The organism is Pseudomonas sp. GW456-E7 (assembly GCF_059424105.1).
Window position 1 is genome coordinate 1 of sequence record NZ_JBWKZB010000033.1, and the last position, 55588, is coordinate 55588.

The window sequence follows — 55588 nt, forward strand, 5'->3', positions numbered from 1 at the left end:
ACCTCAGATTTGGGCGCCATCATAGCGCCCGATTGAAGTGTCCAAAATCATTAGGCCAGTTCAGCCTGCTCGCGAAAAACCAAAGGGCACCGTGGGGTGTCTGGGTTTACGCGTAATCGTTGACGACCATCGCGAGCAGGCTCGCTCCTACAGAACCTGTTTTTTGTCCGACAATTTTTCCGGCATGGGCCTTGCTACTTCCCTGCTGGAACAATGATAGCGAGATGGCCGATGGTCTGGTGTTGCGAACTAATCCCGATATCGGCCGGTCAACAACTGCACGTTCAATCAGGCGGTGACGCATCATGGACAACCCTTTCCAGCTCATTACCGATGCCTTTGCAGCGGATTACCAGATCAACCTGAGCATTCAGGGCCTGGACGGCAGCATCATGCTGACCCTTTCCAACAGTGGCCGCGTGGTGGCCAAACGCATGATCAGCGCCGAACAACGCAATGACCCCCAGCGCCTCAAGCGACTGGTTCAAAGCATTCAATTCGGCATTGCCATCGAACAGGGCCACAGCGCCGTGGCCATCCTCGAATCCATGACCGCCGGCAGCGGGCGGACCTTGCCGCCCCCTCCCGTCAAAGGGCAGCTGCGCCCAACGCTCGGGCTCTAGATTTCGCCCTTCTCAACCTCTGGATGTTCACTGGAACCCGCGCCGGTCTTGCGATGCGGGTTTTCGATCTTCACCGAGGGAAATTGCGACGAAGCGTAACGCACCACCAGAATCGCAAACGCCAACAGCAGGATCCCGCCACACAGGTAAATGATCCCCAGGTCCGGCGGGTTGTGGTGCGAAACGTTGGAAATCAGCAGCCGCGTCAGCGCGGTGATCGCCACGTAGATCAGGAAGCGCACGGGCATGTGGTTGGTCTTGAAGTAAATCCCGACCATTGCCCCCAGTTCCAGGTAGATGAACAGCAGCAGGATGTCATCGATCTTGATGTGTCCCTCTTCGATCATCCCGAGAAACTCCATCACCGCCGCCCACGCGGTCACCGCACCGATGGCGAACAGCGCCAGGTAATGAAAGGTCTCGACGAACAGATTGCCCAGGGACTCGGCCAGTTCATGCACGCTCTGCCGCAGTTTTTCGGCCCAGTTGATTTTCACGATGATGCTTCCTTAGGTCGGCTCGACCGGATGATGCGGGTTGGACGTGACGGTTTTTCTGCATGCAGAAAAAAGGCCAGCCCATGATGGCGAGCCGTTCCGGATTGCGCGCCGTGGCGTTTGGTCGCACCTGTGCAGCGCCTCGCCTGACAAATGTCGAAACCGGTCTACATTAAAAAGCCACTACCCAAAAGACAGGGTTTCGCTTATTCTTTAGCTGTATATAGATACAGTAGTCGAAACCGACAACCAATGTGAAGGCATGTGAGGTGGTGAATGGCCGTCGAAGTGGTATACCGCAGCAGCCGAGATCTGGAGCGCTTGTTCATGGATAAAGCCGAAGCTGACCGTCATGACAAAATGCTCGAACTGGCCGAATTGCTGGCTGAAGTGTTGCAAAAAGCCGTTCCGTCCCTGACCGAGCAGCAAGTGGAAGAAGCCGGGATCTACATGGCGAAGAATCGCGATGTGTTCGCCAAGGCATTCAAGAGCCAGCCGGACGCCCTGTCCGAACTGCTTGCGGCACCTGTTGAAGTCGCCGAGCCGGTTGCAGTGCCCGCTCCTGTGGAAGAGGCAAACGCTGAGCCGGTTGCCCCGGCCAAGCCAGCCAAGGCTGCGATCTTTTGATCTTATTATCGATACAGCACCTTTTCCGCCAACTCGTCCGCCACCCGTGCCGGCGAACGTTTTTCCGCCTGGGCGTGGGCAAACACCTCGGTCAGGCGCGAGCTGATTTTCGACAGGTGTGCGGTGATGGTCGACAGTTCTTCACCACGGTGCTTGAGCGACACATAGATCAACCCGCCAGCGTTGATCACGTAATCCGGTGCGTACAGGATGCCGCGACGTTCCAGTTGGTCGGCGACATCCAGATGCGTCAGCTGATTGTTAGCCGAGCCGGCCACTGCCGAGCAGCGCAGTTGCGTCACGCTGTGGCTGTTCAGCACCCCGCCCAAACCGCATGGCGCAAGAATATCGCAAGGCGTGCTGAGCAGTGCGTCGTTGGCGATGGGGTGAGCCCCGAGTTGCTCCATCGCCAGTTGCACCTTGCCGTGATCGATATCGCTGACCAGTAGTTCGGCCCCGGCGGCGTGCAACTGTTCTGCCAGGGCATAACCGACGTTGCCCAGGCCTTGAATGGCGACGCGCAGGCCTTCGAGGTTATCGCTGCCCAGTCGCGCCATCGCAGTGGCGCGAATGCCGGTGAACACGCCCATCGCCGCGTGCGGCGCCGGGTCACCTGCCGAGGTGGTACTGGTGACGTGTTGGGTCTGTTGGGCGATGCAATCCATGTCCGCCACTGAGGTGCCACTATCGATGGCCGTGATGTAGCGCCCGTCCAGCTGATTGATACAGCGCCCGAAGGCTTCGAACAGCGCGGCGCGGTTGGCCACATGAACAGGGCGAATGATCACCGCCACGCCGCCGCCCTGGGCCAGGCCGGCCAGTGCTGCCTTGTAACTCATGCCTTGGGCAAGGCGCACTGCATCCTCGACCGCAGACTCGTCGCTGGGATAGGCAAGATAACGACAACCACCCAGGGCAGGCCCCAGTCGGCTGTTATGAATGGCAATGACCGCCTTCAAGCCGGTGACCGAGTCAACGCTCAGATGCAGCGATTCAAGGCGGGTACTTTGCATGAGAGCGAACATCGTAAGGCTCCCGAATCACTTCTTGTAGACGCCAGTATAGGCTTGCGCCCGAAAATTGCAGAAGCGCACCGGAATAAGCACGGCTGCGATGCAGGCTTTCGGAAATAACCGGAATTCGCGCTTGTACAGCACTGGACGAATGCCGGAGAGGGGACTAAAACGAGGCATTGCCCGGAGATTTTGATGACCCCGCGCCAATCGTTTTTCGCCTGCCTGCAACGTTCACCGCCCGCGCTGTTCGAGGCCGCGCTATGGATTGCGGTCGAGCATGACGGTGAAGTGAAGCCCCAAGCGGTACTGGCCGATTTCCAGGAGTTGCAGCAACGGGTCAGCGGTGGCTTGCCGATGCTGCCGGTCAGTGAACTGGCCCAACCGCTATTGCGGCGCATGAACGACCTGGGCTTTGCCCAGGACGACTTCACACCTTTGCGCCCGCAAGTGGCACTGCTCGACAAGGTACTGGAACGCCGACGAGGGCAACCCTTGACGCTGGGGTTGATTGCGCTGGAGTTGGCCAGGGGCCTGGAGATCCCCATGGTCGGGGTCAACTTTCCCGGGCATTTCCTGCTGCGGGTGCCGGGCGCCGATCATTTGCTCGATCCCTGCGGCGGCCGCCGCCTTTATCCGAACGATTGCCGAGAGTTGTTGCAGCGCCAGTATGGCCCGAACATGAAGCTCAGCGCCGACCATCTGGTCACCGCCGAGCCGGTGCAGATGCTGCAACGGCTGTCGCGCAACCTGCGCCAGTTGTACCTCTCCCACGACGACTTCATCAATGCCCTGATCGACGCCGGGCGCGTCCTGGAACTGGGCAATGCCAGCACCGCCGACTATCTGGCCCGAGCCAGTCTATACCAACGGCTGGACTGCCCGAACGCCGAGCGTTTTGACCTGGAGCACGCACTGCTGCTCACCGACGATCCCATCCAGCGGATTCGCCTCACGGAACGGCTGGGGCATCTTCCGCCGAATGCCATCGTTCATTGATCAAAAATCATTGTGGGAGCGAGCCTGCTCGCGAAGAGGGAGTGTCAGTCAAGTCAATATGACTGACATACCGCTATCGCGAGCAAGCTCGCTCCCACATTGGGTCGGTGTGAACCGTTATGGCGTATCTGGCTGATTCGCCGGATGCGCCTGGATGAACGCCGGATGCGTCGCCGCCAATGCCGCCACTCGACGAATCCGAGGATAAGCCTCAAGAGAAACATTGAAACGCTCGGCAGCGTACAGCTGCGGGATCAAATAGACGTCCGCCAGCCCCGGCTCGGGGCCGAAGCAGTAACCGTCATCACCGATCAACTGCTCTACCGTGGCCAGGCCCTGACCGACCCAGTGACCGATCCACTCCACCACCTGCGGTTCGTCGTGACCCGACTGGCGCAGCCGATTGAGCACGCTGACGTTGTGCAGCGGGTGCACATCGCAGCCGATCACTGCCGCCACGCCACGCTCATGTGCGCGGGTGGCGAGCTCCTTGGACAGCAGCGGCACCTGTGGATAACGTTCCTCCAGGTATTCGATGATCGCGGGAGACTGGATCAGCAACTCGCCTTCATCGGTACGCAAGGCCGGCACGCGGCCCTGCGGATTGATGCCCAGATAAGGTGGCTGTCGATGCTCGCCGCCCTGGGGTGCGATCAGGTTGACGGGCAGGGATTGATAATCCAGGCCCTTGAGCGCCAACGCGATACGCACCCGGTACGACGACGTCGAACGGTAGTAAGTATAGAGTTCCATGCCCCGCTCCTCTCAGCGCGCCGGCAGCACTTTGCCGCGGCACTCACCGAAACCGATGGACGCGAAACCGTCGCGGCGGCAACGGCCGCGCAGGATGATTTCGTCACCGTCCTCAAGGAACTTGCGCACCTCGCCCGAGGCCAGTTCGATCGGCTTTTTACCGCCTTCGGTAATTTCCAGCAGGCTGCCGAACTGACCGTTCTCCGGCCCCGACAAAGTGCCCGAACCGAACAGATCACCGGCCTGCAATTGGCAGCCGTTGACGCTGTGGTGCGCGACCATTTGCGCCACGGTCCAGTACATGTGCTGTGTGTTGCTCAGGGTCAGGCGATGGGCCGGCAGGTTCTGCTCGCGCATGGCCTCGGTGAGCAGCAGCACTTCCAGTTCGATGTCGAACCCGCCAGCGGCTTGATCGCGCTTGTCGAGCAGGTACGGCAGCGGCTGCGGATCGCCTTGCGGACGCGCAGGCTGGGCGCGACGGAATGGTTCCAGTGCTTCGGCGGTGACAACCCACGGCGAGATGCTGGTGATGAAGCTTTTCGACAGGAACGGGCCCAAAGGTTGGTATTCCCAGGCCTGGATGTCCCGTGCCGACCAGTCGTTGAGCAGGCAGAAACCGGCGATGTGATCGGCAGCGTCGCCGATGGCAATCGAATCGCCCATGTCGTTGCCCTGGCCGATCCAGATGCCCAGTTCCAGTTCGTAGTCCAGGCGTGCGCAAGGGCCGAACGTCGGCTCGCTCTGACCGGCCGGCAACGTCTGGCCTTTCGGGCGGCGGACGTCGGTACCGGACGGGCGAATGGTCGATGCACGACCGTGGTAGCCGATTGGCACGTACTTGTAGTTCGGCAGCAACGGGTTGTCGGGACGGAACAGTTTGCCGACGTTCTGCGCGTGTTCGATGCCGACGTAGAAGTCGGTGTAGTCATTGATTTTTGCCGGCAGGTGCATCTCGCAATCCGCCGCCAGCGGCAGCAGTTTTGCGCCCTGGGCTTCGATCTTGCCGTGCAGGGTGCTGCCCTCGGCGAACAGTTCCAGCAAACGCTCACGCAACGCGACGCGAGCCTCACGCCCCAGTTCGAAGAAGGCATTCAACTGACCGCCAAGGGTCGCTTCGACCGCTGCTTTCGCGGCGCCATCGAACAAACCGGCCTCCAGGGCCGCTTGCAGGTCAAAGATGTGTTCGCCGATGGCCACGCCACTGCGCGGTGCCGAGCCGTTGAGGCTGAACACGCCCAGCGGCAGGTTTTGCAGGGGGAAATCCGCATGGTCGTTGGCGGATGCAACCCAGCTGCGAGTGATGGAAGTCTGCGTCATGGGTTATCTCCGGGTCGGGTCGAAAGTGGCGGGCAGCGTAGCCCAGCAGGCATCGTAAGTGTTTTGCAGTTGCGGGCAATCGAGGGCGAAACGGCTCGGGCGCAACACCTGGCTGGTCTCGAACATGAATGCCATGGTGTTGTCGATTTTCGCCGGTTTGAGGTCAGCGTTGATCGCTTTGGTGCAAGTCTCTCCGTCGGGGCCATGGGCGCTCATGCAGCTGTGCAGCGAAGCACCGCCAGGCACAAAGCCTTCGGCCTTGGCGTCGTATTCGCCCTGGATCAAACCCATGAATTCGTTCATCAGGTTGCGATGGAACCAGGGTGGACGGAAGGTTTTCTCGGCCACCATCCAGCGCGGAGGGAAGATCACGAAGTCGAGGTTGGCCAGGCCATGGACGCTGGTCGGCGAGGTCAGCACGGTGAAGATCGAAGGATCGGGGTGATCGAAACTGACGGTGCCGATGGTGTTGAAACGGCGCAGGTCATATTTGTACGGCACGTTGTTACCGTGCCAGGCAACCACGTTGAGCGGTGAATGATTGAGCTCGCACGCCCACAGCTGGCCGAGGAATTTCTGCACCAGCGTGGTGGGTTGTTGCAGGTTCTCGTAGGCCGCCACCGGGGTCAGGAAGTCCCGCGGATTGGCCAGGCCATTGCTGCCAATCGGCCCCAGGTCCGGCAGACGCAGCGGCGCGCCATGGTTTTCGGCGACATAACCACGGGCCTGCGGGTCGAGCAGCTCGATGCGGAATTTAAGGCCACGTGGCAGCACGGCAATTTCCAGCGGTTCCAGTTCAAGCACGCCCAGTTCGGTGGCAATGCGCAGGCGCCCCAGTTCAGGCACCAGCAACATCTCGCCGTCGGCGTTGAAGAACACACGCTCCATGGAACGGTTCGCGCGGTAGTTGTAGATGCTGATACCGGCCGGTTTTTCCGCGCCCGAGTTGGCGGCCATGCTCACCAGGCCGTCGATGAAATCGGTCGGCTCGGCGGGAATGTCCAGCGGGTTCCAGCGCAGGCGGTTGGGGGTCACCTCACCCAGCGGGCCGCCGGCCAGTTGCCGGTCAAGCTTGACGAATGCCGGGTGATTGGCCGACGGCTGAATGCGGTACATCCACGTCCGCCGCGCCTCGCTGCGCGGCATGGTGAACGCCGTGCCGGAAAACAGCTCGGTGTAGAGACCGTACGGGGCTTTTTGCGGGGAGTTCTGGCCGACAGGCAGTGCGCCGGGCAAGGCTTCGCTGCTGAATTCGTTGCCGAAGCCTGACAGGTAGGCCAGCGCTGGCATCGTTGAATCGGGGTTCATGGAGCCTCCTGAACAGGGAGTCGGCAGTGGCCGCTCGCTCTGCTGCAGAGGTCGAGGCACGCCTGGGTTATTTTTATCGTAATTTGATTACGCATAACGTAATTTGATTGGTATTGACCGTCAAGCTATAAAGACGCCCATTCGTCCCGGGATCCCAGCCACCATGGAAAAAACCAGCGACAACAACGGTAAACAGAAAGTCCGCTCGGCCGAGGTGGGTACTGACATCCTCAAGGCTCTGGCCGAGTTGTCGCCTTCGACTTCGCTGTCGCGCCTGGCCGAGCACGTGCAGATGCCGGCGAGCAAGGTCCACCGCTATTTGCAGGCGCTGATCGCCAGCGGGTTTGCCGAACAGAACGCAGCGACCAACCATTACGGCCTGGGTCGTGAAGCCTTGCGCGTGGGGTTGGCAGCACTCAACAGTATGGACGTGCTGAAAGTCGCCGCCCTGCCCCTGGCCGAGCTGCGCGATGACTTGAACGAAACCTGCTTTCTGGCGGTATGGGGCAATCAGGGCGCGACCGTGGTGCACATCGAACCGGCAGTGCGTGCAGTGACGGTGGTGACACAACTGGGCTCGGTGCTGCCGCTGCTCAGCTCTTCGACGGGACTGGTATTTGGCGCCTACCTGCCGAAACGCGAGACCGAGGATCTGCGCGTGCAGGAATTGCAGGCCCACGCAGCCCATGTGCTGGCAGACGATCAGGCCTACGCGGCGCAGTGCGAACAAATCCGCGCACGCGGTTTGCACCATGTACATGGTTTGCTGCTGCCAGGGGTGGATGCCTTGTCGGCACCGGTGTTCAACGCGATGGGCAGAGTGGTTGCCGTGCTGACGGTAGTGGGGCCGACATCGTTGTTCCATGCCGATGAAAACGGACCGGCAGCGCAGCGCCTGTTATCCGCCAGCCGTGCGGTGAGCTGGCGCATGGGTCATGAACCCGCCGCCTCCGCAACCTGATAGCGACCGCTGTGCCAACCAGGCAGGGTTGGCATGCCTTTAATTCATTTCAAAACCAAAAACCAATACTTACCAAACCTGCATTATCAACCCCAACTTTTTCGCCATGGCAACTGCCTGTGTGCGTCGCTCCACACCCAACTTGCTGTGAATGCGCCGGGCATGGGTTTTCACCGTATGCAACGAAATGAACAGTTGTTCGGCGATTTGCTGATTGGAGTTGCCTTGGGCGATCAGGTCCAGTACTTCAAGCTCTCGCCCGCTCAGCAAACTGACATCGGTGTCTCTATCGACCACTGGCGACGTTCCCTGTAGACGACCGATCAGACCCGGCTGGCGCAAATTCAGATCACGCAATGCCTGCTGCCCATGACAACGCTTCACCAAGGCCAGACCGGCCTCCAGTGCGGCATGAGCCATGTCCGGCTCCCCCGTCAGGTCCGCCACTTCGCAGATTGCCAAATGCAACTCCGTTTCCAGCGCCAGCATGGCCTGTTGTTGCGCCTGCTTGAGTAACGCCTTGAGGCGATCCAATGGACTTTGCGCCAATTGAAGTTGAGTCTCGGCCAACACCAACTGGTATTCGATACGCGCAATCAGTTGCAGCGTGGCGGGTGGTGCCTGGCGGGCATGGGCCCCGCGATAATGACGCAAGACTCGGGTCAGCGCTTCCCGGACCAACTCCGGGCGCCCTTGTTGCAGCCAGAAATGACTGCTGATTTGCAGCAGTACGCTGCGATAAACCGTGTCGGGGATCTGCCGTTGCTGCATCAACCGTTCGCCTTCGCGCAGACGATCAAACGCATGGGCATAATCGCGCTGGTTGGCGGCCATCTGCGCTTGCCCGAGAAAGCCATACAGCGCGTGCTTGTCCTGACTTTGCAGGCAGTCCTCCAGGCCGGACTGGAAGAAACCGGCGGCCAGCTCATCGTGTCCCTGACAGAGGGCCAACCGTCCTCGCCGCAGGGCAATTCGCCCCAATAGCGGCGTCGGTCGATCAGCCTCTCGAGACAACAGCGCAACAGTATCAGCCAACAAGCTCTCGGCGCGTCGGGGCGCTCCGCGCATCTCCAGCAACTGCGCATGATCGAGTTCAAGCAGCCCTTCGAACAATAGCGAGCCTTGGGCGCGCGCCAGGCACAGTGCCTCACGATTGAACGTCTGCGCCACATCGAGTTCGGCGTTGAGCAACGCCTGCTGGGTCAGTCCTGACAGGCACAACACTCGCGCCGGCCAGGCATCGACGCCCAGCTCGGCCAGCGCTTCGAGAAAGTGCCCGCGGGCCGCCTCCATACGGCCTTGCAAATGCAGCAGCCAGCCCTGTTGCGCCTGCCAGCGTGCCAGCAGTTGCCGTTGCAGCGCCTGCGTAGGCTGCGGGGTAAATCGTGCCAGTTGCTCGATGCACGCGGCGGCAGGATCGAAACGTCCGGCAAACAACAACGCCGCGCTGACCAGCCCCACCAATTGCGGCGTAACAAGGGTCAACTCAGCCTGTTGACGCTCGTGGAGTTTCAACAACAGACAGACATTTTCGCGCCGGAACAAATGTTCGAGGCTGAAGTGCTGCAACAGACTGACCGCCACTTCGAACTCCTGCGCCAACAGCGCCTGCTCGAACGCACCTTGCCAGTCCTCTTCGGCGCTGAACCATTGGCACGCGCGGCGATGCCAGGATCGCCCGATCGGGGTCGGCTCTTCAGCCATTGCCCGGGCCAGTGGTTCGAAGATCCGCAACCACTCGACGGAGTCTTCCCAAGGCTCAATGAAGCAGCCCATGTCCTGCAACGCGTGCAGCCACTGCGCGCCCTCTCCCGTACCGAAAAGATGCTCGCACAAGCTGGCGTTGAAGCGTGGCAGATGAACCAACACCTGCCAGACCTCAACCAACTCCGGCGGCAAGGTGTTGAACAACTCGTGCTGCAGATAATCGAGCAACGTTGCCGAACGCCCCTGTTCACCCGACCACGGGCAACCATTGAGTAACGCGATCCGCACGCCAGCGCACCAGCCACCGCTACGCTCAACCACCCTCCTGGCGGTCCGGGCCGCCAGGGTCGGCTCGACATGACCGAGCAACTGCCCGACCTCGGCCTCGGTAAACGCCAGCGCCCGGCCTTCGCACTCGTACACCTCATCATCGAGCAGCAGCCGCGGCCAGTTGCAGGAGGGTCGACGACGGGAACCCAGCCACCAGGTCAGCGCCGGGTTGGCGACGGCCAACAGGCGATCGAGCATCCGGTCGAGTTCCGGGTTGGGTGCACGGCAGTAATCATCCAGGAACAGCCAGGTCGGGGTCTGTAACCGGGCCAGATGCGCCAGCAGCCCGGGCTCATCCGCCGAGGGCAGATCCAGCGCTTGCGTCAGTCGCAACAGAAAATCGGCAGCACTCAACGACGCCCCCGCCAGCGGCAGCCAACAGACCCGACAGTGCTCCGGCGCCCGCAGCAGGCATTCGCTGAGCAACGCGCTCTTGCCACTGCCGGGCGGTGCGCAAAGCAACTTCACCCTCGCGGTCGACACCAGCATGGGCTCGACCAGCCGCTCGCGGGACAGATGATGGGACGACAGTCGGGGCACAAGGCCAGGGCGGTCCGGACAGTGCGTCATTGCAGTCATTGTGATGCGCCTTTTTTTATAATTCTGGCGCCACCCTAGACCCCTCCCGAGCGCTTGTTGAAGAAGTATTCAACACACTGATCGCCCCCTATAAAAAAGGTGACCGCAAAGTCACCCTTTTGTGTAGGAGTCTGTAGGAAACCTACCTGACCCCCGTGCTACGCAAGGCTGCCGGTGTGTAGTCCCCCGCTTTTGCATCGATGTTGAACTCGAAGCTGCGCTTTTCTTCGTTCTTCATTCCCAGTGCGATGTAGCGACCGGCAATCAGGTCATACAGCGCTTCGACGGTATAGGCCGGCACCTGGTGATCGTAGTAGAACTGGGCATGCCCTTCGGCGACGCGCCAGAGTTGTCCACGTCCATCGTAGTGGTCGGCCAGCGCCACTTGCCAGCTGTCTTCATCGATGTACATGTGGCGCTTGGCGTACACGTGCCGTTCGCTCGGCTTGACCGTGGCGACGACTTCCCAGACCCGGTGCAACTCATAGCGGGTCAGGTCCTGGTTGATGTGCCCGGCCTTGATCACATCCGTGTACTTGAGGTCTGGCGAGTCGAGCTTGTAGCTGTTGTAAGGAATGTACATCTCCTTCTTGCCGATCAACTTCCAGTCGTAGCGATCCGGTGCGCCGGAAAACATGTCGAAGTTGTCGGTGGTGCGCAGGCCATCGGATGAGGTGCCGACACCGTCATAGGCGACCTGCGGCGCACGTCGTACCCGACGCTGGCCGGCGTTGTAGATCCAGGCCTTGCGCGGTTCCTTGACCTGATCGAGCGTCTCGTGAACCAGCAACACGTTGCCCGCCAGCCGCGCCGGTGCGGTCACTTCCTGCTTGAAGTAGTTGAGCACGTTATCATCGCTGCCCGGTTTCAGATCGCTGAGCAACGACGGCACGGCGACTTCGTCCTTGAAGCGGATCACCGTGAAATCACCATTGGACTGCGGTGTCGCCTGGGTGATGGTGCGACGCAGATTGCCGCCGTGGTAACGGGTGACGTGGTTCCAGATCACTTCCACGCCATTCTTCGGAATCGGGAACGCGTAGTAGCGATTGCCGGTGAAGTTGGCCAGACCGTTACCGTCGTTGATCGGTGTTACGTTCAGTGCACTGCGCTTGGCCGACTCATAGATTTCGGCCGGTAACGCCACGGTGCGGTGGCTGGGATAGACCGGAATCTTGTAAGTCTCAGGATAGCGTTTGAACATCGCGATCTGGCCGTCGGAAAGCTTGTCCTTGTACTGGTCGACGGTCGCTGCGGTGATCACGAACAATGGCTTTTCGTTGGCGAACGGGTCGGCCAGGAAACCTTTGCTGTCCACCGCGCCAGCGTTTTTCGGGATGCCACCGGTCCAGGCCGGAATCGAACCATCGGCATTGCCGGCCTTCTCGGCACCGAGCGGGGTCAGGCTGGTGCCGAGCTTGTTGGCTTCTTCCGGCGAAACCGCGGCCATCACCTTGGCGGCCAGCAGACTCAGCGCCAGAACGGTGCCCAATTGCAGAATCATCTTGCGCATTGAATTCATCCTTTTCAGCCAGATCAGAAGTTCACACCAAAGCTCAACGCCACGAAGTCACGGTCGGTGAGGACGTTGTAGTCCCCACCGAAAAAATCGGTGTAACTGAGGCTCGCGGTATAGGTGTTGCGATAGTCCGCATCGACACCGAGGCTGATGGCCTTGGCGCCTTCGTTGAACAGGCCGTTGGGGCCATAGCCGGAGACGTCGTGGGACCACGAGAGATTGGGCCTGACGTTGATCCCGGCGATGAGGTTGTTGTAGTCGAGGATGGCCCGGGCGCGATAACCCCATGAAGTCGAGGTCACGAAGCCGCCGGTGTCGCCGCCGAAACCATACTGGCCATACACCGAGTCGCGGCCGTAGCGCAGTTTGCTGCGTGCTTCCAGGCCACCGACCCGAACCACCCCCGCCTCACCCACCAGCGTCAGGCGATCCGCACCGGCGACCTGATCGATGAAGTGCGTCAGGGAGCTCTGGATCTGCGTCACTTCCTTGCGGCGGTAACCTGTGTTGTCAGCCCCCGGTGACGTGGCGATGGGCGACGCCGCACCGCCTGCAATCGGATTGAGCATGGCCAGGGTCAGGTCATTGGTGTTGACCTGCACCGGGAGGTTGGGGCGGTAGCTGATTTCCCCGCTCCACGCAGTGCCGGTCGATAAGGTGGTGGCGAAGCTGGCGCCGTAGAGGCGGATGTCCTCCGGGTATTCGAGGTAATACTGGCCGCGACCGAGCATCACACTCTGGGCCAGGCCTGAACCGCTGCCGGGGGCGATTCGGTTGGCGGCGGCGACGATTCCCGGAAGGCTTGCCAGCGTACTGAGCCCGGCGGTGGTGGTCCCGACGCTGGGGCCGCGGCTGTGGTAGTTCATGAAGTACAGGCCGTACTCGGTGTCGTCCCCCAGCCAGCGCAACGCCGTACCCCACTGTCCGGAATCCCGGGCATCACGGTCGCCGCCACGGGGAACGATCACGCCCTCTTTGCTGACCTCGAAGCCCTGGCCAAAGGCTGCAGCAATCGGCTGCAGCGGTGCAATGGCCGGGCTGGCGACGGTGTAGCCCTTGTTGCAGCCATCGGCCACCACATCGACACCAAAGAAGGTGCCGCAGTTATCGACGACCGTCTGGTCCCATTCCAGTTGATAGAAGCCTTCCACGGTCAACTTCTCCGTCAGGCCCTGGGAGGCGAACAGCATGTTGACCGGGATCAGGCCCTCCTTGATTTCGGCTCCAGGGCGACGGAACGCGGACACGTCGACCGGATTGATGCTGTTGATCGAGTTGCCGATAAAGGTGCTCTCACCCCAACTGACCACCTGCTTGCCGACACGCACCGTGCCCGGCAAATCGGCGAGGGAGTAGTTGTGATAGACGAATGCGTCGAGGATTTGTCCGCCTGAAGACTTGGCGCCTTCTTTGCGATTGTGATCGCTGATGTCCTTGAATGGGCGGCTTTCATCCTTCAGCTCGAAGTCGTACCAGTATTTGCCACGCACAAACGCGCCGGTGTCGCCGTACTTCAGTTCGAGGTCGTGAATACCCTTGAAGATCTTCGAGAAGGTTTCACCTTTCTTGAAGTTCAGGCGCCCGTCGTCACCGGTCGAAGACTGACCGGAACCGCCATTGACGGTGCCTACCAGAGCATCATCCGCATCCCGCATGCCCCAACTCGCGCCGACTGACAGCGAAGAGTCGAACGTCCCCTCGATTTCCCCGATGCTGAACGAAATGGCCTGAGCCTGGGCACAGCAGCCCAATGCGACCGCGGCCGCCAGCGCCTGCGGTTTGAAGATGGCGCGCATTGTTGTTTTTGTCATGCGTCTTCCCCGGTGAGTGACAGAAGGCGTCACCCTACTGCCGGGCATCGGGATCGATAAGCGCACCAAGGAGGTATTCGTGGTGTACCTCTAAAGGATGACTGGCACAGGTTCATCACCCGGACGTCGAACAGCCGAATCCTGACTGTTGCCGGGGCTGCAACAGTGCATGTCGGGAATTGGTATTTTTCCTACAGCACCGAGGGCTTATTCTTACCTGACTGCCACGGAGCCTGCGCCGTGACTGAAAGATTTCAGATGCATCGAGGATTCGGTTCATCGCCCCGCGTTCACTGACGTTGATTTGTAGCTCCTGATCCAACGTCTTACTTTGGCCGCTGCGTTTGCAGCGGCCTTTTTTATGGGGCTCATTTTCAACGTGGGCACGGCCACCTGCAGGAGCTGGCTTGTCGGGTCGCCGCATCGCAGCGATGGTCGTTAACGATAACGCGTGTGAGCCGGATAAACGCGGCGCACTTGAGTCCATCGCCAGCAGGCTGGCTCCTACATTTCTTTCAGAAAGCACCTACAAGCATAGGTAAACATCTATCGCACTCGGGCCATTAAGTTGACCAGCAAGTCGGCGAACAACTTTGATCTTCGTCCGGCTTCAAACTTACTTATTGCGAGTGCAACCATGAAGCCCATCAAATACAACCATTATCGCTCAACCCGAAGCGTCAACAGTCGAATACGCTTTCTGGTTCTTCACTACACGGCCGCTGACTTTGCGAGCTCTGTCAGTGCCCTGACCGGCCCGAATGTCAGCGCGCACTATCTGGTTCCAGATATCACCGACCCCAGCTACCTGAAAGCCGGCTATACCGGGCAGGAAGTGTTCAACCTGGTGGATGAAACCCATCGCGCGTGGCACGCGGGTGTCAGTCAGTGGGGCAACCGCAGCAATCTGAATGACACGTCTATCGGCATTGAAGTGGTCAACCTGGCGACTGACAACAACGGCGAATTCACCTTCCCGCCGTATCACCCCGAGCAGATTGCCGCGATTGAACAACTGGCGCTGAACATCCTCGAGCGCTATCCGGATATCACGCCGACGCAGGTGTTGGGCCACTCCGATATTTCAATCGGCCGCAAAAGCGACCCGGGGCCGATGTTTCCCTGGCAGGCGCTGTACTTGAAAGGCGTCGGCGCCTGGTTCGATGAAGCCACTCGGGACCAGTATCTGAGCCAATACACCACATCGGGCGTTCCGGGCCGAAGCGAATTGCTGGGGCTGTTCAAGTCCTATGGATACGATGTTTCGGGCGCCTCGACGGAAGTTGGTTTTCAACAGTTGGTGCGGGCATTCCAGATGCATTTTCGCCCGGAAAAATTCGACGGAAAAATGGACGCACAGACAGCCGCCAATCTGAAGGCACTGGTATTCAAATATTTTTCCCGCTGATCGATGGCAAACGATTTTCCAACCGACAAATGCGGTTACCGGCAAGGTCAATCAATGTGACCTTGCCGGCATTGTCAGAGCGAATACTTCTGCAAATTCCCCATCATTTCCTTCAGCGCCTCTATGTTGTCCTTCGGATGCGCCGCACCTTCGAAGTCGCAAATCTGCTGCCAGTGCGCCGCCACGTCTTCCGGGGAGAAACCGCTCCGTGGATCGAACCCGACACCGAGGCTGCGCTCCCAGCGGACCTTGCCCATCCAGCCGCCGCCGACCTCGAACAGACCGGAAGTTTCCTGGCAGTTCTCGCTGGCCAGGTACACCACCAGCGGGCTGACCAGCTCCGGCTTGAGCTGTTCGAAGACTTGCGGCGGGATCAGGCCTTCGGTCATGCGTGTGCCGCCGGTAGGGGCGATGGCGTTGACCAGGATGTTGTTCTTGCGGCCTTCGATGGCCAGAGTGCGGGTCAGGCCATAGAGACCGAGCTTGGCCATGCCGTAGTTGGACTGGCCGAAATTGCCATAGATACCCGAAGTCGACGCGGTGAAAATCACCCGGCCGTAGTTCTGTTCACGCATGTGCGGCCAGGCGGCACGGGTGACTTTGTAGGCACCTTCGACGTGGACGCGGTAAACCAGGTCCCAGTCGGCGTCTTCCATTTTGTGGAAGGTCTTGTCACGCAGGATCCCGGCGTTGTTGACCACCACATCGACGCGACCGAAGACGTCCAGGGCGTGCTGGACCAGTTTGTCACCATCCGTGACCGAGTCGTGGTTGGCCTCGGCGATGCCGCCGGCCTCGCGAATGTCCGCTACCACGCGGGCGGCGGCCGAGGCACTGGCGCCTTCGCCCTGGGTCGAGCCGCCCAGGTCGTTGACCAGAACCCTGGCGCCCTGTTTGGCGAACAGCAGCGCATGCGCCCGTCCCAGGCCGCCACCGGCACCGGTAATGATCACGACTTTATCTTCGAAGCGCACAGGCTCATTCATGGGGGGACTCCAGCAGGCCAAGGGACGATGAGTCCGAGTGTCCGGCACGGCGCAGCGGGTCACAATCAATACGGGGGAGGCTGAATGGTGCGCGATAAGGCTGGGAGATGATGATCGCGTCAACAGGTTGCGCGGCCCTTGTGGCGAGGGAGCTTGCTCCCGTCGGGTCGCGAAGCGGCCCTGAGGCATTCAACCCGGGACACAGGTTTTACGACTGCTTCGCAGCCGAACGGGACGGTGCGGCGATCCGACAAGCCCCCTCGCCACAGAGGCAGAGCGGGTTCAACGCTGCGAATCAGGAGCAGGCGACTTTGCGCGGTGGGGAAAGCAATTGATCGCGAAACGCCAGGTAATGCCTGAGGACCTCGCAGGGTGCCTCGATCTGCGGGTAATGACCGATGTCGGGCAATACCACGGTGTCCGCATCCGGGATCAGTTCCCGGTAACGCTCGACCATATGCACACCGGAGATCGGATCGACCCCGCCATCGATCACTCGCAGCGGCACTTCACCGCGTTGCATCGCGCTCACCCAGCGGTTGCGCCAGACCCGTCGCTCCGGGATGTAGGCGATCAACTTGTGCATGATCCGAGGCCCACGCTGGCATTCGACCAGGCTCCAGAAGTCATCCATCTGGCTTTCACTGGGACGGGTTTGCGGGCCGAAAATCTGCCGAAAGCTTCTCACCAGTCCATCACGGCTGAAGGCACGGCCAATCATCCAGCCCAAAGGGCTGAGCAAGAGCTTCTGCATCAATACCGGGCGGTGGGTTTCCGGAAACAACCCGCCGTTGAGAAACACACAACTGGCCAGCTCCACCCGCGATTCGTAATGTCGGGCCAGCAGTTCCTGGGCCACGCTGTCGCCATAGTCGTGGGCGAACAGGTGCACCGGCTGTTCGACATTCAGGTGCTCAAGCAGTGCCTGTTGCAGATCCGCTTGCTCCAGCAGGCTGTATTCGTGGTTCGCCGGTTTGGCCGAATCGCCGAAGCCCAGCATGTCGCAAGCGATCACGCGAAAGCGCTGGGTCAATGGCTGCCACAGGTAATGCCAGTCCCAGCTGGCGGACGGGAAACCGTGAATCAGCAACAGCGGCTCGCCCTGACCCGCCGTCCAGTAACGGATGCTGTGGCCACGGAACAAGAACGTCTGGCTGCGTTTGCGCCAGACACACAGAGGAATCTCGGCGAGTGCCATCAGAGTTTATAACCCGGGTCCAGTTTATCGAGCTTGCGCAGCAGCGCCGGCCACGCCAGCGCTCCGCCCATTCCTTGAGCACTTCGGGTGACACCCGCGATCATGGCTTTGGCGCCGGCCAGGATCTGCGGTTCGATGGCAATCAGCTCAGCCGCACCGTTTTGTGCCATGACCTGAATGTCGCAGGCACGTTGAAAGGTAAACATCATCAGGAACGTATCGGCGATGGTGCTGCCGCAGGTCAGCAGACCGTGGTTATGCAGCATCAGGAAATTGTTTTCACCGAGGTCGGCCTGCAGCCGCACCTTCTCTTCATGGTTGAGCGCCACACCTTCGTAGGCGTGGTAGGCCAGGCTGGAAAGCACGAACAACGATTGTTGGCTGATCGGCAGTACGCCCTGCTTCTGTGCCGAGACCGCCACCCCTGAAGCCGTGTGGGTGTGCAGCACACAAACCACATCGTGACGCACTTCATGCACGGCGCTGTGGATGGTGTAACCCGCCGGATTGATCTCGTAAGGACTGTCCATCAACTTGTTGCCAGCCTGATCCACCTTGACCAGGCTCGACGCAGTCATTTCGTGAAACATCAACCCGAACGGGTTGATCAGGAAATCTTCGGTGCCGGGCACCTTGGCGGAGATGTGGGTAAAGATCAGGTCATCCCAACCGTGTTGAGCGACCAGGCGATAACAGGCCGCAAGGTCAACGCGAGTCTGCCACTCGGCAGCACTGACCTGGTCTTTGACACTGTGTGGCGATTGGACAGGAGCGACAGTCACGGCAAGGAGCCTCGGTTTTTTATTATGGAGTGTTTCCTATGTTCATCGAGTCTAGTCAGCCCTTGAGGTTCGTGTAGTTGCATTGGCAGCCAGCTTGGTGGCCTTACGAGTCAGTCGCCCTGCCACCCATGGATCCCTGTCAAACGACCGGCGCCAGCGATGGTCTGACAGGCAGTTTTTTTACCGTACTGTCAGAACCCTGACTGGCATGGATGTCGGAGTAACGTCAGGTGCGCAGTGCGCTGATCAAGTCCGCCAGCCAAGGCTCGGCGTCCGTCTCTGGGGTCACGCTCTCGCTGGCATCCAGGCGTAGCATCGGTAGTACTTCGCGAATGCCCAGTTCACCGAACAATTCGCGCATTTGCTCGCCGCCGCCACAAAAAGTATCGCCATAGCTCGCATCGCCCAGCCCGATCACCGCCCCCGGCAAACCGCGCCAGGCTGCTGGCAATTGGTCACGAATGGTCGAATACAGTGGTTGCAGATTGTCCGGCAGCTCACCCATGCCGGTGGTCGAGGTCACCGCCAGAAAGGCTTCGGGGCCAAACGCCTGGACGTCGGCGAGGGTCGCACGCGGGTTGTGCCAGGTTTCGAAACCGGCGGCTTTCAACAGGCTGGCGGCGTGGCGGGCAACTTCTTCGGCCGTGCCGTACACCGAGCCGGAAATGATGGCGACTTTCATCAATCTGATCCTGAATCCGAGTAAAAGACCCGGATATTAACACCACAGTCGTGATTATTCTTTTAGAATGCAATTGACAATCAATCAGGAAAGGATGCTCCGATGATTAATGCTCAACTGCTGCAAATGGTGATCAACGCCTCCAACGACGGCATCGTGATTGCCGAAAAGGAAGGCGATCAGGACAAAATCCTCATTTACGTCAACCCCGCGTTCGAACGCCTGACGGGGTACTCCAGCGAAGAGATCCTCTATCAGGATTGTCGTTTCCTGCAGTCAGGGGACCGCGACCAGGAAGCCCTGCCGTTGATTCGCAACGCCTTGAACAGTGAAGGTTCCTGCCGGGAAATACTGCGCAACTACCGCAAGGACGGCACACCGTTCTGGAATGAGCTGTCCCTTTCAACAGTGAAAAATCCAGCGGACGGGCAAACCTATTTTGTCGGTGTGCAAAAAGACGTCACGGTGCAAGTCAAGGCACAACAGCGCGTGGCACAGTTGGAGCGGCAGGTCACTGAACTCCAGGCGGAGCTTGCTGCGCTCAAGGCGACGAACGGCGCAAACGAAACTCAGAATTAATGGTCAGTAACTACAATCACCAATAACTTTGTAACTATACCTTTCGAGCTGGCCATGCAACGCGACGCGCTCCTGACCCAGGATGAGCTGGATTTCATCCAGACCATGCAACACAACCCGCAACTCAATGTGCGGGATGCGACGTCGAGCCTGCTCGTCAACGGTGGATCGCAAATCCGTGACCTGCTTACCCGCCTGGCGGCCCATGAGCAGGTCACCATTCAAGCCAGCTTCGAAAACCAGCAAATAACCTTCCCCCTGCACCTGGTGGAAGACGAATTCCATGCGCTGCATTTGCGTCTCGGCGTGCCGAGCATCTATGAAGACGGGCCGATGGTCCGGCCTTGGCGTCTGGTACTGGACGAGCCGGTAGCGTTGGAAAACGCCCAGGGTCAACCCGGCACCCTGTGGGTACACGAAGTGTCGTGCAAAGGGGTTTTGCTGGAGGTTCGCAACAAGACCAAGCCACCGAAGCATTTCGCCTTGTGGTTCAGCCCCTCAGGCTATGAGCGGATTGCCTTGCGCGGCACCTTCGAGAAAGAAAACGAACAGGGCTTCTACGCCTATCAACTGAACCAGAGCGATACGGACGAAACCGAGCGTCTGCGCCAGTTCATCCTGCAACAGCATCGTCTGACTCATCCAACGCTGCATCTCTGAACTTCAAGTATCCAGAGTTCCCGCCAGGAACTGCTTCAGACGCTGGCCCATGACCTTCCCTTCATTGCCCAGGCAACCAATCGATGACCCGGCCAGGCTTTCCTGCGCCAGGTCAGAAGCATCACCGGCCAACAACAGTCGACACTCCAGGCCCATGGCCAGGCGATTCAAGCGCCGCGGCAACTCGGCGTTCGGCACCTGATTGGAAAACAGCACCAGTGCCATGGGCTTGATCCTTTCACACATCAGCGCCAGTTCCTCGAATGGCTGGCCTATGTTCAATACGCGTATGGCCGAAGGCCCGGAACTCAGGAACAGGGCGGCAACCAACAGTTCCAGCTCCCGGCAGTGACCATTCAGGGCACAGATGACCACGCGACGCGGCTGTTTCTCGCGCGTCAACAGCAAGCGCTGCACTACCCGGGAACGCAGAAAACCATCCAGGAACAGCCACTCGCTGGTTACGCCGAACTGGTCCTGGCGTTGCATCAACTGCTTCCAGACGGGGATCAGAATGTCCTGAAACACCACCGACAGGGCGTAACTGGAAAAGATTTGCCCGTAGAGCTGCTCCAGCCGAAGGTCGTCAAACCCGTTGACCGCCGCAAGAACCTGTTGCTGCCACTGCGCGTAATCGGCTTCCACGAGGCTGTTGGGGATGATGTGCGACAACGCCTGGAGCGGCTCGGTCCTGGCCAGGATCTTGCCGATCCTGCTGACCGCAACACCGCGTTCGATCCAGCCGAGAATGCTGCGAACGCGCTCAATATCGGTCAGCGAGTACAGGCGATGCCCGCTTTCGGTGCGTGTGGGAACAATCAGGCCATAACGTCGCTCCCAAGCGCGAAGCGTGACCGGGTTGACACCTGTCAGGCGCGCCACCTCGCGAATGGGGAAGAGCTCTTCCTGTTCGAGAGCGACGGCCTGAGTGGATCCTGATGCGACGTCTGTCTGTATCGGCATTCTGTTGAAACATCCCTGTATCGTCCGCGCGTTATTCTAACGCCCCCACCCCGTAAAGTTTCCGTAAAAAATCGATACTGCGGATGAGCGGATAAACGTCACAGACGCCACGGGCAGAATCAGGAATAATCCTTGCTTGTTTCAAGTCGCAGCCCACCACCCCGGCGCTGCGCCTGGCGAAGCGCCTATCCGGAGCGACGCAAATGCCTCATGGAGATACACAATGTCTACCCCACCCGTCACGCTGATGGTTGCGCGCCGCGTTGCCAATGGACGTTATCAGGACCTGATCGCCTGGCTGCGCGAAGGCGAACAACTGGCCACCGATTTTCCCGGCTACCTCGGCTCCGGCGTACTCGCACCGCCGCCCGACGATGACGAATTCCAGATTATCTTCCGCTTCGCCGATGAGCAGACCCTGCACGCCTGGGAACATTCCGTCTCTCGCAGCGCCTGGCTCGGACGCGGTAGCGACCTGTTCGCCCACCCGACAGAACACCGGGTCAGCGGCATCGAAGGCTGGTTTGGCGTCGTCGGCCAACGCCCGCCACGCTGGAAGCAGGCCGTGGCGATCTGGCTGGCGTTCTTTCCGGTCTCGCTGCTGTTCAACTTTGTGCTGGGGCCGCTGATCAGTGACATGAGCCTGCTGCCGCGGGTGTTCATCAGCACGCTGTGCCTGACGCCGCTGATGGTTTACTTGTTCATTCCGTTGTCGACCCGTTTGCTGGCCAATTGGCTGAACAGTGCGCCAGCTCGACCGCTGCCCGCAGAACCCACCGTCCAAAATCGCTGATCCCCCTGTGGGAGCGAGCTTGCTCGCGATGAGGGCGTGTCAGTCAACATATGTGTCGTCTGACAGTCCGCAATCGCGAGCAAGCTCGCTCCCACAGTTGTTTCCCCCCGCAATAGGTAGAGCGCTCCCGTCGCTGGTATAGTTTTGCTCTCACCGCGATGCGAGCCGTTCATGACTTCTTCCGCAGCCCCCATCCTGATTACCGGCGCCGGCCAGCGTGTCGGTTTGCACTGCGCCCGGCGACTGCTGGAAGACGGCCATCGCGTGATTTTCAGCTACCGCCGCGAGCGGCCCGGCGTACAAGCCCTGCGCGACCTGGGGGCCACCGCCGTGTTCGCGGACTTCGCCAGCGAAACCGGAATCCTCGCCTTCATCAGTGAACTGAAAACCCACACCGACTGTTTGCGGGCGATTGTCCACAACGCCTCCGAATGGCTGGCCGAAACACCGGACACCGACGCCGCCGCATTCACCCGCATGTTCAGCGTGCACATGCTGGCGCCCTACCTGATCAACCTGCATTGCGCCGACCTGCTGCAACGCTCAAGCCCCGCAGACATCGTGCACATCAGCGATGACGTGACCCGCAAGGGCAGCAGCAAGCACATCGGCTATTGCGCCAGCAAAGCCGGACTCGACAGCCTGACCCTGTCCTTCGCCGCCAGGTACGCGCCGGACATCAAGGTCAACGGGATTGCGCCGGCCCTGCTACTGTTCAACCCTGAAGACGACGCGGCCTACCGCGCCAAGGCACTGGCCAAGTCCGCGCTGGGCATCGAGCCTGGCTGCGAAGTGATCTACCAGAGCCTGCGCTATCTGCTCGACAACCCTTATGTCACCGGCACCACCCTGACCGTCAACGGCGGAAGGCACATCAAATAAGTGTCCCGCGAGGATTCTCCATGACGTTATCCCTGCCCCAGAATTATCGAGAGATCCTCATCGGCCTCGGTGAAAATCCAGACCGCGAAGGCCTGCTCGACACCCCGGTGCGCGCAGCCAAAGCCATGCAGTACCTTTGCCATGGTTACGAACAAAGTGTCGAAGAGATCGTCAATGGCGCGCTGTTCGCCTCCGACAACGATGAAATGGTGATCGTCGACAACATCGAGCTGTACTCGCTTTGCGAACACCATATGCTGCCCTTCATCGGCAAGGCGCATGTGGCTTATATTCCAACCGGCAAGGTGCTGGGGCTGTCGAAGATTGCGCGGCTGGTGGACATGTTCGCCCGGCGCCTGCAAATCCAGGAAAACCTCACCCGGCAAATCGCCGATGCCGTGCAACAGGTGACCGGTGCGGCAGGCGTCGCAGTGGTCATCGAAGCGCAGCACATGTGCATGATGATGCGCGGCGTCGAGAAACAGAATTCGACCATGAACACCTCGGTGATGCTCGGCGCCTTCCGCGAGTCGAGCAACACCCGCCAGGAGTTCCTGCAATTGATTGGACGGAGCAAGTAGCAATGCCACAACTTCAGCCAGGCATGGCACGCATCCGGGTCAAAGACCTGTGCCTGCGTACCTTCATCGGCATCAATGAGGATGAAATCCTCAACAAGCAGGATGTGCTGATCAACCTCACCATTCTGTACGCGGCCCAGGAAGCGGTACGTGACAACGACATCGATCACGCGCTGAACTACCGCACGATCACCAAGGCGATCATCGCCCACGTGGAAGGCAACCGCTTTGCGCTGCTCGAACGCCTGACCCAGGAAATTCTCGACCTGGTGATGGCCAACGCATCGGTGCTCTACGCCGAAGTCGAGGTCGACAAGCCCCACGCGCTGCGATTCGCCGAGTCGGTGTCGATAACACTCGCGGCAAGCCGCTAAGCTTCAAGCTTCAAGCTTCAAGCTTCAAGCGGTAAGCTAGAAGCCACCGCAATCCATCTTGCAGCTTGAAGCCTGTCGCTCAAAGCTGTCTCGCAGAGACCCCCATGACCGATCAACAACGCCTGGAACTCGAAGCCGCCGCCTTTCGTCGGCTGGTGGCCCACCTGGACAGCCGCAAGGATGTGCAGAACATCGACCTGATGAACCTCTCGGGCTTCTGCCGCAACTGCCTGTCCAAGTGGTACAAGGCGGCGGCCGACGAGCGCCAGATCGACGTCAGCCTCGACGAAGCCCGCGAAGTGGTTTACGGCATGCCGTACGCCGAATGGAAAGCCCAATATCAGCTAGAAGCCAGCGCCGAACAACAGGCGGCGTTCGCCAAAGGAAAACCCAATGAGTGATTTGAACACCCTGCGCGCCAGCCTCAACAGCGGCGAACACGCCTTCGCCGATACCTTGGCTTTCATTGCTGGCGGTTACGACTACCAGCCTCAGGCCTTCAACAACGGTGGTGTGGAAAACACGGCCGGGCAGAACGAAGGCTCGTGCAAGACCCTGGGTCTGGCGCTGCTCGAAGGCTTGAGCGATGAAGAAGCCCTGTTGGCGTTCGGCGAGCATTACCGCTCGGTGCTGGCAACGCCAGAAGGCAGCGACCACGGCAACATCCGTGCGCTGATTGCCCACGGCCTGGCGGGTGTGAAGTTCGCCCAACAGCCGCTGACTCGTCGCTGATTTGATTTGTAGGAGCGAGCCCGCTCGCGATGGACTGAAGAACGCCACGGGGTGTCAGGCTCCCAGCGTCATCGTTCACCACCATCGCGAGCAAGCTCGCTCCTACAGGTTTTGCGTTCATGGCGCGGAATTGATCACAAGCACAACCCGACTTTTAAGATTGACCCGGCAACTTTATTTCGTTTGCCCCGTAGCACCGCACACGGCTTAGATAAATAGAAGTCCTCCTTCTTCCGAGCCGGTCATTCATGCGCAGCGAAACCATCAGCCAGTCGATCAACATCGTTCACCCTGTCACGCTCAGCCACGGCAAGAATGCCGAGGTCTGGGACACCGATGGCAAGCGCTACATCGACTTTGTCGGCGGCATTGGCGTGTTGAACCTCGGCCATTGCCATCCGCGCATCGTCGAGGCCATTCGCGAACAAGCCACGCGGCTGACCCACTATGCGTTCAACGCGGCGCCCCATGTGCCTTACCTCGAACTGATGGATCGCCTCAGTGCGTTCATGCCGATGGGTTACCCGGTCAGCGGCATGCTCACCAACAGCGGCGCGGAAGCGGCGGAAAACGCCCTGAAGATCGTCCGTGGCGCCACCGGTCGCAGCGCGGTGATCGCCTTCGACGGCGCATTCCACGGCCGCACACTGGCTACCCTCAACCTCAATGGCAAAGTGGCGCCCTACAAACAGAAAATCGGCGTGCTGCCAGGGCCGGTGTATCACCTTCCCTTCCCCAGCCAGGACAACGGCGTCAGCTGCGCCGAGGCCTTCAAAGCCATGGAGCGTCTGTTCAGCGTCGAGATCGATGTCGAAGACGTCGCCTGCTTTATCGTCGAACCGGTGCAGGGCGAAGCGGGCTTCCTGGCGATGGACGTCGAGTTCGCCCAGGCGCTGCGCAAGTTCTGCGACGACAAGGGCATTGTGCTGATCGCCGATGAAATCCAGTCTGGTTTCGGTCGCACCGGCCAGCGCTTCGCATTCTCACGGCTGGGCATCGAGCCGGATCTGGTCCTGCTCGGCAAAAGCATCGCCGGCGGCGTGCCACTGGGGGCGGTGGTCGGGCGCAAATCGTTTTTGGATAACCTGCCCAAGGGTGGACTCGGTGGCACTTACTCCGGCAATCCCATCGCCTGCGCCGCCGCGCTGGCGACGCTGGATGAAATGAGCGATACCAACCTGCACGCCTGGGGCACACAACAGGAAGAAGCGATTGTCGGCCGCTATGAAACCTGGCGCGCGAACGGCCTGACGCCGTATCTGGGCCGCCTGACCGGGATCGGTGCGATGCGCGGCATCGAGCTGATCAACGCCGATGGCTCACCCGCCCCGGCACAATTGACCCAACTGCTGGCTTTGGCGCGGAATGCGGGCCTGCTGCTGATGCCCAGTGGCAAATCGCGGCACATCATTCGCTTGCTGGCGCCGTTGACCATCGAGGCGGCGGTGCTGGAAGAAGGGCTGGATATTCTTGAAGCCTGTCTTGCAAAACTGACCTGAACACTATCCCTGTGGGAGCGGGCTTGCTCGCGAAAGCGGTGGATCAGCCAGCATCAATATTGAATGACACACCGCCTTCGCGAGCAAGCCCGCTCCCACACCGGAGTGTTATCAAGCATTAAATCGTGGGCATAAAAAAACCGGCCGAGGCCGGTTTTTTTACCAAAACAGAATCAAGCGTTCTGCAGATTGTCGAGGTAACGCTCGGCATCCAGTGCCGCCATGCAACCGGCGCCAGCCGAGGTGATGGCCTGACGGTACACGTGGTCGGCCACGTCACCGGCGGCGAAGATGCCTTCGAGGCTGGTGGTGGTGGCGTTGCCGTCACGGCCGCCCTGCACAACCAGGTAACCGTCTTTCAACGTCAGCTGGCCTTCGAACAGCGAAGTGTTCGGGGTGTGGCCGATGGCGATGAACACGCCGTCGACTTTCACTTCGTCGAAGCTGCCGTCGTTGTTCTTCAGGCGGGCACCGGTCACGCCCATGTTGTCGCCCAGTACTTCGTCCAGGGTCGCATTCAGCTTCAGCTCGATCTTGCCTTCGGCAACACGGGCGTTCAGCTTGTCGATCAGGATCTTCTCGGCGCGGAAGGTTTCGCGACGGTGGATCAGGGTGACTTTGCTGGCGATGTTGGCCAGGTACAGGGCTTCTTCGACAGCAGTGTTGCCACCGCCGACCACAGCTACCGGCTTGTTGCGATAGAAGAAACCGTCGCAGGTTGCGCAGGCGGAGACGCCTTTGCCCATGAACGCTTCTTCGGACGGCAGGCCCAGGTAACGAGCACTGGCGCCGGTGGCGATGATCAGGGCGTCGCAGGTGTAGGTCGCACTGTCACCAGTCAGGGTGTATGGCTTGGCAGCGAAGTCCACGGCATTGATGTGATCGAAAACGATCTCGGTTTCAAAGCGTTCGGCGTGCTCGCGCATCCGCTCCATCAGCGCCGGGCCGGTCAGGCCGTGGACGTCGCCCGGCCAGTTGTCGACTTCGGTGGTGGTGGTCAGTTGACCGCCGGCCTGCATGCCGGTGATCAGCAGTGGCTTGAGGTTGGCACGGGCGGCATAGACCGCAGCGCTGTAACCGGCAGGGCCGGAACCGAGAATAATCACTCGCGAATGACGGACTTCAGACATGACCTGCTCCTGTTGACCGGCCCGGAACACCTGGCGCGGAACGCCGGATTGCCGGCTGGAATAAAAAAGAACGGTTGAAAGCACTTGGGGAAGGCTTGAACCCGACCGTCCTGTAAAAAGATTGGGTGCAGCGTATCGAGGGGGCGAAGATTAAGGAAATACGGATTAACAATCCAGCTCATAGGTGGTCTCTATGCAATCTGCCCGACGATATCGACGTCTTTGTTACAGTGGATGTCGATACCGCCACCGCGCTTTCGCCTGTGAAGCAAAGCCGGTAAGGTCGGCGCGTTTTCCCTCTGCCCGGAGCACCTTATGCCCGCCCCTGTTCTGTCCGGCCCGCAATACCTGCGCGAAGGCCTCAAGCTGGTGCTGAGCCCCAGCCTGCGTTTGTTTGTGTTGTTGCCGCTGGCGATCAACCTGGTGCTGTTCGTCGGATTGATCTACCTGGCCGGCCATCAATTCAGCCTGTGGGTCGATACGCTGATGCCGTCCCTGCCCGACTGGCTGAGTTTTCTCAGCTACATCCTCTGGCCGCTGTTCGTGGTGCTCGTCGTGCTGATGGTGTTCTTCACTTTCACCATGCTCGCCAACGTCATTGCCGCGCCATTCAACGGCTTCCTCGCGGAGAAAGTCGAAGTGGTGGTGCGCGGCACCGATGATTTTCCGGCCTTCAGCTGGGGCGAACTGATTGCGATGATCCCGCGCACCCTGGCCCGGGAAATGCGCAAACTGGGCTACTTCCTGCCGCGGGCGATCGGGCTGTTCATCCTCTCGTTCATCCCGGTGGTGAACATCATCGCCGCGCCACTATGGCTATTGTTCGGGGTGTGGATGATGGCGATCCAGTACATCGACTACCCGGCGGACAACCACAAGCTGGGCTGGAACGAGATGCTTGGCTGGCTGCGCGAGAAGCGCTGGCAAAGCATGGGTTTCGGCGGCAGCGTGTACCTGGTGCTGCTGATTCCGGTGGTCAATATCCTGATGATGCCGGCCGCCGTGGCCGGGGCGACGCTGTTCTGGGTACGTGAACGTGGCGCGGAAAACCTGGTGGTCCAGCGCTGATTCGGTCGTGACTGACTGGAAGAATCCGGTCGCTACTCATACTTGAACTGCCCTTTCCCAGCCAACTGATACACAAGGCTGGTACATATGGCACTGATAGCACAACCGTTCCGGCACCCCGACTCTGGTATCTATTACCTACGACGCAGGGTGCCGGATGACATCCGACAGGTGATCGGCAAAACTGAAATTCGCCGTTCACTGAACACACGAAACCATCAACAAGCGAAGGCTGCATTTGTAAGCGCATATGCAGAGTCCGAACGTTTTTTTCAACAGGTGCGCAGCGGCCATTCGTGCCAGATTCCTTCACCACGTTTTAATCCGCATTCAATCCCGATCTGTACCCATGCGACCACCGCGAGTGAAAGCGAAAGCCCACCCTCCAGCCCCCCCCTAAGGCTCTCGGAAGCGTTTATTGGTTACGTTGAATCATTAGCGTTGGGAAACAAACCTGCCCATGTAGTCCGTCGCCATACAGTCGACTACAAGCGATCCGTTGATCGATTCATAGCACTGATGGGCGACCGTGCCATGGCGGAAATTGGACAACCGCAAATCCAGGACTTCGCCGGAAAGCTAACTAAGTCCGTGGTCAAGCACAGCAATATGCCACTGGCGACATCTTCGATTCGACTAATTATCGCCCGACTATCATCCGTGTTTTCTTATGCTGTGGATGCGGGCTTGATTGATTTCAATCCGGTGAGTGCATCACGTATCCACAAACGCTTAGGGCCAGCAAAACCGAAACGCCTACTCGAAGATGCCAAAGGGTACGAATGGAGCGAGCTTGTAACCCTTTTTAGTCAGCCTGAATTCAAAGCATTACGGTATACATCCGGCCGTCCCGGTAACGCGCTGTTTTGGTTGCCGCTAATCGCAGCTTACACCGGAGCACGACGTGAAGAGATCAGCCAGTTGTACGTTTGCGATTTTCGTCAAGACGCCGAGGGACATTGGTTTATCAGGATCGACGATGATAAGCCGGACAAGTCCGTCAAAACGGAAGGCAGTCGACGCGATGTGCCCCTGCATGACGACCTGCTAAATCTGGGAATTCTAGAGTTGGTGAAAGACAAGGACCATGAATCTCGCTTATTCCCCCAACTGATTAAGGTATCCGACGGCTTCGCGGGTATCGTTTCCAAAGCATGGCGCCCGTTGGTCATTCGTTGGGGCGTCTACCGAAAAGGGCGGCACCCCCTTCACGGCTTTCGACATACCTTCAAGACCACGGCCAGAAAGGTTGGGATTCCCAAAGAAGTAAGTGATTGGATAACAGGCCATGCACGATCAAGTGAAGGTGATCGATATGGGAATAACCCGTTGTCTAGAATGGCCGAAGAAATTCGGAAGCTGCCAAGCATCGCAAAATCTGCGGGGCTATTAACTTCTAATGCCAGTCTAAGCCAGGAACGGGAACGGGAACGGGAACGGGAATTATGACGCTAGCCGTGCCCAGGACCGAAGCTAAGGTAATTTAGAATCACATTCAGCCCGCAAAAACGTATGACGTTCCCAAGACATCAACGCGAAACTGCGGGCCACCTACGAATTCGTCACACAAAAGCAAGTTATCTTACCCACGCGTAATTTTATATAAATACGCCTTCAACACTCCACACTCCATTCAAACCACCGTGACATTGATACAAACCCGCAGACAAATGGGCACTATACCACCACACCAATCATGCAAAACCGAACCAGCAATTGATAAAAACTAAATAACTTCAATTAACGTCATAAAGCTAATATTCACCACCTCAGAACACTCATCCTGGTTCAATGTTTAGAATCGCAATTTCTTGTGCCATCATATAAGCAACAACACCAACCCAGGATTAAAAATGAACAAAACAATCAATGTCGCATTAGCTAGACCCGGCACAGGTAAAACCTGGGCAGCTTGCAAAGCCGCACGCGAATGGATCACAAGTGGAAGAAAGGTTCTCTTCGTAGTTCCGACCAAATTATTAGCCGCCGAAGTATGCACCGAATTATTTGATTGCAACCCATTAAAAATTGAAAGCCAGCCCAACGACCCATCAATTGCAAAGTTGAATAAGCATCTCTGCCCCGCTGAACTGACCCCGTTAATTGTATGTCAGCACGCCGCATTTCATCGATGCAGCAAAAAAAACCTTAGACACTGGATCGTAATCGTTGACGAGTTACCTAACCACATCCAAGTCTATCCAACACCAATCGCATCAAATCAATTAGCTGTATTTCAATTTCTTGACGTAGACAAAGAAAACAAAATGTTCATCAAGGACGGCTGCGTCAGGAAGCTTATTAAACATGTAAGAGACTACGAGAAGGAAGGAGCGAAGACAAGCTCGGTATCATTGCTGAGTGCTGCCGCCTATAGAATTTGCAAGGCGGTCATCGACCAAACCGATGTCTACGTGTCCGATTATGGAAATAAGCAAAAGCTCATCTATTACGCCGAAGAAAGCGGCTTCTTACAAAGGTTCCCCCATTGCAAAGAAGTTCACTTACTATCGGCAACTTGGGATGGATCATTGTTTGAATGGTTTGCCACCGCGCAGGGGTTTATGACAAAGCAATCAATTCTGACGCCTAGTCCTCCGCCAGAGCACCAGCAAAATATCAGGATTATTCCGTTACTGAGTCAGAACCAATGCAGCAAAAATGTCTTGGAGTCCTTGTCATATGTCAACGACAACCATAATCCTACACAAATTAGGAACATTCAGGTTATCGCCAATAAAGTTTCGAAAAATATTGGTAATAATGGCAAATGTTTGGTTTTCGCTCATGACTGGGCAAATCTTGATGCACCTGAAAATTTTACTATGTGTAAGCTCGACAGTCGTGGATTGAACGCTTACACCAATGAATCCAATGTATTATGCTTATTTCATGGCAATCCGCTTCCAACTGCAACCAAGGCATTCGAGGCGTTAGCCAAAAAATATACAGGCTGTCACAAATCGTTAATCAATGCGTGGAAACGTACACACTTGTACGAACGAACCCTGCAAAACATTTATCGTTGTTCACTTCGCGTTAGGAACTCGTTAACGGACGTCAGCCTCTTTGTCCAAGACGAATCGGTAGCAGACTATCTAACTCAAACTTATTTGCAAACCGCAAAGATTGATAAGTGCCTGATTAAAGAATATAAATCACCGAAGAAAAGAGGCCGGGCTGGCGAACCCGAAGAACCAACAGCAATCGCGTTACTAACATCGGGTTTAAAACCCTCTAAAGTGGCGGAACAAACTGGAATCTCAGTTAGAAAAATCTACGAATACCAGCGAAAGCTGAAAGCTGCGGCATAACAATGATAACCGGTTTTGGTCCTGATCCAAAATTTGGGAATTTCCTTAAAGACCTTTAAGGAATTACCCAAAAAACTGCGAACAGAAAATTTAAAGTTAAAGTTAGTCGTGAGCGAATGCGAACGATTCGGAGCGAAGGCGACGAACAGTCAAAGCCATTGAAAGCTAATAATAACTATACAACTATAATCTGTTCCCTTGCTACGCAAGGAAAACTCGCTACGCGTCGTGAATTCATTTGTTCCAATAAACTCCGCTATACTCATTCTAAAGCTATCAATATAACCTGTACCGTACCGAACATACTTGGGTTACCCCATGCCGTTCGGACCTTTCCAAACGCCCTAGGATGGGGTTTAACCCGCGTTGACCTTGCCGGACATGCTCTGGTTGTCCCATGTTGTTCAGACCTTTCCAAACGCACTAGGATGGGGTTTAACCCGCGTTGACCTTGCCGGACATGCTTTGGTGCCGGGAGGTGCGGATTAGGTACCATCAGGTACCGGTAGCAGCTAGCTGGTAGAACGTACCAGCTAGCTTTGTAAGCTGCCTACATAAGCTGGCCTTTCGGGATACGGTTTAGATTTGGCATTTTTAAATAATCGGATGTCGTGCGGACAGGCTACGACTCCAGTTATAGAGCTAAATCATCCGGTGTAAGTGTCAAACTGAATGAACGGTGTGAATTTATGTCACTTGGCTTCATGTCCTGAACTTCGTTCAATCGCCCAATATTCCGAATGGCTGCCACAACAGAATGATCATATGGATTGTCACCACTTGATTTCGTGATTTCAGTCGACGTGATGGTTCCGTCGGCCCCCATACCAATTCGAACTGTTGTGGCCATGCCACGTCGTGCACTGGGAGGTCGAGCCCAGCCTTCTGATGCTCTGGCCTTGATCAAATCGTCAAAACTCACGGCCGCATCCATGCCGTAGATCACTTCAGGTCGTGCCCTGCCCAACGCGATGTTTGGCGGAATCGCGATGCAATTTACAAGGTAAACCCCAATTCCAAATTCGACCCTCATGCAGTGAAAAAACATTTCGCGGCCCGCGTCGATGCCGGCAGCGAATTCAAGGTTCGTCTGCAATTCACCGCCCTCCAATTGGTTTCCCACGACCTTCCATGATGCGGCCTGAACGGGCGCCAAAATCGCTGTCACCGCTGTTTTCTTACCGTAATCCAAAATGAAATTTGCATTACCGTTGTCCGCGACGATTTTACCGATACGACCGTGGTAGAGCCCAGGCTTCGCATATTTGATTTCTGCACGCGGCTGATTTGCCTGCCAGTCGTTGAAGATTTGTGTGGGGTCTATGGCTTTGGAAAAATTCCAATCCGTGGATTCAACGACATTCAATAAGCGTGCATTGAAGTAGCTCGATGCTCCGTTATCGAAATCGGCTTGGGCGACGCATGAGACTGACAGCAACGCGATAATCAATGGATATTTCATCTGTGCTCCTGTTACGGGCGGGGAAGGACTTGGGCACGCAGACGTTGCAAAGTCGAGGGAACCCCAGCCAAGAACATGATTAACGCTACTAGCAGCATCACAGAGCCAACCAGGACACCAACGCCCAGCGCCTGCCGGATATTCCAGACATAGCCAAGCTCCATGGCAAAAATGCCGGTCATGCTGGCCAACGGCATGCTTAAAGTTGCGATGAACATTGCGATGTAAAGCTTCATATCGGTTCCTTGATCAAGATGCTGCCCAACCCAGTGCTGGTCATTTTCCGGAAATAAAATATCTGAAATTCAGATATCTGAAAACCAGATATAGGTTGTAAGGCTGCTCAGCTACTGGACAGCCACATGCCGAAGGCTATTTACCGACCGGAATACGACGTTTTTTTGACCCTGCTGAAAGCACGGCGAATCGATGCTGGACTGACACAGGTACAGTGTTCAGCCGCTTTAGGAAGGCCACAATCTTTCATGAGCGATGTTGAGCGAGGGGTTCGTCGACTGGATATCATCCAGATTTACGACCTGTGCGCGGTGCTTGGATGCGACGTTGTTGAATTGATTAAAGACTTCAGAGACCAAATTCCCGTGTTCAAGTGACAGCACCTTCTAGTGGTTACAGCTTTGTGTCTTACGCTCTACCCCGTCGATTAGTATCGGGCGTTTTGTAACCATCACTCCGAACGTCTGACCTGCAGCGGAGGACAGCAATCGGCAGATTCTGTTGAAAAAGTCAGACTGGTCTTTCAAGACAAAAAAGTACGCGTATGAAATTCTGATCAACCGCACGGGCACTCGGATTCAGATTTCACGCAGGAGAATGGAAAAAGGCGTATCAGTAGATCAGACGTCTAGCTGTTTGAGAAAATCGAATATTTCAACAGTGTCGGCCAGAAGCAGATGGTCGGACGCGTTTGGGATATCAGGGGCGAACTAGGACTAACTCTATCGATAACACCACTCCAATAAAATTATACAATAGTTGATTTTCCGGCCCACTGGTAACGTCCTGCTAATGAAAAACCATTCTGGACTCCCGTGTTGGGTGCTCTGATACCGAAGCCGATCAAATGCCGATCTAAAGGAATTGTAATGAAGCTAGAGTCATGGGATCCGCTCACCAGCGGTCAAGATGTAGATGCAGAGATTTTGTTTGCTGCAAAGAAGCGTGAAATCAAGAACATCTTGAAGTCCTACGTTGGTATGTATGACTCTTTTTCCGAACTCATTCAAAATTCTATGGATGCCGTGGACCGCCGCGCAACTGAGCTTCAGGAACCAGACTACACTCCAAAGCTTTGGTTGACTGTAAATCTTGAAGAAAACTCTTTTTCCATAACTGATAATGGCATTGGCTTCAACGAAAAAGAATTTAAAGCATTCCTCGCTCCAAATATCTCCTTTAAAAACGGCGGGCAAACGAGGGGCAACAAAGGAGTTGGGGCTACCTACATAGGCTATGGCTTCGACTACCTACAATTTGGCACAAAAGTACCAGGGCATACGTTTCACGGGGAGCTTTTGAAAGGCCGTGACTGGGTTGAAGACTTTCACGGTATTGTGACGCGCCCCATGGTTACATCCTCGGAAATTGCTGACCCAACGTTCGCTGAAATACCTAGAGGATCGACTTTTAAAATAAAATTCGGCGGGCTCAGCACTCGCCCAAAAGATCTGTCCTGGTACTCCGCCACCACTGCAGAACAATGGTTATACCTACTACTTATCAAAACACCACTCGGTGCAATAACATTTGCATCAGAAAGTTCAAAGATTAAATTTCAGCTTAAAGTTGTTAACAAGCAAGGTGGTGTTTCAACTCTTTCTGAACAAAGCTGCAGCTACATTTACCCCCACTTGAAATTAAGTGCAAGCGTCAATCTCAAAGACGTATTGGCAGTTCAGAAAAAACTTCAATCCCAAGGAAAGGATTCATCTGACCTTCCGATGAAGTTTCTGAAAGCTAATGGAATATATGAGTTTTTTAGCACTGAAGACTTGCTTTCTTTGCTATCACCCAACGACAAGTTTGACTCACTAATCAGTCAGTACCAGATTTCAGCATACGGCTACTTTGCTTACTCTACGTCCATTTGGGATCAGTTTAATGATGAGCTTGCGAAGCTAAGAAAGCTGTATAGGGTCTTGAAAGGTGGTCTACAGCTCGCTAACAACCAGATGATACAGGGTGAATTGATCACAATTCCTCTGACATCTAATATCGGCCATCAAAACCAGTGCCACGTCATTGTCCACTTCGTAGATGCAGATCCAGATTTAGGACGCAAAGGGTTTCAACCTGAATTAAAAGAAGCTGCAGAACAGATTTCAGTGGAGATCGTGAAGCGTTTTCAGAAATGGCGACGCCTACTAAGAACAGACACCGGCGCCAAGAATGACATAACTAGGGAGGGCTCTCTTCATGACTGGGTACGAGCTCAAGAAGCCCATGAAATTGAAAGACCACTGAGCCTCACCAACAAAAATTTCTTTGCGCCAACCAATGAAATTTCAATAACATCCGAGCCTGTCTCAGAACAGGATGTGATTGTACTTTTCAATCAGTTAGTCGCTGGCGGAGTAATACGAGGCATCAAGTTATTAGCCACAAGTCAAACGCAGCAGTATGATGGGGTTTTTAAGTTCATCATCAGAGACCCCCTTTCCAATCATGAATATGACAAAGAAAACAATCCACTGGGTGTTCAACAACTTCAATACAGCAAAGAATACACCAGCCCTCCAAAGATTCTTGAGTACAAATTCAATATTGACGCACTGATCCGTGAGTTCGAGTCCGAGTACAAAAGCGAGAAAGAAATCCATCTTGCCATTGCATGGGAATTAGGATCGGAGTGTCAACGAAATTACGATGTCGTTTCGCTTTTAGATCTCGACAACCTACACTTACGCGACTATCACGGAATCACTCACATTTTAAACTCTGCAACAACTAAGTTCTACGTAATCGTTCTTAAAGAGCTAATCGATTACTTAAACTCAGTAGAAGGAGTTCAGGAGTATCACCGTAAGACGTATAGCGGCGAGCTGTTCGACTGATCTGCCACTGTGAACAGCTTGGGATTGCTACCTGATATCAGCTCTGCTGATCTGTCAGCGTCCCAAGCTGATAAGGAAAGTTTGACTCCCTTGGCCCGCGCCCCGTATTTCATCTTCCTCTGGCGGTGCTTGCACGCAACGATGAACTCGGGTCCGTAGTGGGGTACGTTTAGTACTTACCAATGCGCGGCAGGTCCTATCCCCATCCTCGTATCCACAAGCCATATTCATGTTGTTGCAACGGAACATAAGTTAGGATGGTTAGTTTTTCACGGCCCACCTGGAAGCCTTCATTTTTGCTTCGTCTCGGCTACCAATCAGGTTAACTTTTGACCCGTTGCGGTTAGCCGCGAGAGTCCGCTTGGTGGAAGTCTGCCGTTCGCGTAAACGAGGTATGATTGTCCAACTTGACGCTAATGGCCGGTCTCTAGAAACGGATGGATTGATCAGCTATTGCTCATCAATTGATTGGCAGTACCAGATGTTTTTGATCACATATTCGGCAGAGTCAGTAACACAATTCCACGCCGCACAATTCCCAAGGATGATTTGCATGTCTGACGCTAATGAAGCCATTGCCAGTGCACTAGAGTTGCTGATGATCAGCCAGAACGGTATCGGTGCCGCCATCGAAGAGCTTGCCAAGTGGGTTGCTGAAAGAGGCTCTACAGACGTGGCAGACAACGCAGTGACTGCCTTAGAGGTCTTGGACACTAATGCCGAAGGGATCGCTAGCGCTATCCGTTTACTACGCCAGGAATAAAGGGATCATCAAACGTCCGTTTTAAGATCCCAAGATAACTGAGACAAAAAAGGAATCATTAAAATAACCTTTTATAACGAGTGATACCATGCTAGCGTGATACTACGTTTAGTGATCCCTTAGGTGTCTCATGTCCCGCGTCTTTCTTTACGCTCGTGTCTCAACCGTTAACCAATTCACCGAGAACCAGTTGCAAGAAGTGAAAGCGGCGGGATTTGATGTTCAACCCAGTCGGGTGGTAGAAGAAACCATTTCAGGCAGCGTTGCCGCCAAGGAGCGTGCTGGATTTCAGAAATTGCTAGAGCGCATGGAGTCATCGGACGTTCTAATCGTGACCAAGCTGGATCGTTTAGGCCGCAATGCGATGGATGTCCGATCCACCGTTGAATATCTCGCTGAAAATGGTATTCGAGTCCACTGCCTAGCCTTAGGGGGTGTAGACCTGACATCGGCAGCCGGAAAAATGACAATGCAGGTTTTAGGGGCCGTTGCTGAATTCGAAAGGGACTTGTTAATTGAACGCACGCAGTCGGGTCTAAGACGCGCTAAAGCAGAAGGTAAAAAGCTAGGACGCCCTGCCGCTGATGACACCACAGCAGCTGTACAGAAAGCAAAAGCACAGAATAAGACACAAACACAGGTAGCATCCGAACTGAATATCGGCATTGCCACTGTAAAGCGACACTGGAATAAGACGTGCCAGAAATAGCGAAAACCCGTGTCCGCATCAATAAAAGAAACGACAAAAAATCACCAAGCCAGGGCTTGGTGATTAATTCAACTTGTCGTAGTTAGCGAGGCAAGCTACGGAGGTGCTGCGTCACGTCCTCCCACCTCCCAAAACGAAAGCGGCGATACTGATGCACGAGAACACATTTGGAACCGGAGCCGATTGGCATGATGGTAATTCCTTTGATAAATGAGCTAATTCGCACTCATCCAGAAACGACCACCAGTCAGTAACCAATTGACAGAAAGCCTATCAATTGGCTAAATGGCGCCCTTCTCCAGATTCGTGCATTTACAAATGCGTGCGTCGGAGGGAGTGCGGGTAGCCGCGCTACGTTTGGCGACAGAAACGTGGCTACTCGCAAGCATTCTTCAGCGGAACCCTCTTAATTGAGGGTTTTTGCGTTTGTGTCGTCACGATACTCATTCTTCGCCGCAATAGCAAGCACCAAATCGCGCAGGACCTCATCTAAGCCGCGCCACTACAAAACCACACACACACACAACATGTGCGCAAAACGCTCCTGTGACGCGTCACAGCGCCTTACAGATGCCACTTTCATCCATTTATAAGCCGTTTTCCTCGCATACAAAAAAATGAGGGCGTTTTGCCATCATCACAAAAACCCTCCCTAACGAAGCATGCCTTGCTAACTCAATTTGTCTTTCAATGCTGGCCGTTACAGCACTCGTTCGACAGATATAGGTCCAGCCTGATGAAGCGAAACAACAAGTCGTAACTGACGAAAGCTTCCAGGTCATCAGCGTAAAAACAGTACAAAAAAAAAGACCAACTTTTCAGTTGGTCCTCTTTTGAAATGTACGTAATGCGCCATCAAGGCCAAGAAATATAAATCGCTCCCATCTTCGACCCGACTGTAGATGAATTACTCGCCTTCAGCTTTGATGAACTGGGTCGAAAGGCTTGGGGCTCGCTCACGAAGGTAGGTCTCAGCATCGTCTGAAATGTCCTTCGCTTTCTCGGGCCGCTCAGCAAGATTCATTGCCCATGATCGACCTGGATGCAATACGTCCCAGCGCGGACGCATGCCGGCGTGACGCCCCTTTCCTGGGTTGTGGTTGCCGAAGCCATCAATCAGCGAATTCCACACTGGTGTAAATCTCGCAATGATCAGCGATTCCCCCAGCGGAATCCAAATGTCATCCACAACCAAAAAGCGGCAATGAAAATCGTCGATATTCAAGTTATCAGCCGCACGAATGCTGTCAGCATGTTCCTTCAACCGCTTTTGAAGAACTTTCCCCGGAGAAGAGCCAAGATCACCGCCCATTCTGGCTCCGGCTGGAACAGCCTTGCCTACATAAATCGGCAGCATAAACTGTCCGCTTTGGTTCAAAGACGCTAAGCGCGCATACGCAGGGAAGTCACCGGTGTAGTAGATCGCATACACACCTGCACCATCAAAAGCTGGCAATGCGCTGAGTGGATGTACTTCCTTTGACAGCAGAGCTTCTGCAACGCTGGCACCTAGGTTTTTCTTATCCAACGGATTAAATGGAATGACTTTGCCCGTCATGCGACGTTTACCACCTTCTTGACGGTTTTCTGAATGCGGATGATTTCAGCAATTGCCAATTTCTCCGCAACACTCGAAGCCACACGCTGCGCCAGTAATACCGGCACCGCATTACCGAGCTGTCGCATTGTTTCGGACCAGCTTCCATGGAACCGAAAACCGTCTGGGAAGGTTTGGATGCGAGCACTCTCACGGACAGTGAAATAACGTACATCACCATTTGCCTTGACCAGCATGTTTTCGCCGCCCGGTACACCATGATCACCAGCTTTCAGAGTTTTGGCTGGCAAATCCAATGGGCTACCCGTATGACCAGGGTAGGAACGAGCACCACCTTGGAACGTATGGTTAGGCACTTTCAGCGCTGCCTTGGTTTCAGGATCAGGGAGGTCGGCAATCGCATCACGAACGGTTCTCCATGGCGCTTTATCCATGGGAAGCAAATCGTTCTTCAGCTTACGGACACGTGACAAAAGCTTGGTGGGAACTTCTGGCATTCTGAGTCCATGCCGAGCCCAGTATTCACCGGTAATCCACTGGGAATGTAGCAAGGCATCGTAGCTATGTGTTTCTTCCGGGATGGACCATTCAACTCCGAGGTCATCCCTAAAACCAACGATAAAGACCCGCTCCCGTTTCTGCGGTACGCCATAGTCAGCTGCGTTCACGAGGGTCGGTACCACGTTGTAGGTATGACCTTTACCCTTGCGCTTACCCGAGGTTCGCTCAGCTTGCAGACGCATCAAATGATCATGCCACCCCTCGTCCTTTCGACGTGGTAATTCTGGGAACTCAAGCTGGAGCAAAATGTACTGGTAATAATTCGCGAAAGCAGCCCGTGTCAGACCCTTTACGTTTTCTACGATGAAAGCTTTTGGCTTCAATTTGCGGATGATTTCAACGGTCGCGGGAAACATGTCACGACTATCATCGTAGGCACCATGTTTACCGCCGATGGAGAACGGTTGGCACGGAGGACCACCGGCAAGCAGCTCAATGCCTTCCGGAACACCGCTCCAGTCAAACCCACGCACATCACCTTCGTGTAGCTGCCAGTGCTGCACCAAGGGATAGCCACGTTTCTGGTTTTCACGGACAGTATCGCAAGCCCACTTATCCCATTCGACGACAGCCAAGTGTGAAAATCCAGCTATTTCACACCCCATTGCAAGGCCGCCCGCACCCGCGAATAGCTCAACGGATTTCATTGCGTGTTCCCCCGACCAAGAAAGCCATTCAGCATTTTCTCTAGTAAATTCAAATCTTTAAGCTCGCATTCCCAAATCACAAGAACTTCCCATCCCAGTGACTTTAGCTGATGCAGCGTGCGTGTATCGCGTTCTCGGTTGCCTTCCAATTTTGGAATCCAGAAATCCAACCGAGACTTAGGTAATCTTGCGAGTGGACAGCCGTCATGTCGGTGCCAAAAGCATCCGTGGACGAAAATGGCTTTCTTCTTGCCCTTGAAAATGATGTCCGGGTTACCTGGAAGGCTACGGTCGTGAAGCCGATAGCGAAATCCCATCGAAAAAAGTAACCGCCGCACCACCATTTCCGGCTTAGTGCCCTTCGACTTCACCTTCGCCATACGTAAGCTTCGGTCAGAGGGGGTCAGCGTATCCACGAATCTTACCAGTCAGACGGAATCCATTCATTATGAAATGCTCCGAACGGGTACATCGGAGATTCGATGAAACCTCGGACATTGGAGCGTAAAAAACCACCATCATTGATACGCTCATCCCTGCAACCGTGGTGAGTAAGCCATCACCCGTCTCTCATTTTCGACAAATGGATACAGCCTGACCACGTAATTCGAAGAAAATCATGTCGATGCTGAGAGCCTTCAAAGCGCCTTGTATATCGTTCGAGATCATTTCACCTTTTGGTATTACGACGACCTTTTTGACATCCATTCCGGCCTGATTTTCGTGCACCAGTAATTGGCCAATTGCAGTGTAGAGGGTCTGCCTTGAGGCGTTCGTTTTGACTTCGTATAGCTCAATCAAACTACCTTCCTTGTCCTGCACACCAAGATCGATATAGGCATTTTTAATGACCTTCAGTCCGAAATTTTCGCGCGACTTGAGTACCCAGCTAGACAACGCGTGCACGATGTCGCCATGCCGGGTGATGTATTCAAACTCCTTCTTCCGGACACCTTTTTTCCTTCCAGAGAACTCCTTGAAGTAATCCTTGTAGCTAAAGCCGTCTTCAGCCTCATCAATCGCAGCGGGCTCCGCTGCCGTAACAGCAGCCTTAAAGTCGATCACCGATTGGACAAACGATGAAACGTTGGCGCTCAAGCTTGCACCATCGATTTCGCTCACGATTATCCCGAATCGATAGCTCCCGTCAGATGCCATAACCGGTTCAGGTCGTTTGCTCGACCAGCGTAGAAAGTTTTCCTGACCTATTCCAGGTCGCCCGCCGCCAACGCCGCCATCATGCATAAGATAGATGGAGCCAGTAGCCTGATCCTTGGCAAAGAAACCAGACACCGTCCTAGTATTGCTCTCGACCGGAATGTTGATCTCGACGGCTATCTGAAGGTTTCCTGAATTGTTATAGACGCCAAAAGAGTTCCAGTAACGCAATGTATGCTGGTCATCGTGAGGCCTTATCTGGGCGAACCAAAGCACGCCATTGTGGGCAATCGGCAATACTTTGCTCGAAGGTCGCCAAACTACCGTCCGACGCTCCTCCCCATTCCAGGCACTCTCCATCGCCTTGGCAAAACGCCGTTGGGCGGCAATCTTTTCACTTTTGGTTTCCACCAGCTCCAACATTTTCCGCTCCTTTGGATGACATCAGATGGCCGCCATTAGACCCGCTATTTCTTCGTCCTTCCACCTACTCGGGATGTGACACTCCCAATCGTTTTGGTCGAGTTTCAGATCGAGAATCGACTTCAAAATTCCAGCTCCTAACTGACCCATATTCCTGATACATTTCCCACTCCCCCCTTTGGGAAAGGGCGGTGAACGACGTGGCTTTCGGACTATGCATGCCCACTTTCCAGTACATCGACTACCCGGCGGACAACCACAAGCTGGGCTGGAACGAGATGCTCGGCTGGCTGCGCGAGAAGCGCTGGCAGAGCATGAGTTTTGGCGGGATTGTTTATCTGGTGTTGCTGATTCCGGTGGTCAACATCCTGATGATGCCGGCGGCAGTGGCCGGTGCAACGCTGTTCTGGGTACGCGAGCGTGGCGTCCAGACGCTGACAACATCCGCAAAGTAAAAAAGCCATCCAGGCAGTCAACTTGCGTGGTCACGTAATCACCTGCGGGCGAAGGTCTGTCATTAGTAGCGCTGGTCCTACCCGGGGAAGTCAGATAAAAGCTGCGGCAAGAGTATTTCTCTTGCCGCAGGCCTCACAACTGACTCACTATCCACCCTCCAAAGTTGCTTCGTCTACAAACAGACGTGGAAAACGGAAAATGGCAAGGGCGCAATTCTTGGTGTTGTCAGTTATTAGTGGAATATCTTACTGCACGACAAACTCGATTTGACCGCTTGGGTCAGATGGCTTGCCACACAAAACTTGCCGAACCTTGACATGCTTGACACCTTTATCCCAAACACGGCTGTAACTCCACTGTGTTCCATTAGGTTTTATTGCGGCCTTGCCTAAAACACTAAAGTCGTGGTTCAGCACTTCAACCGCTTCTGCTCCGGCGGTACAGTTGCCTTCGATGAGTATCCTACCTTCGGAAAAGCGACTTTCATCTTTTGGGCTAGTAATACTTGGAGCGTTCAAGGATGGAGCGACAAAGAAGAGACGTTGCTCAGTTGGGGCGGAAGGCACACCAGCAACACTCTGTTGTGCCCTCACAACCTTAGTGCCTTCGTCCCAGTTACGACTGAAATACCAGGTTTCCCCGTTCACTACGGCAGAGCCCAGCTTACTGTAGTCATAGTTAAGCACGTCAACTTTTGCCCCCTGCAAACAACTCCCCTCAATAAACACCCGTCCCAAAGCGTGACGAGTTCCGTTTAAAGGATATGCGATCGTCGGCATGGGGATGCTGGCCTCTGCAGCTCCATTTGGAATTAATTCAACTTTCGATTGATCTGTCATCATTACTACTCCTTTTGTCAGGCAAAATTACCTGTGATGCAGAGCTATTGTTCCGTTGAATGAAAACAAAAAACACCTGTAACAACTGACAGTCCCGATAAGCGGCAGTCAGTGATACGCAAGCGAAGCTGATATTTCTCCAGCACATCATCCAAACACTTGATTTCTTCAATGAAACTAAATGAATGAACGGCATAACTTTCTGAATTTTTACTAAAAACTGTTACTTCTTACAGTAGCCGTTGCTACGCATAAGGTATCCAATACGCTGAGGGACTCCCCCCTAACTTGAGATCCTTCAGCTATCAGGGATGAGTCACGACTACAACTTATGGAATTCCCGCTCAATGACACCGCCAATCCACGACCCCGCCTCGACTTGCATGATGCCTGGCGAAAATCTCAGTACCGAGAATCAGAATGTATCCTTTCCCTGGACCCGCATGAGTCCGGCAGTGCTCTATGCGAAACCAGAAGCGGGAGATGATTTTGTCATCAGTGAAAGCTCGCGCATTCTCATCGACAGCGAGAGCCTGCGCCCCCTGGCTACACGACTGGCAGCCGGGTTCGCCGGTGCCGCCGGGCTTGGCAAGCCAACGACCATTGCGCTGCTGCCAGGCGTTCCCCCACTACCGGGTGACGTATTGTTGAAACTGTCCGCACCGAATACGGCGGACGTCCCGATTCCAGTCAATGGGAAAAGCGAAAGTTACCGGATTGATATCTCAAGCAATGTCCTGGTCACCGCACAAACCCTGGAGGCCATGGCCCGGGCCCTGACTACCCTGCATAAAGCTGCACGAGTTTCCACCACACTTGATCCAGGGGTTGTAATTGATGCACCCCTGTATGCCGAGCGCTCGGTAATGATCGATATGGGCCGCTGGTATTTCAGCCCCGATTGGGTAATCAACCTGATTCAGGAAATGGCCTGGAATCAACTCAATACACTGCATTTGCACCTGACCGATAACGAAGGGGTCAGGGTTATCTTTCCTTCTTGTGTGGACATCTCCAGTTCCGATGCCTGGAGCGCAGAAGAACTCAAGCGCGTCCTCGACACCGCCGCCTCCTACCATATTGAGGTGATTCCCGAACTCGACATGCCTGGACACATGGACCGGATACTACGCGACCGACCTCAATTCCACCTTCGCCTCAGTAATGGCACCGTTGTATCTAAAGCGCTCGATTTCAGCATTCCTGCGGCGCGTTCCTTTATCAAAACGCTTGTCTCTGACCTTCTCACAATGTTTCCACAGAGCCGGCGTATCCATCTGGGAGCCGATGAGTACTTTCTCCGCCCGATCACCCACGACAACACTCCACAACTAGCCAAATATGCACGTGATATGTCCGGTAATCCAAATGCCACTTCCGAGGACGCTGTCAGGTACTTCATCAATTACGTGGCAAGTCTGATACTAAACAGAGGTAAAATCGCGCGAGTCTGGAACGACGGGGCTGTTCGACCCAACCCGGTCATTGCGGTGAATAAAAAGGTAGAAATCGAGTGCTGGAGTCTATGGGGCAGCCTGCGCGGAGAAATGACTGCACAAGACCTGGTCAATGCCGGATACAACGTGATCAACGCCCATGGCGACTTTTATTTCATCGTTAACAAGACCTGGGACAATATCCTCCACGCCAAGCACTCGCCTCGCGGTATTTATGATACGTGGCGAGCCAACCATTTCATGGACAAAGCAGGAGGCGCGATAACGGAGATTCCCGCGGACAGTCCATTTTTAGGGGGGGCGGGAATCCAGTTCTGGATCGAAGTGCCGTCCTTCAGTTCCCCGGAAGAAGCCTGGAATCAGTTGATACCTTGGCTGTTGCCACTGGGGCAACGCACTTGGGACTCTCCAAACAGCGCTGCCGACTACAAATCACTGTCACTGATCGCACGCGCCGTAGCCCATCCACCGCCAGAACCGTGGTAACTGAATAGGTTTCGTGAGTATCTGACTCAGTACTTGTCAGTGCGCACCGGTTCACCGGCCAGGCCCACAACGTCACAAATCCATCATCCCGACGTCACACTGACGACATGGCCCCAGCCGACACTGGGGTCATGACGACAGCTCTGCATATCACCCTTATCACCGAAACCTTCCCTCCGGAAATCAACGGCGTGGCCAATACCCTGGGTCGCTTGTGCGACGGTCTGCGCGCACGCGGGCATCAGGTGGAACTGGTGCGACCACGCCAGGGCTGCGACCAGCAGTTGGGCAGCGACGATGAGTTGCTGCTGTGCCGCGGCTGGCCGCTACCGGGCTATCCCGGTCTGCAATGGGGTCAGTCGTCGATGCACAAGCTGCTGCGGCGCTGGACGCGTCACCGCCCGGACGTGCTCTACATCGCCACCGAGGGCCCGTTGGGCCTGTCGGCCCTGCGTGCTGCACGGCGTCTGGGGATTTCCGTGGTCAGCGGTTTCCACACCAATTTCCAGCAGTACTCCAACGAGTACGGCCTTGGCTTGCTCACGCGCCTGCTGACTCACTACCTGCGTTGGTTCCACAACCGCTCGACCATGACCCTGGTGCCCAGCGTCAGTCAGCGCATGGAGTTGGAACGACGGCATTTCGAACGACTGGCGTTGCTCTCCCGAGGGGTCGACAGTGAGTTGTTTCACCCGGCCAAACGATTAAGTGCCCTGCGTGAGCAATGGGGACTGACCGAGGAAGACATCGCCGTCATTCACGTCGGACGCCTGGCCCCGGAAAAGAATCTTGGCTTGCTCAAACGCACCTTCAATACCCTCAAGGCGAGTTATCCCCGGCGCACCCTGAAACTGATCGTGGTCGGCGACGGTCCGCAGCGCCAGGAACTGCAAAACGAAATGCCCGAGGCGATTTTCTGCGGCACCCAGCGGGGTGAAGCCCTGGCCTGTCACTACGCATCAGGCGACGTGTTTCTGTTTCCGAGCCTGACCGAAACCTTCGGCAATGTGGTGCTTGAAGCACTGGCCTCGGGGCTCGGCGTGGTGGCCTACGATCAGGCGGCGGCGGCCCAGCATATTCGTCATGGCTACAACGGTGTGTTGGCGATGCCGGGGGATGAAGAAGCGTTCTGCGATGCAGCGGCATGGCTGCTGGAGGACAGGGAGGCCTTGCGCAGTGTGCGGCTCAATGCACGCCAGCATGCCAGTCGCCAAGGCTGGGCGACGATCATCGAGCAGTTCGAGGGACAGTTGCGCGGGGCTTGTGCCGGGGAGAGGGTGGTGCCGAATGCACCGATTGTTCCCTGATTTTGTAGTGCTCTTTAGTCAGTCTTCGCGAGCAAGCCCGCTCCCACATTGGTTCTGTGTCGTACACAAATCCCTTGTGGGAGCGGGCTTGCTCGCGAAAGCGTAAGGCCAGACGCCGCTTAAACCAGCGTCATCAACGCTTCACGGCTGAACGGCAGGATGTCGTCCTCACGACCATCGCGTACTTTCTGTGCCCAGTCCGGGTCCACCAGCAACGCACGACCGACCGCTACCAGGTCGAACTCGTCGTTGTTCAGGCGCTCCAGCAGTTTTTCCAGGCTGGCCGGTTGTGCCACCTTGTCGGTGTTGACCATGAACTGCAGGAACTCGCCATCCAGGCCGACGCTGCCCACGGTGATGGTCGGCTTGCCGGTGAGTTGGCGGGTCCAGCCAGCCAGGTTCAGCTCGGAACCGTCGAACTCCGGCTCCCAGAAGCGGCGGGTCGAGCAGTGGAAAATATCCACGCCGGCATCGGCCAACGGCTTGAGGAACTCGCCCAGCGCCTCCGGGGTTTGCACCAGACGCGCGGTGTAGTCCTGCTGTTTCCACTGGGAGAAGCGGAAGATGATCGGGAAACCTTCACCGACCGCGGCACGCACGGCCTGAATCAATTCAATGGCGAAGCGCGAACGATTGGCCAGGCTGCCGCCGTATTCGTCGGTACGCTGGTTGCTGCCTTCCCAGAAGAACTGGTCGACCAGGTAACCGTGGGCGCCGTGGATTTCCACGCCGTCCATGCCGATGCTCTGGGCATCCTTGGCAGCCTGGGCGAATGCGGCAATCACGTCCTGGATATCCTGTTGGGTCATGCCGTGCACAACGACTTGGCCGTCCTTGATTTTTTCCGACGGGCCATAGCCTCTCACGCTGGCGTCCGGCTCGGTGCCGATACGACGTACGCTGCCCACGTGCCACAACTGCGGAACGATCTTGCCGCCTTCGGCGTGAACGGCGTCGACGACTTTCTTCCAGCCGGCCAGAGCCGCTTCACCATAGAAGTGCGGAACGTTAGGGTAGCCGTTGGACGCCTTGTGACCGACGGTGGTGCCTTCGGTGATGATGAGGCCAACGCCCGCAGCGGCGCGGCGACGGTAGTACTCGATCACTTTGGAATTCGGCACGCCGCCCGGAGAAAAGGAGCGGGTCATCGGCGCCATGACGACACGGGTCGGCAATTCGAGGGTGCCGAGGTGGAACGGTTTGAACAGGGCTTTTACGGGCATGGGACGCTCCACGGAAGAAGGACTTTATGACGGTGATAATATGGAGGGATCCGCTGCTTGAACAGCATTATTGATTTTGGTGATTAACGGTCAAAAGACAGAAAGCAAAAGATCGCAGCCTTCGGCAGCTCCTACGATCCTGTGTAGGAGCTGCCGAAGGCTGCGATCTTTTGATCTTGATCTATGGCTTAACTCAGCGCTTTTTCAATCGCATGAACAATGGTCGGATCATCCGGCGCCGTGCGTGGCGAGAACCGCGCCAGTACGCGGCCATCCTTGCCCAGCAGGAACTTCTCGAAGTTCCAGGTGATATCGCCGGGGAATTCCGCGCCCTCGCCCGCCAGCAAGCGGTACAACTGATGACGGTCATGCCCGTTGACTTCCAGCTTGCTGGACAACGGGAAGGTCACACCATAGTTGAGGCTGCAGAAATCCTTGATCTCCTGCTCGGTCCCCGGTTCCTGCCCGGCAAACTGGTTGCACGGCAGGCCCAACACGCTGAAGCCTTTGCCCTTGTATTGTTGGTAGAGGTTTTCCAGCGCCGCGTATTGCGGGGTCAGGCCGCATTTGGAGGCGACGTTGACCACCAATACGACTTGGCCTTTGAAAGGCGCCAGAGGTAGCTCCTGTCCATCCAGGGCTGTCAATTTAAGGTCGTGAAAAGCACTCATGGCGTACTCCAGATTCCCGTGTTCTTCTCGAAACAGCCACTTGGCGGTGTCGTCAGGGACAGCCGCAGACTAAAAAGGCGCCCTCGGGGCGCCTCTCCAGTTATCTGAGCTTAGCGCAGAAATCAGTGGTGATGGCCACCTTCGCCATGGACGTGGCCATGAGCGATTTCTTCCTGGCTGGCGTCACGGATGGCAACGATCTTGACCTGGAAATTCAGGCGCTGACCGGCCAACGGGTGGTTGCCGTCAACGGTCACGTCGTCGCCGTCCAGATCACGGATGGTCACGATCTGCATCTGGCCGTCCGGAGCGGAAGCGTGGAACTGCATGCCCACTTCCAGCTCGTCGACGCCTTCGAACATGCTGCGGCTCAGGGTGCTGACCAGTTCGGCAGCGTATTCGCCGTAAGCGTCTTCAGGTTCAACGGCTACGGTCAGCTCGTCGCCGACAGCCTTGCCTTCCAGAGCCTTTTCCAGGCCCGGGATGATGTTGCCTGCGCCTTGCAGGTAGACCAGCGGCGCGCCGCCGGCGGAGCTGTCGATGACCTCACCAGCGTCGTTGGTCAGGGTATAGTCGATGGAGACAGCCTTATTGGCGGCGATCAGCATGGGGCGAGACCTTTTGCATAAGAAGATTGAAAGGCCAAGTTTAGCGAAGCAATCGACTGAAAGCGAACACAACCCGGACAAACGGGATTCGACGGTCACAGGCTTCCATCAGGACGAGGACGGCCACTGGGTGGCCGAGCTTTCCTGCGGCCACACCCAACACCTGCGGCACCAGCCGCCATGGCAATCCCGCGCCTGGGTCATGGACCCTGTGCTGCGCCAGGAAAAAATAGGCCAGCCCTTTGATTGCGGTTGGTGCGCACAAGGTACGGTTAGCGATAACCTTGGTGACTGAATTTCGGTAATCGACCAGCCATAGGTCGTGACCATTGCCATGCACCTTCCAGAGAATCCGCATGCAAACTTTTTTTATCGCGCCCACCGATTTTGGTGTGGGTCTGACCTCCATCAGCCTCGGGCTGGTGCGTACCCTTGAGCGCGCCGGGCTCAAGGTCGGCTTTTTCAAACCGATTGCCCAGCCGCATCCGGGCGACACGGGCCCGGAACGCTCCACCGAACTGGTGGCGCGTACCCACGGTTTGAAACCGCCTCAGCCACTGGGCCTGGCGCATGTCGAGCGCATGCTCGGCGACGGTCAGCTCGATGAGCTGCTCGAGGAAATCATCACCCTGTATCAGCAGGCTGCCATCGGCAAGGACGTGCTGATCGTCGAGGGCATGGTGCCGACCCGCAGCGCCAGTTACGCCGCGCGGGTCAACCTGCACCTGGCCAAGAGCCTCGACGCCGAGGTGATCCTGGTCTCGGCACCGGAAAACGAAGTGCTGACCGAACTCTCCGGTCGCGTCGAGTTGCAGGCGCAATTGTTCGGCGGCCCGAAAGACCCGAAAGTCCTCGGCGTGATCCTCAACAAGGTCAAGACCGAGGAAAGCATGGAGGCCTTCGCCACGCGCCTGAAGGAGCATTCGCCGTTGCTGCGCAGCGGGGATTTCCGTTTGCTCGGCTGCATTCCGTTCCAGCCGGAACTGAACGCCCCGCGCACCCGCGACGTCGCCGACCTGATGGGCGCGCAAGTGCTCAACGCCGGTGACTATGAAACCCGGCGCATGACCAAAATCATCATTTGCGCCCGCACCATGCGCAACACCGTGGAGTTGCTCAAGCCCGGCGTGCTGGTGGTGACCCCCGGCGACCGCGACGACATCATCCTCGCCGTCAGCCTCGCGGCCTTGAACGGCGTGCCGCTGGCCGGCCTGCTGCTGACCAGCGACACCCTGCCCGACCCACGCATCATGGACCTGTGCCGCGGCGCCCTGCAGGCCGGGCTGCCGGTGTTGTCGGTGAGTACCGGCTCCTATGACACCGCCAACCTGCTCAATGGCCTGAACAAGGAAATCCCCATCGACGACCGCGAGCGCGCCGAAATCATCACCGATTTCATCGCTGGCCATCTCGATGCCAACTGGTTGCACCAGCGCTGCGGTACACCGCGCGAGATGCGCCTGTCGCCAGCGGTGTTCCGCTATCAATTGATCCAGCGCGCCCAGGCGGCCAACAAGCGCATCGTGCTGCCCGAAGGCAGCGAGCCGCTGACCGTGCAGGCCGCGGCGATCTGCCAGGCCCGCGGTATCGCTCGCTGCGTGCTGCTGGCCAAGCCCGAGGACGTGCAGGCCGTCGCCCGCGCCCAGGGCATCGAGTTGCCGCCCGGCCTGGAAATCATCGATCCGGACTTGATCCGCGAACGCTACGTCGAGCCAATGGTCGCGCTGCGCAAAAGCAAAAGCCTCAACGCGCCGATGGCCGAGCAGCAACTCGAAGACACCGTGGTGATCGGCACCATGATGCTGGCCCTCGATGAAGTCGACGGCCTGGTATCGGGCGTGATCAACACCACCGCCAACACCATCCGCCCGGCCCTGCAGCTGATTAAAACAGCACCGGGCTGCACCCTGGTGTCTTCGGTGTTCTTCATGCTGTTCCCGGAAGAGGTGCTGGTCTACGGCGACTGCGTGATGAACCCGCACCCGAGCGCCAGCGAACTGGCCGAGATCGCCCTGCAAAGCGCCGACTCGGCCGCCGCATTCGGCATCACGCCGCGGGTGGCGATGATCAGCTACTCCAGCGGCGAGTCGGACAGCGGCGAGGAAGTCGCAAAGGTCCGCGAGGCCACCCTGCTCGCCCACGAACAACAGCACTCGCTGCTGATCGACGGCCCCTTACAGTACGACGCCGCCGCCAACGAAAGCGTGGCCCGGCAGCTGGCGCCGAACAGCCAGGTGGCCGGTCGTGCCACGGTGTACGTGTTCCCCGACCTCAACACCGGCAACACCACCCACAAAGCCGTGCAGCGCAGCGCCGACTGCGTCAGCCTCGGGCCGATGCTGCAAGGCCTGCGCAAACCGGTGAACGATTTGCCGCGCGGCGCGCAGGTCGACGACATCGTCTACACCATCGCCCTGACCGCGATTCAAGCCGCCAACCGACCTATGGATGTGTAAATGCTGGACTTCCTACCCGCCCCATTGCGCGGCGTGATCGCCTCGCTGCTGCTGGCATTGAACACGATTTTGCTCTGCTCGTTCCTGTTCTGCGTGGCGCTCGTCAAGGCACTGCCGTTCGCCCTCACCCAACGCATCGCGGGCTGGCTGATGAGCCATACCCATGAAGCCTGGATCAGCCTCAACAAAGGCTGGATGAACCTGGTGCGCCGCACGCGCTGGCACATCAGCGGCCTGCAAGGCCTCGACTACCGGCACTCGTACCTGATCACCAGCAACCACCAGAGCTGGGTCGACATCCTGGTGCTGCAATACGTGCTCAACCGACGGATCCAACCGTTGAAGTTCTTTCTCAAACAAGAGCTGATCTGGGTCCCGGTGATTGGTCTGGCCTGGTGGGCGCTGGGCTTTCCGTTCATGAAGCGCTACTCCAAGGCCTATCTGGAGAAGCACCCGGAGAAGAAAGGCAAGGACCTGGAAACCACCCGCAAGACCTGTGCCAAATTCCGCGACAACCCGGTGGGCATTTTCAACTTCGTCGAAGGCACGCGCTTCACCGAGGGCAAGCACAAGCAACAACAGTCCCCCTTCAAGTACCTGCTCAAGCCCAAGGCCGGCGGCATTGCCTTTGTGCTGGATGCGATGGGTGAGCAACTGGAGTCCATCGTCAACGTGACCATCCACTATCCCGCCGGGCGTCCTGGTTTCTGGGACTTGTTGTGCGGGAACATTGCGGATGTGGTGGTGCATTTTGAAGAGCTGAAGATTCCGCCGCAGTTCATCGGCAAGAACTACGACCAGGATGGTGAGTACCGATTGCAGTTCCAGGGCTGGATCAACCAGTTGTGGGAAGACAAGGATGCTCTGCTTGCGCAGATGCATCGGGAATTCCCGGGAGCTTAAGATCAAAAGATCGCAGCCTTCGGCAGCTCCTACACAAAGGTGCGCGTTTACCCTGTAGGAGCTGCCGAAGGCTGCGATCTTTTGACAATCTACAGAGCACAAAAAACCCGCCGAGGATCACTCATCGGCGGGTTTTTCATTTCTGGCTAACGCTTAGATCGCACCACGCTCACGCAGCAGACCCAGCACTTGCTTGACGCCTTCTTCCAGCGACACGGACTGGGTGTCGATCACCAGATCGGCATCCAGCGGCACGTCGTACGGGAAGGACTCACCCGGGATGTTATCCCCGGCCGCCGCGTACAGGCCTTGCGGATCACGCTCGGCGCAGACGGTCGGCGAAGCCTGGACGTAGACCGTCAGCAGACGTTCCTTGCCGATCAGTTCCCGGGCCTGTTCACGACCTTCGGCGCTCGGCGCAACGAACGCCGCCAGGGTCAGCAGACCGGCTTCGTTGAACTGACGCGCAACGTGCGCGGCACGGCGCCAGTTCTCGGTACGCCCGGCGCGATCCTGTGGCAGACCTTTGTTCAGGTCGTGACGCAGGTTCTGCCCATCGAGTACGAACACTGCACGGCCAAGGTCGAACAGCTTGCGTTCAACGGCATACGCCAGAGTGCTCTTGCCCGCGCCCGACAAGCCGCTGAACAACACGGTGGCCGGTTGCTGGCCGAAGCGCTGTGCGCGCTCTTCGGTGGCGACGTGGGCCAGCTTGCCGTGGTGCGTGCTGGTGCCATGGGCCAACGGCTGGGCGACGATCATGCCGGCGCCGACGGTGCCGTTGGTCAAGCGGTCGATGATGATGAAGGCGCCGGTGGTGCGGTTGCTGTCGTAACCGTCGAGGGCAATCGGCGCGTCGAGCGCGATCTTGACCTTGCCGATTTCGTTCAACTGCAACGCGCTGGCCGGACCTTCTTCCAGGGTGTTCACGTCGACCTTGTTGACGATGCTGGCGATGGAGCCCGGCACGTAACTGGTGGCGCGCTTGATGTCGTATTTCTTGCCCGGCAGCATCGGCTCTTCAGCCATCCACACCAGCATGGCTTCGAAGCTGTCGGTCACCGGCGGCACGTTGTCGGCGTGAACCAACAGATCACCACGGGAGATGTCGATTTCGTCTTCCATGGTCAGCGTGACTGCCTGACCTGGACCGGCATGTTCCAGCTCACCTTCGAAGGTGACGATGGACTTCACGCGGCTGCTCTTGCCCGACGGCAGCACCACGACTTCGTCGCCTTTCTTGACGATGCCGCTGGCCAGCGTACCGGCGAAGCCACGGAAGTTCAGGTTCGGACGGTTGACGTACTGCACCGGGAAACGCAGATCGGTGAAGTTGCGGTCGCCCGCCACTTCCACGGTCTCGAGGATTTCCATCAGCGACTGGCCGGTGTACCACGGCGAGCGCTCGGACTTGTTCACCACGTTGTCGCCCTTCAGTGCCGACATCGGCACGAAGTGCATGCTGGTGGGCTTCATCTTCAGGCCTTCGGCGAACTGCAGGTAGTCGGCCTTGATCGACTCGAACACGCCTTGGTCGAAGTCCTTGAGGTCCATCTTGTTGATGGCCACGACTATGTGCTTGATGCCCAGCAACGAGGCGATGAAGCTGTGGCGACGGGTCTGGGTCTGCACGCCGTAGCGGGCGTCGACCAGGATGATCGCCAGGTCACAGGTGGACGCACCGGTGGCCATGTTGCGGGTGTACTGCTCATGGCCGGGGGTGTCGGCGATGATGAACTTGCGCTTGGCGGTGGAGAAATAGCGGTACGCGACATCGATGGTGATGCCTTGTTCACGCTCGGCCTGCAGGCCGTCGACCAGCAACGCCAGGTCGATGTCTTCGCCGGTGGTGCCGACTTTTTTCGAGTCGCGGGTGATCGCTTCCAGGTGATCTTCGTAGATCATCTTGGAGTCGTGCAGCAGGCGCCCGATCAGGGTGCTCTTGCCGTCGTCGACGTTACCGCAGGTCAAAAAGCGCAGCAGCTCTTTACGTTCGTGCTGGCCCAGGTAGGCGAGGATGTCCTCGCTGATCAAATCAGATTGATGCGACATGACAGCCCCTTAGAAATAACCTTGACGTTTTTTGTCTTCCATCGAGCCTGCGCCATCGTGGTCGATGACACGGCCCTGGCGCTCGGAAGTTCGCGTCAGGAGCATTTCCTGAATGATGTCCGTGAGGCTTTCGGCCTCGGACTCCACCGCGCCCGTCAACGGGTAGCAACCAAGGGTACGGAAACGCACTTTCTTTTTGACGATGCGCGCTTTGTCTTCATCGCTCAGGTGCTCGAGGATGCGCTCGTCGTCGATCATGATCAGCGTGCCGTTCTTCTCGATGACTTCACGCTCGGCAGCGAAGTACAGCGGGACGATCGGGATGCCTTCAAGGTAGATGTACTGCCAGATGTCCAGTTCGGTCCAGTTCGACAGCGGGAAGACGCGGATCGACTCGCCCTTGTTGACCTTGCCGTTGTAGACGTTCCACAGCTCGGGACGCTGGTTCTTCGGGTCCCAGCGGTGCTTGCTGTCGCGGAACGAGTACACGCGCTCCTTGGCGCGGGACTTCTCTTCATCGCGACGGGCGCCGCCGAACGCTGCGTCGAAACCATGCTTGTCGAGTGCCTGCTTCAGGCCCTCGGTCTTCATGATGTCGGTGTGCTTGGCGCTGCCGTGGGTGAACGGGTTGATGTTCTGCGCCACGCCGTCCGGGTTGACGTGGGTGATCAGGTCGAGGCCCAGTTCGGCGACCATCTTGTCACGGAAGGCGTACATCTCCTGGAATTTCCAGCGAGTGTCGACGTGCATCACCGGAAACGGCAGCTTGCCCGGGAAGAACGCCTTGCGTGCCAGATGCAGCATCACGGCGGAGTCTTTACCGATGGAGTACAGCATCACCGGGTTGTCGAACTCGGCGGCCACCTCGCGGATGATGTGGATGCTTTCCGCCTCCAGCTGTTTCAGATGCGTCAGTTTGTCGACCATGGCTACTCACGAAAGCTTTCTTATGAACGGCCAGCGGGCCGTGTTCGAGCGGGGATCCTAGCACAGCGACCTCTTCTAATCAGGACGCCAACTAGATCGAAAGAGCATATGAATATGCCTGCCCGTTTGGGCTATTGAACCGCGAACACATCTCTGTAGGAGCTGCCGAAGGC

The 55588-nt window shown here is 56.8% G+C and carries 51 protein-coding genes and 3 pseudogenes; 27 read left to right on the plus strand and 27 right to left on the minus strand.

What is annotated here, in order from left to right:
• Nucleotides 1-106: 106 nt before the first annotated feature.
• Nucleotides 107-307 (minus strand): hypothetical protein, encoded by a 201-nt coding sequence (locus AC07YV_RS20015; RefSeq protein WP_146025397.1) that lies wholly within the window; start codon nucleotides 305-307, stop codon nucleotides 107-109.
• On the opposite strand from AC07YV_RS20015, the gene AC07YV_RS20020 reads away from it, so the two are divergent.
• Nucleotides 306-623, plus strand: coding sequence for a DUF3509 domain-containing protein (locus AC07YV_RS20020; RefSeq protein ID WP_102701453.1), 318 nt, complete (start codon nucleotides 306-308; stop codon nucleotides 621-623). The genes AC07YV_RS20015 and AC07YV_RS20020 overlap by 2 nt on opposite strands.
• On the opposite strand, the gene AC07YV_RS20025 is transcribed toward AC07YV_RS20020, so the two are convergent.
• Nucleotides 620-1120, minus strand: a complete 501-nt coding sequence (locus tag AC07YV_RS20025; protein WP_015093539.1) for a phosphate-starvation-inducible protein PsiE — start codon at nucleotides 1118-1120, stop codon at nucleotides 620-622. The genes AC07YV_RS20020 and AC07YV_RS20025 overlap by 4 nt on opposite strands.
• 276 nt (nucleotides 1121-1396) lie before the next feature.
• Here AC07YV_RS20025 and AC07YV_RS20030 point away from each other — a divergent pair.
• Nucleotides 1397-1636: pseudogene (locus AC07YV_RS20030) on the plus strand (YebG family protein); the annotation flags it as partial.
• 116 nt (nucleotides 1637-1752) lie between these two features.
• Here the strand turns inward: AC07YV_RS20030 and AC07YV_RS20035 are convergent.
• Nucleotides 1753-2772 carry a Glu/Leu/Phe/Val dehydrogenase family protein gene (locus AC07YV_RS20035; RefSeq protein WP_102701455.1) on the minus strand — a complete coding sequence of 340 codons (1020 nt, stop codon included), beginning with the start codon at nucleotides 2770-2772 and terminating at the stop codon, nucleotides 1753-1755.
• Nucleotides 2773-2955: 183 nt separating this feature from the next.
• Between AC07YV_RS20035 and AC07YV_RS20040 the strand changes: the two genes are divergently transcribed.
• Nucleotides 2956-3759, plus strand: a complete 804-nt coding sequence (locus AC07YV_RS20040) for a SirB1 family protein (RefSeq protein WP_102701456.1) — start codon at nucleotides 2956-2958, stop codon at nucleotides 3757-3759.
• A 117-nt stretch (nucleotides 3760-3876) separates the two neighbouring features.
• On the opposite strand, the gene maiA is transcribed toward AC07YV_RS20040, so the two are convergent.
• From maiA to hmgA, 3 genes are read right to left on the minus strand one after another with little or no spacing between them, the layout of a single operon-like run.
• Nucleotides 3877-4512 (minus strand): maleylacetoacetate isomerase, encoded by a 636-nt coding sequence (gene maiA, locus AC07YV_RS20045; protein ID WP_102701457.1) that lies wholly within the window; start codon nucleotides 4510-4512, stop codon nucleotides 3877-3879.
• A 12-nt stretch (nucleotides 4513-4524) separates the two neighbouring features.
• Complete coding sequence (gene fahA, locus AC07YV_RS20050; protein WP_102701458.1) at nucleotides 4525-5829, minus strand: fumarylacetoacetase; 1305 nt, start codon at nucleotides 5827-5829, stop codon at nucleotides 4525-4527.
• Nucleotides 5830-5832: 3 nt separating this feature from the next.
• Nucleotides 5833-7137, minus strand: coding sequence for a homogentisate 1,2-dioxygenase (hmgA, locus tag AC07YV_RS20055; RefSeq protein ID WP_007970332.1), 1305 nt, complete (start codon nucleotides 7135-7137; stop codon nucleotides 5833-5835).
• Between the two features lie 163 nt (nucleotides 7138-7300).
• Between hmgA and AC07YV_RS20060 the strand changes: the two genes are divergently transcribed.
• Nucleotides 7301-8098: an IclR family transcriptional regulator gene (locus AC07YV_RS20060; RefSeq protein ID WP_102701459.1), complete on the plus strand. Its 798-nt coding sequence runs from the start codon at nucleotides 7301-7303 to the stop codon at nucleotides 8096-8098.
• Between the two features lie 69 nt (nucleotides 8099-8167).
• Here the strand turns inward: AC07YV_RS20060 and AC07YV_RS20065 are convergent, their stop codons facing one another.
• The 3 genes from AC07YV_RS20065 to AC07YV_RS20075 form a co-directional block, all read right to left on the minus strand.
• Nucleotides 8168-10714 carry a helix-turn-helix transcriptional regulator gene (locus AC07YV_RS20065; RefSeq protein WP_102701460.1) on the minus strand — a complete coding sequence of 849 codons (2547 nt, stop codon included), beginning with the start codon at nucleotides 10712-10714 and terminating at the stop codon, nucleotides 8168-8170.
• Nucleotides 10715-10856: 142 nt separating this feature from the next.
• Nucleotides 10857-12227, minus strand: coding sequence for a DUF1329 domain-containing protein (locus AC07YV_RS20070; protein WP_102701461.1), 1371 nt, complete (start codon nucleotides 12225-12227; stop codon nucleotides 10857-10859).
• A gap of 23 nt (nucleotides 12228-12250) precedes the next feature.
• Nucleotides 12251-14044: a DUF1302 domain-containing protein gene (locus AC07YV_RS20075; protein ID WP_102701462.1), complete on the minus strand. Its 1794-nt coding sequence runs from the start codon at nucleotides 14042-14044 to the stop codon at nucleotides 12251-12253.
• Nucleotides 14045-14681: 637 nt separating this feature from the next.
• Between AC07YV_RS20075 and AC07YV_RS20080 the strand changes: the two genes are divergently transcribed.
• Nucleotides 14682-15452 (plus strand): N-acetylmuramoyl-L-alanine amidase, encoded by a 771-nt coding sequence (locus tag AC07YV_RS20080; protein ID WP_102701463.1) that lies wholly within the window; start codon nucleotides 14682-14684, stop codon nucleotides 15450-15452.
• A gap of 74 nt (nucleotides 15453-15526) precedes the next feature.
• Here the strand turns inward: AC07YV_RS20080 and AC07YV_RS20085 are convergent, their stop codons facing one another.
• The 4 genes from AC07YV_RS20085 to AC07YV_RS20100 form a co-directional block, all read right to left on the minus strand.
• On the minus strand, nucleotides 15527-16438 hold the full coding sequence (locus tag AC07YV_RS20085; protein WP_102701464.1) for an SDR family oxidoreductase: 912 nt from the start codon (nucleotides 16436-16438) through the stop codon (nucleotides 15527-15529).
• 295 nt (nucleotides 16439-16733) lie between these two features.
• A complete protein-coding gene (locus tag AC07YV_RS20090) occupies nucleotides 16734-17636 on the minus strand; it encodes an alpha/beta fold hydrolase (protein ID WP_102701465.1) in 903 nt (300 codons plus the stop codon).
• A complete protein-coding gene (locus AC07YV_RS20095; protein WP_102701466.1) occupies nucleotides 17636-18418 on the minus strand; it encodes a class II aldolase/adducin family protein in 783 nt (260 codons plus the stop codon). Before AC07YV_RS20095 ends, AC07YV_RS20090 begins: the two co-directional genes overlap by 1 nt.
• 226 nt (nucleotides 18419-18644) lie before the next feature.
• Entirely contained in the window at nucleotides 18645-19100 is a 456-nt protein-coding gene (locus AC07YV_RS20100; protein WP_102701467.1) for a flavodoxin, read from the minus strand.
• A 102-nt stretch (nucleotides 19101-19202) separates the two neighbouring features.
• Between AC07YV_RS20100 and AC07YV_RS20105 the strand changes: the two genes are divergently transcribed.
• Together AC07YV_RS20105 and AC07YV_RS20110 are read left to right on the plus strand one after the other, a co-directional pair.
• Nucleotides 19203-19679, plus strand: a complete 477-nt coding sequence (locus AC07YV_RS20105; RefSeq protein WP_102701468.1) for a PAS domain S-box protein — start codon at nucleotides 19203-19205, stop codon at nucleotides 19677-19679.
• Nucleotides 19680-19733: 54 nt separating this feature from the next.
• Nucleotides 19734-20339 (plus strand): hypothetical protein, encoded by a 606-nt coding sequence (locus tag AC07YV_RS20110; RefSeq protein WP_102701469.1) that lies wholly within the window; start codon nucleotides 19734-19736, stop codon nucleotides 20337-20339.
• Between the two features lie 3 nt (nucleotides 20340-20342).
• Here the strand turns inward: AC07YV_RS20110 and AC07YV_RS20115 are convergent, their stop codons facing one another.
• Complete coding sequence (locus AC07YV_RS20115) at nucleotides 20343-21302, minus strand: MerR family transcriptional regulator (RefSeq protein ID WP_102701470.1); 960 nt, start codon at nucleotides 21300-21302, stop codon at nucleotides 20343-20345.
• Nucleotides 21303-21525: 223 nt separating this feature from the next.
• Between AC07YV_RS20115 and AC07YV_RS20120 the strand changes: the two genes are divergently transcribed.
• The 7 genes from AC07YV_RS20120 to AC07YV_RS20150 all read left to right on the plus strand — a co-directional run bounded on the left by AC07YV_RS20120 (nucleotide 21526) and on the right by AC07YV_RS20150 (nucleotide 26163).
• Complete coding sequence (locus AC07YV_RS20120; RefSeq protein ID WP_102701471.1) at nucleotides 21526-22095, plus strand: antibiotic biosynthesis monooxygenase; 570 nt, start codon at nucleotides 21526-21528, stop codon at nucleotides 22093-22095.
• Between the two features lie 171 nt (nucleotides 22096-22266).
• Entirely contained in the window at nucleotides 22267-22977 is a 711-nt protein-coding gene (gene folM / locus AC07YV_RS20125) for a dihydromonapterin reductase (protein WP_102701472.1), read from the plus strand.
• Nucleotides 22978-22997: 20 nt separating this feature from the next.
• Nucleotides 22998-23558 carry a GTP cyclohydrolase I FolE gene (folE, locus tag AC07YV_RS20130; RefSeq protein WP_102701473.1) on the plus strand — a complete coding sequence of 187 codons (561 nt, stop codon included), beginning with the start codon at nucleotides 22998-23000 and terminating at the stop codon, nucleotides 23556-23558.
• A 2-nt stretch (nucleotides 23559-23560) separates the two neighbouring features.
• Nucleotides 23561-23932, plus strand: a complete 372-nt coding sequence (gene folX / locus AC07YV_RS20135; protein ID WP_007970304.1) for a dihydroneopterin triphosphate 2'-epimerase — start codon at nucleotides 23561-23563, stop codon at nucleotides 23930-23932.
• A 104-nt stretch (nucleotides 23933-24036) separates the two neighbouring features.
• A complete protein-coding gene (locus AC07YV_RS20140) occupies nucleotides 24037-24333 on the plus strand; it encodes a DUF1244 domain-containing protein (RefSeq protein ID WP_102701474.1) in 297 nt (98 codons plus the stop codon).
• Nucleotides 24326-24664: a HopJ type III effector protein gene (locus AC07YV_RS20145; RefSeq protein ID WP_102701475.1), complete on the plus strand. Its 339-nt coding sequence runs from the start codon at nucleotides 24326-24328 to the stop codon at nucleotides 24662-24664. The genes AC07YV_RS20140 and AC07YV_RS20145 overlap by 8 nt, the downstream gene beginning before the upstream one ends.
• 248 nt (nucleotides 24665-24912) lie before the next feature.
• Complete coding sequence (locus tag AC07YV_RS20150; protein WP_102701476.1) at nucleotides 24913-26163, plus strand: 2-aminoadipate transaminase; 1251 nt, start codon at nucleotides 24913-24915, stop codon at nucleotides 26161-26163.
• 173 nt (nucleotides 26164-26336) lie between these two features.
• Here AC07YV_RS20150 and trxB read toward each other — a convergent pair whose 3' ends face one another.
• Nucleotides 26337-27293 (minus strand): thioredoxin-disulfide reductase, encoded by a 957-nt coding sequence (gene trxB / locus AC07YV_RS20155; RefSeq protein ID WP_102701477.1) that lies wholly within the window; start codon nucleotides 27291-27293, stop codon nucleotides 26337-26339.
• Nucleotides 27294-27608: 315 nt separating this feature from the next.
• Between trxB and cysZ the strand changes: the two genes are divergently transcribed.
• The 3 genes from cysZ (at nucleotide 27609) to AC07YV_RS20170 (ending at nucleotide 31675) form a co-directional block, all read left to right on the plus strand.
• Complete coding sequence (gene cysZ / locus AC07YV_RS20160; RefSeq protein ID WP_102701478.1) at nucleotides 27609-28361, plus strand: sulfate transporter CysZ; 753 nt, start codon at nucleotides 27609-27611, stop codon at nucleotides 28359-28361.
• Between the two features lie 87 nt (nucleotides 28362-28448).
• On the plus strand, nucleotides 28449-29810 hold the full coding sequence (locus AC07YV_RS20165; protein ID WP_146025399.1) for a site-specific integrase: 1362 nt from the start codon (nucleotides 28449-28451) through the stop codon (nucleotides 29808-29810).
• A 404-nt stretch (nucleotides 29811-30214) separates the two neighbouring features.
• On the plus strand, nucleotides 30215-31675 hold the full coding sequence (locus tag AC07YV_RS20170; RefSeq protein WP_146025400.1) for a DEAD/DEAH box helicase: 1461 nt from the start codon (nucleotides 30215-30217) through the stop codon (nucleotides 31673-31675).
• Nucleotides 31676-32309: 634 nt separating this feature from the next.
• Here the strand turns inward: AC07YV_RS20170 and AC07YV_RS20175 are convergent.
• Both AC07YV_RS20175 and AC07YV_RS20180 read right to left on the minus strand, forming a co-directional pair.
• Nucleotides 32310-32612: pseudogene (locus AC07YV_RS20175) on the minus strand (energy transducer TonB); the annotation flags it as partial.
• A 536-nt stretch (nucleotides 32613-33148) separates the two neighbouring features.
• Nucleotides 33149-33373, minus strand: coding sequence for a hypothetical protein (locus AC07YV_RS20180; RefSeq protein ID WP_102701482.1), 225 nt, complete (start codon nucleotides 33371-33373; stop codon nucleotides 33149-33151).
• A gap of 126 nt (nucleotides 33374-33499) precedes the next feature.
• On the opposite strand from AC07YV_RS20180, the gene AC07YV_RS20185 reads away from it, so the two are divergent.
• From AC07YV_RS20185 to AC07YV_RS20200, 4 genes are all read left to right on the plus strand, one after another.
• Nucleotides 33500-33751: a helix-turn-helix domain-containing protein gene (locus AC07YV_RS20185; RefSeq protein WP_102701483.1), complete on the plus strand. Its 252-nt coding sequence runs from the start codon at nucleotides 33500-33502 to the stop codon at nucleotides 33749-33751.
• Nucleotides 33752-34243: 492 nt separating this feature from the next.
• Nucleotides 34244-36211 (plus strand): ATP-binding protein, encoded by a 1968-nt coding sequence (locus tag AC07YV_RS20190; protein WP_102701484.1) that lies wholly within the window; start codon nucleotides 34244-34246, stop codon nucleotides 36209-36211.
• Between the two features lie 553 nt (nucleotides 36212-36764).
• Nucleotides 36765-36974, plus strand: a complete 210-nt coding sequence (locus AC07YV_RS20195; protein WP_102701497.1) for a hypothetical protein — start codon at nucleotides 36765-36767, stop codon at nucleotides 36972-36974.
• A gap of 130 nt (nucleotides 36975-37104) precedes the next feature.
• Nucleotides 37105-37683, plus strand: coding sequence for a recombinase family protein (locus AC07YV_RS20200; RefSeq protein ID WP_102701485.1), 579 nt, complete (start codon nucleotides 37105-37107; stop codon nucleotides 37681-37683).
• A gap of 907 nt (nucleotides 37684-38590) precedes the next feature.
• Here AC07YV_RS20200 and AC07YV_RS20205 read toward each other — a convergent pair.
• The 4 genes from AC07YV_RS20205 to AC07YV_RS20220 all read right to left on the minus strand — a co-directional run bounded on the left by AC07YV_RS20205 (nucleotide 38591) and on the right by AC07YV_RS20220 (nucleotide 42030).
• Entirely contained in the window at nucleotides 38591-39241 is a 651-nt protein-coding gene (locus AC07YV_RS20205; protein ID WP_102701486.1) for an Eco29kI family restriction endonuclease, read from the minus strand.
• Nucleotides 39238-40449, minus strand: coding sequence for a DNA cytosine methyltransferase (locus tag AC07YV_RS20210; RefSeq protein WP_102701487.1), 1212 nt, complete (start codon nucleotides 40447-40449; stop codon nucleotides 39238-39240). The genes AC07YV_RS20205 and AC07YV_RS20210 overlap by 4 nt, the downstream gene beginning before the upstream one ends.
• Nucleotides 40446-40865 carry a very short patch repair endonuclease gene (locus tag AC07YV_RS20215; protein WP_102701488.1) on the minus strand — a complete coding sequence of 140 codons (420 nt, stop codon included), beginning with the start codon at nucleotides 40863-40865 and terminating at the stop codon, nucleotides 40446-40448. The genes AC07YV_RS20210 and AC07YV_RS20215 overlap by 4 nt, the downstream gene beginning before the upstream one ends.
• Before the next feature lie 154 nt (nucleotides 40866-41019).
• Nucleotides 41020-42030 carry a hypothetical protein gene (locus tag AC07YV_RS20220; protein ID WP_102701489.1) on the minus strand — a complete coding sequence of 337 codons (1011 nt, stop codon included), beginning with the start codon at nucleotides 42028-42030 and terminating at the stop codon, nucleotides 41020-41022.
• Nucleotides 42031-42254: 224 nt separating this feature from the next.
• Here AC07YV_RS20220 and AC07YV_RS20225 point away from each other — a divergent pair.
• Nucleotides 42255-42485, plus strand: a pseudogene (locus tag AC07YV_RS20225) (EI24 domain-containing protein); the annotation flags it as partial.
• Between the two features lie 246 nt (nucleotides 42486-42731).
• Here the strand turns inward: AC07YV_RS20225 and AC07YV_RS20230 are convergent.
• On the minus strand, nucleotides 42732-43328 hold the full coding sequence (locus AC07YV_RS20230; protein WP_102701490.1) for a hypothetical protein: 597 nt from the start codon (nucleotides 43326-43328) through the stop codon (nucleotides 42732-42734).
• Nucleotides 43329-43672: 344 nt separating this feature from the next.
• On the opposite strand from AC07YV_RS20230, the gene AC07YV_RS20235 reads away from it, so the two are divergent.
• Nucleotides 43673-45268 carry a family 20 glycosylhydrolase gene (locus tag AC07YV_RS20235; RefSeq protein ID WP_102701491.1) on the plus strand — a complete coding sequence of 532 codons (1596 nt, stop codon included), beginning with the start codon at nucleotides 43673-43675 and terminating at the stop codon, nucleotides 45266-45268.
• 107 nt (nucleotides 45269-45375) lie between these two features.
• On the plus strand, nucleotides 45376-46575 hold the full coding sequence (locus AC07YV_RS20240) for a glycosyltransferase family 4 protein (RefSeq protein ID WP_102701492.1): 1200 nt from the start codon (nucleotides 45376-45378) through the stop codon (nucleotides 46573-46575).
• Between the two features lie 119 nt (nucleotides 46576-46694).
• Here AC07YV_RS20240 and AC07YV_RS20245 read toward each other — a convergent pair whose 3' ends face one another.
• From AC07YV_RS20245 to AC07YV_RS20255, 3 genes are all read right to left on the minus strand, one after another.
• A complete protein-coding gene (locus AC07YV_RS20245) occupies nucleotides 46695-47798 on the minus strand; it encodes an NADH:flavin oxidoreductase (protein WP_102701493.1) in 1104 nt (367 codons plus the stop codon).
• A 188-nt stretch (nucleotides 47799-47986) separates the two neighbouring features.
• Nucleotides 47987-48469: a glutathione peroxidase gene (locus AC07YV_RS20250; protein ID WP_008046206.1), complete on the minus strand. Its 483-nt coding sequence runs from the start codon at nucleotides 48467-48469 to the stop codon at nucleotides 47987-47989.
• Between the two features lie 122 nt (nucleotides 48470-48591).
• Nucleotides 48592-49077, minus strand: coding sequence for an FKBP-type peptidyl-prolyl cis-trans isomerase (locus AC07YV_RS20255; RefSeq protein ID WP_007942189.1), 486 nt, complete (start codon nucleotides 49075-49077; stop codon nucleotides 48592-48594).
• Here AC07YV_RS20255 and AC07YV_RS20260 point away from each other — a divergent pair.
• From AC07YV_RS20260 to yihG, 3 genes are all read left to right on the plus strand, one after another.
• Entirely contained in the window at nucleotides 49046-49372 is a 327-nt protein-coding gene (locus AC07YV_RS20260; RefSeq protein WP_102675406.1) for a DUF3565 domain-containing protein, read from the plus strand. The genes AC07YV_RS20255 and AC07YV_RS20260 overlap by 32 nt on opposite strands.
• Before the next feature lie 61 nt (nucleotides 49373-49433).
• Nucleotides 49434-51533: a phosphate acetyltransferase gene (pta, locus tag AC07YV_RS20265; RefSeq protein ID WP_102701494.1), complete on the plus strand. Its 2100-nt coding sequence runs from the start codon at nucleotides 49434-49436 to the stop codon at nucleotides 51531-51533.
• On the plus strand, nucleotides 51534-52436 hold the full coding sequence (yihG, locus tag AC07YV_RS20270) for a 1-acylglycerol-3-phosphate O-acyltransferase, YihG family (protein WP_102701495.1): 903 nt from the start codon (nucleotides 51534-51536) through the stop codon (nucleotides 52434-52436).
• Between the two features lie 153 nt (nucleotides 52437-52589).
• Here the strand turns inward: yihG and cysN are convergent, their stop codons facing one another.
• Both cysN and cysD read right to left on the minus strand, forming a co-directional pair.
• Entirely contained in the window at nucleotides 52590-54488 is a 1899-nt protein-coding gene (gene cysN / locus AC07YV_RS20275; RefSeq protein ID WP_102701496.1) for a sulfate adenylyltransferase subunit CysN, read from the minus strand.
• 9 nt (nucleotides 54489-54497) lie between these two features.
• The gene (cysD, locus tag AC07YV_RS20280; RefSeq protein WP_007970286.1) at nucleotides 54498-55415 is read right to left on the minus strand and encodes a sulfate adenylyltransferase subunit CysD; all 918 of its coding nucleotides are present in this window, start codon (nucleotides 55413-55415) and stop codon (nucleotides 54498-54500) included.
• Nucleotides 55416-55588: the final 173 nt, after the last annotated feature.

Coding starts and splice junctions, on each gene's coding strand:
- pta (WP_102701494.1), top strand. CDS start 49,434: ATGCAAACTTTTTTTATCGCGCCCACCGATTTTGGTGTGGGTCTGACC.
- AC07YV_RS20255 (WP_007942189.1), bottom strand. CDS start 49,077: ATGCTGATCGCCGCCAATAAGGCTGTCTCCATCGACTATACCCTGACC.
- AC07YV_RS20260 (WP_102675406.1), top strand. CDS start 49,046: ATGGAGACAGCCTTATTGGCGGCGATCAGCATGGGGCGAGACCTTTTG.
- AC07YV_RS20210 (WP_102701487.1), bottom strand. CDS start 40,449: ATGAAATCCGTTGAGCTATTCGCGGGTGCGGGCGGCCTTGCAATGGGG.
- AC07YV_RS20100 (WP_102701467.1), bottom strand. CDS start 19,100: ATGAAAGTCGCCATCATTTCCGGCTCGGTGTACGGCACGGCCGAAGAA.
- AC07YV_RS20250 (WP_008046206.1), bottom strand. CDS start 48,469: ATGAGTGCTTTTCACGACCTTAAATTGACAGCCCTGGATGGACAGGAG.
- AC07YV_RS20040 (WP_102701456.1), top strand. CDS start 2,956: ATGACCCCGCGCCAATCGTTTTTCGCCTGCCTGCAACGTTCACCGCCC.
- AC07YV_RS20060 (WP_102701459.1), top strand. CDS start 7,301: ATGGAAAAAACCAGCGACAACAACGGTAAACAGAAAGTCCGCTCGGCC.
- AC07YV_RS20170 (WP_146025400.1), top strand. CDS start 30,215: ATGAACAAAACAATCAATGTCGCATTAGCTAGACCCGGCACAGGTAAA.
- AC07YV_RS20120 (WP_102701471.1), top strand. CDS start 21,526: ATGTCTACCCCACCCGTCACGCTGATGGTTGCGCGCCGCGTTGCCAAT.
- AC07YV_RS20190 (WP_102701484.1), top strand. CDS start 34,244: ATGAAGCTAGAGTCATGGGATCCGCTCACCAGCGGTCAAGATGTAGAT.
- AC07YV_RS20075 (WP_102701462.1), bottom strand. CDS start 14,044: ATGACAAAAACAACAATGCGCGCCATCTTCAAACCGCAGGCGCTGGCG.
- folX (WP_007970304.1), top strand. CDS start 23,561: ATGCCACAACTTCAGCCAGGCATGGCACGCATCCGGGTCAAAGACCTG.
- folE (WP_102701473.1), top strand. CDS start 22,998: ATGACGTTATCCCTGCCCCAGAATTATCGAGAGATCCTCATCGGCCTC.
- AC07YV_RS20245 (WP_102701493.1), bottom strand. CDS start 47,798: ATGCCCGTAAAAGCCCTGTTCAAACCGTTCCACCTCGGCACCCTCGAA.
- yihG (WP_102701495.1), top strand. CDS start 51,534: ATGCTGGACTTCCTACCCGCCCCATTGCGCGGCGTGATCGCCTCGCTG.
- AC07YV_RS20090 (WP_102701465.1), bottom strand. CDS start 17,636: ATGGCACTCGCCGAGATTCCTCTGTGTGTCTGGCGCAAACGCAGCCAG.
- AC07YV_RS20020 (WP_102701453.1), top strand. CDS start 306: ATGGACAACCCTTTCCAGCTCATTACCGATGCCTTTGCAGCGGATTAC.
- AC07YV_RS20140 (WP_102701474.1), top strand. CDS start 24,037: ATGACCGATCAACAACGCCTGGAACTCGAAGCCGCCGCCTTTCGTCGG.
- hmgA (WP_007970332.1), bottom strand. CDS start 7,137: ATGAACCCCGATTCAACGATGCCAGCGCTGGCCTACCTGTCAGGCTTC.
- AC07YV_RS20110 (WP_102701469.1), top strand. CDS start 19,734: ATGCAACGCGACGCGCTCCTGACCCAGGATGAGCTGGATTTCATCCAG.
- fahA (WP_102701458.1), bottom strand. CDS start 5,829: ATGACGCAGACTTCCATCACTCGCAGCTGGGTTGCATCCGCCAACGAC.
- AC07YV_RS20035 (WP_102701455.1), bottom strand. CDS start 2,772: ATGTTCGCTCTCATGCAAAGTACCCGCCTTGAATCGCTGCATCTGAGC.
- AC07YV_RS20235 (WP_102701491.1), top strand. CDS start 43,673: ATGACACCGCCAATCCACGACCCCGCCTCGACTTGCATGATGCCTGGC.
- AC07YV_RS20165 (WP_146025399.1), top strand. CDS start 28,449: ATGGCACTGATAGCACAACCGTTCCGGCACCCCGACTCTGGTATCTAT.
- AC07YV_RS20070 (WP_102701461.1), bottom strand. CDS start 12,227: ATGCGCAAGATGATTCTGCAATTGGGCACCGTTCTGGCGCTGAGTCTG.
- AC07YV_RS20230 (WP_102701490.1), bottom strand. CDS start 43,328: ATGATGACAGATCAATCGAAAGTTGAATTAATTCCAAATGGAGCTGCA.
- AC07YV_RS20150 (WP_102701476.1), top strand. CDS start 24,913: ATGCGCAGCGAAACCATCAGCCAGTCGATCAACATCGTTCACCCTGTC.
- cysZ (WP_102701478.1), top strand. CDS start 27,609: ATGCCCGCCCCTGTTCTGTCCGGCCCGCAATACCTGCGCGAAGGCCTC.
- trxB (WP_102701477.1), bottom strand. CDS start 27,293: ATGTCTGAAGTCCGTCATTCGCGAGTGATTATTCTCGGTTCCGGCCCT.
- AC07YV_RS20180 (WP_102701482.1), bottom strand. CDS start 33,373: ATGAAGCTTTACATCGCAATGTTCATCGCAACTTTAAGCATGCCGTTG.
- AC07YV_RS20115 (WP_102701470.1), bottom strand. CDS start 21,302: ATGCCGATACAGACAGACGTCGCATCAGGATCCACTCAGGCCGTCGCT.
- AC07YV_RS20145 (WP_102701475.1), top strand. CDS start 24,326: ATGAGTGATTTGAACACCCTGCGCGCCAGCCTCAACAGCGGCGAACAC.
- cysD (WP_007970286.1), bottom strand. CDS start 55,415: ATGGTCGACAAACTGACGCATCTGAAACAGCTGGAGGCGGAAAGCATC.
- AC07YV_RS20015 (WP_146025397.1), bottom strand. CDS start 307: ATGATGCGTCACCGCCTGATTGAACGTGCAGTTGTTGACCGGCCGATA.
- AC07YV_RS20085 (WP_102701464.1), bottom strand. CDS start 16,438: ATGAATGAGCCTGTGCGCTTCGAAGATAAAGTCGTGATCATTACCGGT.
- AC07YV_RS20240 (WP_102701492.1), top strand. CDS start 45,376: ATGGCCCCAGCCGACACTGGGGTCATGACGACAGCTCTGCATATCACC.
- AC07YV_RS20200 (WP_102701485.1), top strand. CDS start 37,105: ATGTCCCGCGTCTTTCTTTACGCTCGTGTCTCAACCGTTAACCAATTC.
- AC07YV_RS20220 (WP_102701489.1), bottom strand. CDS start 42,030: ATGTTGGAGCTGGTGGAAACCAAAAGTGAAAAGATTGCCGCCCAACGG.
- AC07YV_RS20065 (WP_102701460.1), bottom strand. CDS start 10,714: ATGACTGCAATGACGCACTGTCCGGACCGCCCTGGCCTTGTGCCCCGA.
- AC07YV_RS20205 (WP_102701486.1), bottom strand. CDS start 39,241: ATGACGGGCAAAGTCATTCCATTTAATCCGTTGGATAAGAAAAACCTA.
- AC07YV_RS20105 (WP_102701468.1), top strand. CDS start 19,203: ATGATTAATGCTCAACTGCTGCAAATGGTGATCAACGCCTCCAACGAC.
- cysN (WP_102701496.1), bottom strand. CDS start 54,488: ATGTCGCATCAATCTGATTTGATCAGCGAGGACATCCTCGCCTACCTG.
- AC07YV_RS20185 (WP_102701483.1), top strand. CDS start 33,500: ATGCCGAAGGCTATTTACCGACCGGAATACGACGTTTTTTTGACCCTG.
- AC07YV_RS20195 (WP_102701497.1), top strand. CDS start 36,765: ATGTCTGACGCTAATGAAGCCATTGCCAGTGCACTAGAGTTGCTGATG.
- maiA (WP_102701457.1), bottom strand. CDS start 4,512: ATGGAACTCTATACTTACTACCGTTCGACGTCGTCGTACCGGGTGCGT.
- AC07YV_RS20080 (WP_102701463.1), top strand. CDS start 14,682: ATGAAGCCCATCAAATACAACCATTATCGCTCAACCCGAAGCGTCAAC.
- folM (WP_102701472.1), top strand. CDS start 22,267: ATGACTTCTTCCGCAGCCCCCATCCTGATTACCGGCGCCGGCCAGCGT.